Genomic DNA, 48,055 nt, shown 5'->3' with positions numbered 1-48,055 from the left:
TCTTGTTCATCGGCTCGCAGCTTATGCTCCACGCTTCCTCCCCACGCTCGGTCGCCCTCACGCAGTTGCGCTTCACTTCGTTCGCTGTGATCAACTTACGGCGGGACTTACACCCGCAGGAGTGCGCCCATGCTGGGCGCACCAAAAAAAAGCGGAGCCCCCTGAGGGGCTCCGCTTATTGAATTGCAGTCCAGCGGTTTTACTGCTTGCGGCGGCGGCGCATGCCGGCGGCGATGCTAAAGAGCCCGATGCCAAGCAGGCCGAGAGTGGCAGGCTCGGGGATCTGGCTGGGATCCGGGATGTCCACCGTGTCCAGCGTGCCGCCCATAACATATGCATATGACATGGTTACGGACTCGCCGGTATTCAAGCTGCCGAAATCGTAGGAAAGACCGATGACATAGTCGCCGTTGCCGTCATTAGTGCCGGCAAGGTAGAACTCGGGGTCGGTCGTCCAGGATGCAGAAATACCGGTGTTGTGAGTCATGTCCGAGCGGGTGAACAGCCCAAGCGTCAGTCCGGTGTGGGAGCCCACGGAGTTAACGAAGTCCTCGGGTGCGATGCCCGCACCGCCACGGGAGTTGATGGTGTCGTAGTCACCATGGGTATTGACGTCGGGATCCGGATCGATCGCGCGCAGGAACCGGCCACCGGTCAAAGTCTGGAGAGCAGTGATGGTGGTTTCGATGTTGATGCGTTCGTTGTTCTGATTGAAGAAGTAACTGTGCGTGATCTCGAAAAAGGCACTGCCGCCGACGCCGTACTGGCCTGCCCAGATGACGTGGTAATCAAATGCGGACGTCGCGCTGACATCGACAGGGCCGGAGGTGGTGAAAATCGGCGAGCTTCCCCAGTCCTCATTGTTGTTGCCGACTGTCCCGGTCTGGTCCGTTGTAACGCCGAAGTACTCCCACGGAGAGCCCGGGGTGAGGTAGTCTTCGACGCCCCAATTGCCCGTTCCGCTGGGGTCGTGCTGCAACCCCGGGGACGTGTTGCCGCCGTAACCGAGCGTGCCGTTATCTCCAATGGCCGTCCGGATGTAAGGGCTTTCAACAATTACAGGAGCGGCACTGGCGGCGATTGGAAGCGCCATCGCGATGACGGCGGTGAGACACTTTCTGGCCAGTGAGGTGTTGCTGAGCTGCATTTGCTACTCCATCTGCATTAAAGTGGTGGGCATAAAGCAATGCGCGTGCCATATCTCTATGGCTACTCTAAGTCAATGTAATGCAAGATGTTTTTTTGCGATCAAGCTCCAGCTTGGCTTGCGAGTGTAAAATTTTCCGACAGAGGGCGCGTGTATCAGGCTTGTTTGCCGGTGGGGGGCGCAGCCGTCCAGTGCCCGGACTTGCCGCCAAGCTTCTCCTGCAGGCTCACCGCTTCGATGGTCATGCCGCGGTCGATGGCCTTGCACATGTCGTAGATGGTGAGCAGCGCGGCGCTGGTCGCGGTCAGTGCCTCCATTTCCACCCCGGTGCGCCCTACGGTTTCCGCGGTGACCGTGCAATGGACGGTGGATTGCGTGGCGTCGAGTTCGAAGGCTACGGCGACGCGGGTGAGTGCGATGGGGTGGCAGAGGGGGATGAGGTCGCTGGTGCGCTTGGCCGCCTGGATGGCGGCGATGCGGGCGATGCCCAGCACATCGCCTTTCCTGGCAGTGCCTGCGGCGACCATCGCGAAGGTGGCAGGCTGCATGCTGATGCGGCCGCTGGCTACGGCGATGCGGCGGGTTTCGGCCTTCTCGCCGACGTCCACCATGTGGGCCTGGCCGTCGGCGTCGAAATGGGTGAGGGGATTGTGCATGGGGCGGTGTACTCCGGCTGCGGCCACACGCCGATACAAGCGCGGCGGAACCGTTGAAAAAGCGGCGGTATCATAGCACCCGATGATGCGCCGACTTCTCTCCCTCCTGCTCAGCGCCGCACTGGTCCATCCCGCGGCAGCCTTCGACCTGCCCGACCTTGGCGACGTTGCCGCGAGCGACCTGTCGCCGCTCACCGAGCGCCGTATCGGCGAGTCGATCATCGCCGACATCCGCTGGCGCGATCCCGCCTATCTGGACGATGCCGAGGTCGAGGAGTACCTCAACAGGCTTGGTCGCCGCCTCGCCGCGGCGAGCCCCAATCCGCAGCAGGGGCTCGACTTTTTCGCCATCCGCGACAACACCCTGAATGCCTTCGCCTTGCCCGGCGGTTACATCGGTGTGCATACCGGGCTCATCCTTGCGGCGGAGAGCGAGTCGGAACTGGCTTCGGTTCTCGGCCATGAGATCGCCCACGTCACCCAGCGCCACATTGCGCAACTGGTCGGCAAGCAGAGCCAGGCCGGCATGGTGATGCTGGCCTCGGTGCTGGTGGCGATTCTTGCCGCGCGCAGCAATTCGCAGGTTGCCGAGGCGGCGCTGGCAGCGGGGCAGGCCGGGGCCTTGCAGTCGCAACTGAGCTTCTCCCGCGACATGGAGCACGAAGCCGACCGCGTCGGCCTGCAGACCCTGGAGGGTGCCGGCTTCGACGTGCGCGGCATGCCGTCCTTCTTTGAACGCCTGCAGCGCGCCGGTCGTCTTTACGAGAGCAATGCACCGGTATATGTGCGTACCCACCCGCTGACCACTGCGCGGATTGCCGACATGGACAACCGCGTGGCGCAGATGCGTTACCGACAGGTGGTCGATTCGCCGGCTTTTGCCTTCGTGCGCGCCAAGCTGCGCGCCAATGCCGGGGCGCCGGTCGATGCGCTGCGCGACATGGAGGCGCGCAGCGCGGTGCTGCCCGGCGATCGCGCCACCCAGTACGGGCTGGCCCGCGCACAGTGGCGTGCCGGGCGTGCCGAGGAGGCGCTGGCAAGCCTGCGCGCGCTGCCGCCGGGCGATGGTGGGGAGAGCTTTGTTGCCGTTCTCGCCGGCGAAATACACCTTGCCCGGCGTGATCCGGCAGCGGCGATAGCCGTGCTGCAGGCCGCGCATGAGCACGACCGTGACAGCCGCAGCGTGCGCTACGCCCTTGCCGACGCCCTGCTTGCCGGTGGCCGTGCGCAGGAAGCCGCCGCGCTGGCGCGCAGTGGCTTGCAGCAGCGCAATGACGACCCCCGCCTGTGGGGGACGCTGGCGCGCGCCAACGCCGCACTCGGTCTGCGCGCTGCACAGCATCGTGCCCAGGCCGAACTGTACGTGCTGCAGGGCGCGCTGCCGGCGGCCATCGAGCAGCTGGAAATCGGTCGTCGCGCCGGCGACGCCGACTTCTACGAGCTCTCGGCGATGGACGCACGCCTGCGCGAACTGAAGGCGCGCGCCGACGAGATGCGTGCCCAGCAGCGGCGCTGATCGCGGAGATTGGCGGCGAATCGGGTTAGAATTGACCGATTTGCTGATCGAGGAAGAGGAACGATGAATTTCGACAAGGAAGTGGATGCCCGCGGGCTCAACTGCCCGCTCCCGATTCTGCGTGCCAAGAAGATGCTGGCCGAGATGATGCCGGGGCAGGTCGTGCGGGTGCTGGCCACCGATCCGGGCTCGGTGAAGGACTTCCAGGCCTTTGCCAAGCAGACCGGCAACGAACTCCTCAGCCAGGGCGAGACCGCCGACAAGTCGTTCGAGTTCTTCCTCAAGCGCAAGTGAAGAAAGCAGCCTGAAATGCACAACGGGCCACCAGACGGTGGCCCGTTGTATTTCCGGGGCTGCTTTTCAGCGCCCGGCGAGCTTGTCGAGCTGCGGGCGCAGCTGCGCCAGGGTGGCCTTGAAGGCGGCCAGGCGTTCGCGCTCCTGCTGTACCACCGCGGCGGGGGCGCGATCGACGAAACTGGCATTGCCGAGCTTGCCTTCGGCCTTGGCGATCTCGCCTTCAAGGCGGGCGATTTCCTTGGTAAGGCGTTCGCGCTCTGCGGCAAGATCGATCTCCACCTTCAGCATCAGGCGGGTTTCGCCGACCACGGCTACCGGTGCCAGCGCATCGGCGGGAATATCGGCCACCAGGTCGACTTCGGCGAGCTTGGCGAGGCCGGCGAGGTAGGGCAGGTAGGCCTGCAGGGTGGCAGCGTCACCGGCGACCACCAGCGGCAGGCGCTGGGCGGGGGAGATGTTCATCTCGCCGCGCAGGTTGCGGCAGGCATGCACCAGCTGCTTGAGTTCGGCGACCTGGGCCTCGGCGCCTTCGTCGATGCGCGCGCGGTCGGCCACCGGGTAGCGCGCCAGCATCAGGCTGTCGGTGTCCTTGCGCGCCGCCAGCGGGGCGACGGTCTGCCACAGCTCTTCGGTGATGAAGGGAATCAGCGGATGCGCCAGGCGCAGCACGGTCTCCAGCACGCGCAGCAGGGTGCGGCGGGTGGCCCGTTGCTGGGCTTCGTTACCGGTCTGGATCTGGATCTTGGCCATCTCCAGATACCAGTCGCAGTATTCGTCCCAGACGAACTCGTATACCGCCTTGGCGGCGAGGTCGAAGCGGTAGGCCTCGAACTGCTCGGCGACCTCGGCCTCGGTGCGCTGCAGGCGCGAGACGATCCAGCGGTCGGCAAAGGAGAACTCCCGTGTGGCCTCCGGCGCCATGCCGCAGTCGGCGCCCTCGCAGTTCATCAGCACGAAGCGGGTGGCGTTCCACAGCTTGTTGCAGAAGTTGCGGTAGCCCTCGCAGCGCGCCAGGTCGAACTTGATGTCGCGGCCCGGGCTGGCCAGCGAGGCGAAGGTGAAGCGCAGCGCATCGGTGCCGAAGGCGGGGATGCCGGCGGGAAACTCCTTGCGCGTCTTCTTCTCGATGCTCTGCGCCTGCTTGGGGTTCATCAGCCCGAAGGTGCGCTTGGCGACCAGTTCGTCGAGCGAGATGCCGTCGATGAGGTCGATGGGGTCGAGCACGTTGCCCTTCGACTTGCTCATCTTCTGGCCTTCCGCGTCGCGGATGAGGCCGTGCACATAGACGTGCCTGAAGGGGATCTTGCCGGTGATGTGCTTGGTCATCATCACCATGCGGGCGACCCAGAAGAAGATGATGTCGAAGCCGGTGACCAGCACGGTGGAGGGCAGGTAGAGGTCGAGGGCGTCGTTGCTCTTGCCCGGCCACTCGGGCGTCCAGTCCAGCGTGGAGAAGGGCCACAGCGCGGAGGAGTACCAGGTGTCGAGCACGTCCTCTTCCTGGCGCAGGCGGCCTTCCTCGTGACGGGCGTGCAGCACCGCCAGACGCTGGGCGAGTTCCGGATACTGCCCGGCGGTCTGGCCCTGGCTCTGGCGCGTGGCGACTTCGGCCTGCAGGCCGGCGATCTCGGCTTCGAGATCGGCCTTCCAAGCGTGGATGGCGGCTTCCTCGCTGGCGGCGACGTAGATGCGGCCTTCGTCGTCATACCAGGCCGGAATGCGGTGGCCCCACCACAACTGGCGCGAGATGCACCAGTCCTGGATGTTGTTCAGCCACTGGTTGTAGGTGTTGATCCAGTTTTCGGGGTAGAACTTGATCTCGCCGGAGGCGACGCATTCGAGCGCCTTCTCGGTGATGCTCTTGCCGTCCGCGCCGGGCTTGCTCATGGCAACGAACCACTGGTCGGTGAGCATCGGCTCGATGACCACGTTGGTGCGGTCGCCGCGCGGTACCTGCATCTTGTGGGCCTTGATCTCCAGCATCAGGCCGAGGGCTTCCAGCTCGGTGACGACCTGGGTGCGCGCGGGGACGCGGTCCATGCCGACGATGGAAGCGGGCATCGGCACGCCGTCGAGGCTGCGGCCATCGGTGCTGTAGCGTTCGGCAATGGCCGGGATGGAGCCGTCGAGCTTGAGCACGACGATCATGTCGAGCTTGTGGCGCTGGCCGACCGCGTAGTCGTTGAAGTCGTGTGCCGGGGTGACCTTGACGCAGCCGGTGCCGAATTCGCGGTCGACATAGTCGTCGGCGATGATCGGGATGTGGCGGCCGGTGAGCGGCAGGGCGACGGTCTTGCCGATCAGGTGGGCGTAGCGCTCGTCTTCCGGGTGCACCATCACCGCGACGTCGCCGAGCAGGGTCTCGGGGCGGGTGGTGGCAACGGTGAGGCCTTTCAGCTCACCGATCGGGCCTTCGGAGAACGGGTAGAGGATGTGGTAGAGCTTGCCGTCCTCTTCCTCGGACACCACTTCGAGGTCGGACACCGCGGTGCCGAGCTTGGGGTCCCAGTTCACCAGGCGCTTGCCGCGGTAGATCAGGCCTTCGTTGTAGAGGCGCACGAAGGTCTCGGTGACCGTCTTCGACAGGCCTTCGTCCATGGTGAAGCGTTCGCGCTTCCAGTCCGGGCTGGTGCCCAGGCGGCGCATCTGGCGGGTGATGGTGCCGCCGGAGTATTCCTTCCACTCCCACACCTTCTCGAGGAACTTCTCGCGGCCGAGGTCGTGGCGCGAAATGCCCTGGGCGTCGAGCTGGCGCTCGACGACGATCTGGGTGGCGATGCCGGCGTGGTCGGTGCCCGGCTGCCACAGCGTGTTGTCGCCGCGCATGCGATGGTAGCGGGTGAGCGCGTCCATGATGGTCTGGTTGAAGCCGTGCCCCATGTGCAGCGTGCCGGTGACGTTGGGCGGCGGCAGCAGGATGCAGAAGGCATCGTTGCGGGACTTGTCGAGTCCGGCGTCGAAGTAGCCGCGCGATTCCCATTCGGGGTACCAGCGCCGTTCGATTTCGGCCGGTTCGAAGCTCTTGGCAAGTTCCATGATGTGCTCGGGGTCTTTTCAGGCAAAGGGCGAATTATAACGGATGGCGCAGGGGCCTCCGTGCTGCGGCAGGTGTGCAGGGGCAGGCGCGGAGCCGGTCAGTCGTCCTGGCGCTGGCCGTCGAGGTGCGCGGCGATGCGGTCGGAGAGGCGGGGCAGCAGCGTGGTGCGCAGGTGTTCGAGGGCCTGGCGGTGCAGGCGCTCGCCAAAGGCGTCGAGTTCGCGCGCCACCATCTGCGGCAGTTCGCGATCGAGCCAGGTTTCGATCTCGCGGGTGAGTTCGGTGTCGAGCTCGATGAGGTGTTCGGTGAGGAGATCGTGGAAGCTGGGCACGGGCGCCACCGCCGTGGCAGCGGGTGGTGGCGGAGCCGGCGGAGTCGCGACGGGGGCGGGTGGTGTTTCGGCGGCGGGCGGCGACGGGGCTGCGGGCGACAGCGGGGTAAGGGCGGCGAGGTCGATCTCGTCTTCGTCGACGACATCGGTGAGGATGGGCAGGTCGTCGGCGTCGACCGGTTGCACGGGGGCGTCACTGCCGCTGCGGTGACGGCGCAGCAGGGCATCGGCCTGATCGAGCAGGCGGTCGGCGGCCTCTATGTCGGCGTCGTGGAGGGCGGCGGGGGGCTGCCAGGGGTTCACAGCGGCTCCCTGCGTTCGGCGTCGAAGAGCTGGATAGGCAGTTCGCAGCGTTTGTAGTGGCGGTAGCGTTCACGTCCGGGGGCCTTGTCGGCTTCGCTGTGGCCGACGATCTCGACGATCATGCGGAAGCGTTCGAAGTCCGGAGGCAGATCGGCGGCGAGATTGAACAGCAGGTCGTCGTGTGGCCAGGGCAGGGGCGCGTCGCTGCGTCCGATGAGTACCGGCGTGTGAGCCGCGAGGGGGCTGTCCACCATCACATGGGGGATGAAAGACTGGGCGTCGAAGCGCCACAGGGCCTGATCGAGGCGGGCGGCAGCGGCGGCGTCGCTGACCCGCATGGCGACCCGCCGTCCGCCGGCCTGTGCGCGTGCGGCCAGTTCGCAGGCCAGCGCCAGGCGGTCGGGGGTGTTGTGATAGAACTGCACCCGCGGCACGGTGCTCAGTGCTCCGTCACGCCGGCGCGGGTGGCAAGGAAGTGGGCGAGCAGCGGCACCGGACGCCCGGTGGCGCCCTTGGCATCGCCAGATACCCAGGCGGTGCCGGCAATGTCCAGGTGCGCCCACTTGTAGGCCTTGGTAAAACGGGCAAGGAAGCAGGCCGCGGTGATGGTGCCGGCGTAGCGGCCGCCGATGTTGCCCATGTCGGCGAAGTTGCTCTTCAGCAGTTCCTGGTATTCCTCCCACAGCGGCAGCTGCCAGGCGCGGTCGCCGCTTTCGTTGGCGCGCGCGAGAAGCTCGGCGGCGAGCTCGTCGTCGTTGGCCAGCAGGCCGCTGGGGATCTTGCCGAGGGCAACCACGCAGGCACCGGTGAGCGTGGCGACGTCGATGACGCAGGCGGGCTTGAAGCGCTCGGCGTAGGTCAGCGCATCGCACAGGATGAGGCGGCCTTCGGCGTCGGTGTTGAGGATCTCGATGGTCTGCCCGGACATCGAGGTGACCACGTCGCCGGGTCTGGTGGCGCTGCCGCCGGGCATGTTCTCGGTGGTCGGTACCAGACCGACGACGTTGATCGGCAGTGCCATGCGGGCGATGGCCTTGAAGGTGCCGATGACGCTTGCCGCACCGCACATGTCGTACTTCATCTCGTCCATCTCGGCGGCGGGCTTCAGCGAGATGCCGCCGGTGTCGAAGGTGATGCCCTTGCCGACCAGCACGACCGGTTTGTCCTTCGCCTTGCCGCCCTTGTAGTGCATGACGATGAAGCGCGGCGGCTGATGCGAGCCCCGTGCCACCGACAGCAGGGCGCCCATGCCGAGCTTCTCCATGTCGGCGCGATCGAGCACCTCGACCTTGAACTTGAACTGCTTGCCGAGTTGTTGGGCGGTTTCCGCGAGATAGGTCGGGGTGCACACGTTGCCGGGCAGGTTGCCCAGGTCGCGCGCCAGCGCCATGCCCTCTGCGCTAGCCTGGCCGCGCCGCACCGCGGCCTCGAGAGCCGCGTCGACCTTGCCGGAGATGCCCAAAGTGATGCGCCTGACGCCACGCTCGCGCTTTGCCGGTGTGGCCCGCGGGGCGTCGAAACGGTAGGCGCCGTCGGCGAGCAGGCGGGTCAACTGCTCCAGCATCCACGCCGGCTGACGGCCGGGCAGCGCGGCTTCGCCGAGGAATACCGCAGCCTCACGCGCAGGACTGGCGGCAAGGGCCTTGGCGGCGGCGCCGACGGCATCGCGCCAGGCCTTCTCGCCCCAGGCGTCGCGTTTGCCGAGGCTGACCAGCAGGATGCGTTCGGCGGCAATGCCGTCCACGTCGTGGAGCAGCACCGTGGCGCCGGCCTTGTCGTCGAGGTCGCCGCGCCTGAGCAGTTTGCCGAGGCGCCCGCCGCTGGCCTTGTCGAGCGCCGCCGCAGCGCCGTCGAGCTTGCCGTCGGCACTCACGCCGACCACCACGGCAGCGGTGGCGAGCTGCGCCGGGGATGCCGTCTTTATGGTAAATTCCATCGCCTCTTACCTCAGCTGGACGCTTGTTGCATAAATGCTGCCGATTATGGCCCTTTCGCGGCAAGGCCGTCAAAACCCGCTCTGCCGCGCGGCATTGAGCGCCGGGGTCGCCAGCGTCCGTCCGGCTTCTCCGCGATGATCTTCCAGCGCGCGCTGCTGCGCGAGTTCTCCCATTCCGCGGCGGCGGTTTTCGTCGCGCTCTTCGCGGTGCTGATCACCACGGTGCTGATCCGCATGCTCGGGGATGCCGCGGGCGGGCGCGTACCCGCCGACGCGGTGCTGGCGTTGATCGGTTACGGCGCTCTGGCGCGCCTGCCGGTGGTGCTGTCGCTGACCCTGTTCATCGCCGTGCTGATGTCCCTGTCGCGCAGCTACAAGGATTCCGAGATGGTGGTGTGGTTCGCCGCCGGTGTGCCGCTGACGGCGTGGATAGGGCCGGTGCTGCGCTTCGCCGTGCCCATCGCCGCCGTGGTGGCGGCGGGGTCGCTGTACCTGGGGCCGTGGGCCGAGCGCATGAACATCGATTACCGCGACCGTATCGAGAGCCGCGACGACAGCGCGCGGGTGGCGCCGGGGGTGTTCCGCGAGTCGGCGGGCGCGCAGCGCGTGTTCTTCGTCGAGGTCGGTGCCGGAGAGGATGGCAAGGTGCGCAACGTCTTCGTCAGCAGCGAAGCGGAGGGCGAGGGCGGCCGTCATGGCATCATCGTCGCCGCCGAGGGGACGGTGCTTGTCGATGCCGATGGCGACCGCTACGTGGTGCTGGAGGACGGCCGCCGCTATGAGGGTCAGCCCGGCAGCGCGGCTTACCGGGTGATGGAGTTCGAGCGCTATTCGGTGCTCATCGAGCAGCGTTCCGCGGTAACCCAGAGCGTGCGCGGGCGCGCGATGAGCACCGGGGAGTTGCTTGCCGATCCTCATGCGCGCAATCTCGGGGAACTGCTGGGGCGCATCGGCGCACCGATCGCGGCCCTGCTGCTGGCCTTGCTGGCGATCCCGCTGTCCTTCGTGAATCCCCGCGCGGGGCGCACCAACAACCTCATCGTCGCCATCCTTACCTATCTGATCTACAGCAACGCAATCTCCATCTGCCAGTCGTGGGTGGCGCGCGGGCGGCTGTCCTTCGAGGTCGGCCTGCTGTTGCCGCACCTGGTGATGGTGCTGCTGCTGGGGCTGATGTTCTACCGCCGCCTGGCGGTGTCGCCGTTCTGGCGGGCGCGCGCATGAGCAAGGTGCTGTGGCGTTACCTCGCCAGCGAGATCCTCGCGGCCACGCTGCTGGTGCTGGTGGCCTTTCTGGGGCTGTTTGCCTTCTTCGACTTCATCAACGAACTCGAAGACATCGGCAAGCAGGGCTATGAACTTCACCATGCGGCGATCTTCATCCTCATGACCCTGCCCAGCCGGGTTTATGAGCTGATGCCCATCGCCGTGCTGATCGGCACCCTGTATGCCCTTACCACGCTCGCACGCCATTCCGAGATTACCGTGATGCGGGCTTCGGGGCTTTCCAACGTGGCCCTGCTGCGCATCCTGGCGCTGATCGGGGTGGGCTTTGCGCTGCTCACCTTCGTGGTCGGCGAGTATCTTGCGCCGCCCGCCGAGCGGGCGGCGCAACAGTGGCGGCTGACCGCCACCAGTGCCACCGTCTCCCAGCAACTGCGCTCCGGTCTGTGGGTGAAGGACGGCCCGCGCTTCGTCAATGTGCGCACGGTACGCCCCGATCGCAGCATGGAGAACATCCGCATCTTCGAGTTCGACGAGGAGATGGCGATGCGTACGGTGAGTGTTGCCGAGCGTGGCACCTACGATCCCGCCCTGCGCGGCTGGCGTCTGCGCGGCGTGCAGCAGACGCTGTTCGGTGACGATGCCACCGCGGTGGTAGAACAGGCGGAGGTCGTCTGGCGTTCGGATCTCACTCCGGAGGTGCTGAGTGTGCTGATGGTGTCGCCCGAGCGCATGTCGGTGGCGGCCCTGTACGCCTATATCCGCCACCTGCATGAGAACCGCCAGAGCGCGGAACGCTTCGAGATTGCGCTGTGGAAGAAGGTCGTCTATCCCTTCGCCGCGCTGGTGATGATGGCCCTGGCGCTGCCCTTCGCCTTCATGCACGACCGCATGGGTGCGGTGAGCGTGAAGGTGTTCTTCGGCATCATGCTGGGGGTGGGCTTCCATCTCCTCAACGGCCTGTTCTCGAACCTTGGTGTGATCAACGCCTGGCCGCCGATCGTTGCCGCGTTCACGCCCAGCGTGATCTTCCTGGTGGCCGCCGGTACGCTGCTGTATATCGTCGACCGACGCTGAGCGAGGCGCCCCCGGGGCTGCGGTGGACAAAAAAACGGGCCCGCGTGGGCCCGTTTCCTTTCCTGCCGGTGAGCGGGACTGCTCAGCCTTGCTGCTTCTTGGCAGCAACCGCCTTCCAGTCCAGCTTTTCCTTGATCCGTGCGGACTTGCCGGAACGCTGACGCAGGTAGTACAGCTTGGCACGACGTACGTCACCGCGACGCTTGACCTCGATGCTGGCAACCAGCGGGGAGTAGGTCTGGAAAGTCCGTTCCACGCCTTCGCCGGAGGAGATCTTGCGAACGATGAAGCTGGAGTTGAGACCGCGGTTGCGCTTGGCGATGACCACGCCTTCGTAGGCCTGGAGACGTTCGCGGGTACCTTCCTTGACCTTCACCTGCACGACCACGGTGTCGCCGGGGGCGAATGCCGGAATGGTCTTGCCTTCGCTCAGGCGGGCGATCTCTTCCTGCTCGATCTGCTGAATCAGGTTCATTGTGACTCCTGTCGTTTCAATGGCCAGTGGCCTTGCGCGCAGAGCAGGCGGACCTGATGCACGCGGTTTGTAATGGGAGTTCAGTCCGTCTGGCGGCCCGTACTCCCTTCCTGCTCCTGCCTGAATTCCTCAAGCAGGTTCATTTCTTCCTTGCTCAGCGTCCGTCCTGCAAGCAGGTCGGGGCGCCGCCGCCAGGTGGCGCCGAGGGCCTGCTTGAGCCGCCAGCGCCGTATTGCGGCGTGGTTGCCGGAGAGCAGGACCGCCGGCACCGCCACCCCATGGTAGTTCTCGGGGCGGGTGTAGTGCGGGCAGTCGAGCAGGCCGTCGGCGAAGGAGTCCTCGCGTGCCGAGTCGGCATCGTTGAGGGCTCCAGGCAGTTGCCGCACCAGGGCATCGATGAGCACCATGGCGGGCAGTTCGCCGCCGGACAGCACGAAGTCGCCCAGCGAAATCTCTTCATCGACGCAGCGTTCGAGTACCCGCTGGTCGACCCCTTCATAACGCCCGCAGAGCAGCGTCAGCGACTGCCCGGCGAGCAATTCCATCACCGCCTGATGGTCCAGCCGACGCCCCTGGGGCGACAGGTAGATCACCCGGCCAGGGGCACCGCAAGCGGCCACCTGCGCTCTGCGCGCGCGTTCGATGGCCTCTTCCAGCGGTGCCGGCAGCATCACCATGCCGGGGCCGCCGCCGTAAGGGCGATCGTCAACCGTGCGATGAGGGTCGTCAGTGAAGTCGCGCGGGTTGTGGAAGGCGATCTCGTACAAACGCCGTTCCAGTGCGCGCCGGGTGATGCCGCTGCCGGTCAGGGCGGCGAACATCTCCGGAAACAGGGTGACGACATCGAAACGCCGCGGGGCGGAGTCGCTGGCCTGTTTCACTGCATCCTCATCCAGATCCTGCTACCAGTCCCGCTCCCACGCCACCTTGACGCGGCGTGCAGCGAGATCCACTTCCAGTACGTAGGCGGCGACGAACGGGATCAGCCGCTCATCGTCGCCTTCCTTGACCTGCAGTACATCATGCGCGCCGGTAGACAGCAGCCCCGATACCGTTCCGAGGGCCTCGTCGCGTTCGTTGTACACCGCCAGACCGATCAGGTCATGCCAGTAGTACTCGTCCTCGGCGGGCGCCGGCAGGGCTTCGCGCGGCGCGCCGACATACATGCCCTGCAGGGCTTCGGCGGCGTTGCGGTCGCCAGCCTCCGCAAAGGCAGCCACCAGGGCCTTGCCATGCGCACGGCAGGCCCGCAGGGTGAGAGGGCGCCAGGCGTCTGCGCTGGCGTTCTCGTCGGCGGCCAGCCACCACTGCGGCATGCGGCGCCAGGACAATGGATCATCCCCGAAGGGATGAATCTTGACCCAACCCTGAACGCCAAAAGGGGCGACGATGCGCCCCAGTACGATCATCTGCGCGTGCGCGCCGCCGCTCAGGCGGCGGCAGCGGCCTGCTTGACCAGGCGGGCAACGGTCGGCGACAGCTGGGCGCCGTTCTGTTGCCAGTAGGTGAGGCGCTCGGTGTTCACCACCAGAGTCTGCTCGGCGCCGGAGGCGACCGGGTTGTAGAAACCGACGCGCTCGATGAAGCGACCGTCACGACGGTTGCGCGAATCGGCGGCAACGATGCTGAAGAACGGGCGCTTTTTGGCGCCACCACGGGCAAGGCGAATGACGACCATCTTTTTATCCTGATCGGTAGATGCGAAAAACGCGAGATTTTAGCGGAATCCTTTCTTTCAGGCAAGGCGCGTATGAGTGAAACGACTCCGGCGTGATGCGGTCGGCAGCCCGCCACACAAGAACTGCCGGGGATTGCAATTCTTGAATAGAATGCACTCCATCGAACTCTCGTACTGTGGAACATGCTTGCGCCTCCCGAACCCGCCGCGCTGGATGCCGTGAAAGCCTGGCTGGCCGCCGAACCAGATGACGATCCGGAGGCCGACCTCGGCGCGCTGCGCACGCACTATGCGGTGCTGCGCAACCCCGGGGTGCCGGCGGGGGAGTTCCGTTCCTGTCTGGCGCTGATGGATGTCCGCGCGCTGGATATCTGCGAGCGCTTCCGTATCCGCCTGCTCGACGCCTCCCTGCCGTTGCCGCGCGCGCTGCGCGTGCCTGCCGAAGCGCTCATCGACGCCTTGCTCGATCTTGCCAGCGGGCTGGAGCGCCTCGTCGAGGAAGGGCGCGGCCGTTGGGCGCGCGCGCTGCATGCCGACATCGTGCCGTTGGCGCGTCGTGCGCTGCGGCTGGCGGCCGAGGCGCATCTGCTCGCATCGATGATCGGTGCCGCGGCGCCGGCGGGATTCTGGCTGCGTGTGCTGGCCCTGCTGGGCAGCAGCGCGTCCGTCGACGCCGATGACGAACATCACCGCGAGGTGCGTGGCGAGGCTGCGCGCATCTTCGCGCTGGCGGTGCTGCAGCCGGAGAGTCTGACCGGTCGCGAACTGCTGTGGGTGCGCGAGTTTCTCGAGCTGGCCCAGGTCGCTGCCGAGATCAGTCACGAGGCCCCGGAAGGCGACGGCGCGGCGTTCTGGCTTGACCCCACGCGCGATGCGCCACCGGTCGCTACCGTCCGGCGCGCGCCGCCGGCGGTGCCCGAACTGGTCCATTTCAGTGCGCGTGGCCTCGCCCTGCATGCTGCGGCGCGCATGGAGTGGCTGGAAGAACGCATTGCCCAGGCCGAGGTGGTGGGCCTGGAGCGCGACGCCGAACTGCTCGAACCCGATACCTCGGGCCTGCCCGCGGGTCTGCCGCCGGTCGAGGCGCTCAACCTCCTGCGCCGCATGACGCAGCGCTGGGCGGAAGCGCCGCAGCGCGAGCAGCCACGCCTGGACAAGGCCTACAGCGTGCAGGTGTGTGCCGGCTTGCGGGCGATCTGGGAGATGTTCCGCCATGGCGAGGAGCGTGCGCGCATCGCCCAGTGGGCGGTGCGCAACGAGAGCCCCGGTGGCTACGCGATCATGAGCGTCTCCGGTGTGCAGGGCATGCTCAGTGCCGGCATGGTGCTCGCGCTGCGGGCAGATGCCGGCAAGCCGTGGTCGATCTGCGTGGTACGCTGGATTCGCACTGAATCGGCCGAGCAGGTCGAGCTTGGCCTGCAGGTGGTGGGCACCGGCGGCAGCTCTGCCTCGGTGGGCTTTCGCGGTGCCGACACCGTCAAGACGATGGCGCCGGCGCTGATCCTGCAGCCGCTCGAAGGTGTGCGCACCAAGCCGGCCATCGTGGTCAAGACCGGCTCCTATTCGTCGCGTCGCTTCGTCCTTGTCGACGACGCCGATCATCTCTATGTCGCCCAGGGGCGGGTCATCAGTCTGGACATGCAGACGGCCAACATCGAGATGTTCCAGTACGAGATCGATCCCTATCCGACCTGAGCCTCCCTGCCTTCGAGCAGACTGGCGAGGCTGAGGTCGGCAGCGCGGCAGGCCCCGGCGAGGCGTTCGGCAAGCTCCGCGGCCGGGCTGCCCGGGCTGGCGAGGGCCTGCCAGCACGCAGGCGAGAAGGCGAACAGTTCCACCACCGCGGACATGCACAGTTGTTCGGGGTGGATACTCAGCACCCATTCACCTTCGTCGGTGCGCGCCACCCAGCCAGCTTCACGCATGCAGCCGAGGATGTGCTCGCACTGGTCGTCGGCCAGCGTGCTGGCGCGCCGCAGGCGCTCGAAATCGACGCTGCCGCCCTGCGTGCCGCAGGTGCCGAGGGTGAGGAGGACGTTCACCGCCCCCCAGGCGCGATCGCCGGGGAACCTGTCCGCCACCTCGCGGCGTTCCAGGAAGGCCGGTAGCGAGGCGCTGATCAGCGCGCCGCCGAGCACGATCACCCACGACATGTACAGCCACACCAGGAAGATCGGCAGCGCCGCGAAGGCGCCATAGACCAATGTGTAGGTGGGGAACTGGGCGATGAACATGCCGAAGGCGCGCTGCATGACCAGGAACACCACCGCCGCGACGGCGCCGCCGGCGAGGGCGTGGAGCGGCTTCACCGGGTGGTTGGGAACGGCGAAGTAGAGGTAGCTGAACAAGCCGCCTAGCATCAGTGGTGGCAGCAGGCGTGCCGACAGTTCGCCCAGCCAGGGCAGGTCGACCAGCTCCATCGACGCACTCACCAGATAGCCGGAGGCGAAGGCGCTGCCGCCGAGGACCAGCGGGCCGAGGGTGAGCGCGAACCAATACACGGCGATGCGGAACATCAGCGGCCGCGGTTCGCGTACGCCCCAGATGGTGTTGAAGACGCGGTCGATGGTCGACAGCAGCAGCAGGGCGGTGACCACCAGCAGTGCGGTGCCGATCAGGGTCAGGCCAGTGGCCTTTTCGGAGAACTGCAGGGCGTAGGTGGTGATGATGTGGCCGGCGCGCTCGGGCAGCAGGTTCTCCAGCAGGAAGATCTTCAGCGAGGTGCCGAGATCGGCAAAGCCGGGGAAGTTGCTGAACAGGGCGATTGCTACCGTGATCAGCGGCACCAGCGCGAGCAGGGTGGTGAACGCCAGGCTGCCGGCTACCTGCGGGCAGTCGGTGGCGTTGAAGCGGGTGTAGAGCAGGGCGGCAAAGTCGCGGAGGGCGAGCAGGTGCTTCATCTTGGCCGGGGCCGCGGGCGGGCGGCAGCGGGAAGGATATAATCGGCCATTCTATCCGGCCGGCGGCACAGGGGCGACCTTCGTCGCTCCCGTCGGCCCGGGAATGCCCTGCCGATGAAAGAAATCCTCGTTCTCTACTACAGTCAGCATGGCTCGGTGCGCGCGCTTGCCGAGCACATTGCCGACGGCATACATCAGGTTCCCGGCGCGGCGGCGCGGGTGCGCACGGTGCCGCGGATATCCACGGTGTGCGAGGCGGTGGCCGACGACATTCCGGCCGCGGGTCCGCCGTATGCCGAAGTGCGCGACCTGGAAGAATGCATCGGTCTGGCGCTGGGCAGCCCGACGCGTTTCGGCAACATGGCCGCGGCGATGAAGTACTTTCTCGACGGTCTTGGCGGGGTCTGGGCGAACGGTGCCCTCTGCGGCAAACCGGCCTGCGTATTCACGTCCACCTCCAGTCTCCACGGCGGCCAGGAAAGTACGCTGCTGAGCATGATGCTGCCCCTGCTGCACCATGGCATGCTGATCACCGGCCTGCCGTACACCGAGCCTGCGCTCAACAGCACCCTGAGTGGCGGCACTCCGTATGGCGTCAGCCATTTCGCCGGTGGCGACCGCGGCACCGTGCTTTCCGGCGAGGAAGCGCAACTGGCCGTTGCCCAGGGGCGGCGGCTGGCCGAGTGTGCGTTGCGTCTGGCGGTGGCACGATGAGCCCGCGCCTGCTGTCACTGGCGGCCAGCGCCAGCCTGATTGCGTTGATCGTGCTGTGTGTGCTGTGGGAGAGCTGGCTGGCACCGATCCGCGAAGGCGGGTCGTGGCTGACGCTGAAGGCCTTGCCGCTGCTCTTTCCGCTTTTCGGCATCCTCCGTGGCCGGCGCTATACCTACCAATGGACGTCGATGCTGGCGCTCCTGTACTTCACCGAAGGGGTGGTGCGTGCTGCCGATCCAGGGCTGATCGGCGTGTTCGCCATCATCGAACTGGTGCTGGCTGTGGTGCTCTTCTTCAGCACCATGTTCTACGCCCGCCAGACCGCGCCCTCGCGCCAGCGCGGAGGGTGAGGGCGGGGCGGCCGCAGGCGAGCCCCGCCCGCGGCCGTTTCAGACCTGCGGATTGACGCGCTCGAACTTGCTGTGCAGCTTGTTGAGAGCGTTGAGATAGGCCTTCGCGGAGGCCACGATGATGTCGGTGTCGGCGCCCTGGCCATTGACCACGCGGCCGTCGCGGGCCAGCCGCACGGTGACCTCGCCCTGCGCGTCGGTGCCGGTGGTGATGGCGTTGACCGAGTACAGCAATAGATCGGTGCCGCTGTTGGCGACGCTTTCGATGGCCTTGAAGGCCGCATCCACCGGGCCGGAGCCGTGCGCGCAGGTGCGGATCTCCTCACCGCCGACGGCGAGGGCGATCTCGGCCTCGGGGCGCTCGCCGGTTTCCGAGCGGAAGCGCGAGGAGAGCAGACGGAAGTGCTCCAGCGCCGGGGTGATGGCCTCGTCGCTCATCAGGGCGTGGAGGTCTTCGTCGAAGATCTCGTGCTTCTTGTCGGCGAGTTCCTTGAAGCGCGCGAAGGCGTGGTTGAGGTGCTCCTCGGACTCGACCTCGATGCCCAGTTCCTGCAGGCGCGAGCGGAAGGCGTTGCGTCCCGAGTGCTTGCCCAGCACCAGCTTGTTGGCGCCCCAGCCGACGTCCTCGGCGCGCATGATCTCGTAGGTTTCGCGGTGCTTGAGTACGCCGTCCTGGTGGATGCCGGACTCGTGCGCGAAGGCGTTGGCGCCGACGATGGCCTTGTTGGGCTGCACCGGGAAGCCGGTGACGCCCGAGACCAGCTTGGAAGCCGGCACGATCTGCGTGGTGTCGATGCCGGTGTCGCACTGGAAGACGTCGCGCCGGGTGCGCACAGCCATCACCACTTCCTCCAGCGAGGCGTTGCCGGCACGTTCGCCGAGGCCGTTCACCGTGCATTCCACCTGGCGCGCGCCGGCGCGCACCGCGGCGAGCGAGTTGGCTACGGCGAGGCCAAGGTCGTTGTGACAATGCACCGACCACACCACCTTGTCGGAGTTGGGCACGCGCTCGATCAGCGTGGCGATGGTGGCGGCGAACTGCTCGGGGACGTTGTAGCCGACGGTGTCGGGTACGTTGATGGTGGTGGCGCCGGCGTTGATGACTGCCTCGAAGATGCGGCACAGGAAGTCGATCTCCGAGCGTCCGGCGTCTTCGGCGGAGAACTCGATGTCGTCGGTGTATTCCTTCGCCCAGCCGATCGCCTTCACGGCCTGCGCGACGACCTCATCCGGGCTCATGCGCAGCTTCTTCTCCATGTGGATGGGGCTGGTGGCGATGAAGGTGTGGATGCGCCCGCGCGCGGCCGGGCGGATGGCCTCGCCGGCACGGCGGATGTCGTTCTCGTTGGCGCGGGCGAGCGAACAGACGGTGGATTCCTTGATCGCCTCGGCGATCGCGCGCACCGATTCGAAGTCGCCGTTGGAGGCGGCGGCGAAGCCCGCCTCGATCACGTCCACGCGCATGCGTTCGAGCTGGCGGGCGATGCGCAGCTTCTCGTCGCGGGTCATCGAGGCGCCCGGGCTCTGTTCGCCGTCGCGCAGGGTGGTGTCGAAAATGATCAGCTTGTCGTTCATGGTCGGCTCTGGGGGTGTCGTTCAGGGGCGCAGGCGCGCGTGCGGCAGGGGGCGGGCCCTGCGCCGTGCCGCGCAGGGCTGCCGGATTGTCATCGGGCCACTATAAAGCACCTCTCCGGAGGCGTGCAAACCCTGCCGCCGCCGGCTTCTGCGGCAGCGCTCAGCGCCTGGCGATGGCCTGCTGGTGGGCGGTCATGAAGATCTCCCAGTCGGCGGCGGTGAAGAAGCTCTGGCGGCGCTGCAGCTGCCGCAGGTCGCGCGCCGCGGCGCGGGCGCGGGTCAGGCAGGGGTGCATCTTTTGGAGGTCGATGAGGGCAATGCGCGGCGGGCGGCCCTCGTCGAGGCGAACCATCACATGCTTGTCGTACAGGCAGCAGTGTTGCAGGCGGGCGTGGTGCAGGCGGCCGACGACGAGGCCGGTCTCGCGGGCGATGGCGGCATGCACGCTGTCATCGACTGCGGGCAGGTCGGCAAGCGACAGGTAGCCGCTCAGTTCCTCGGTGACCAGAACCGCCTCGACACCATCGGCGCTGCGCCGCACGCCGTGGAAGAGCGGCCGCGGGGCGAGGATGCCGAGCTCTTCCAGACGCTTCAGGTAATGCCACTCGCGGCTCACCGTGGGCCAGCCGAAGGGGTGGCTGAGGGTGCGGCAGAGGTAGTTGAGCTGGCGCTTGATGTACACCGTGCCGTCGGCCAGCGGTGCGCGCAGCACTCCGCTCCAGCCCTTGCGGCGGCGGTCGTTGGGGGGTTCGACCCACTGCCCGGGGAGGGTCCACCAGTGTTCGAAGGCGGTATCTGTCGTGCTCATGGGGGCGGATTATGGCACGCCCATGACTGCTCTGTTACGACCTTGTTACGACCTCGTGACGGCCGTCCGGGATGTCATCCCGGGCGTGCGCGAACGGCCTCAGCCGTCCTGCCCGGGTGGCGGTACATCCTCGGTGCGCCTGCGGCGACGGTTGATCCAGCGCCACACCAGCACCACGTAGCCGGAGGCGGCGTAGCCCAGGAAGAGGGCGAAGAGCACACCCGGCGGGTAGCTCGACACCAGCGCGAAAGCCAGCACCAGCGCGATCAGCACGATGAAGGGCACGCTCTTGCGCAGGTTGATGTCCTTGCCGCTCCAGAACAGGACGTTGCTGACCATCGAGATGCCGGCGAAGATGGTCAGGAAGCAGGCCAGCCAGCTGACGTCGTCGCCGGTGAGGCCGTTGTCGATGACCACCCATACCATGCCCGCCACCAGCGCCGCCGCGGCCGGGCTGGGCAGGCCCTGGAAGTAGCGCTTGTCGACCACATCGATGTTGGTGTTGAAGCGTGCCAGGCGCAGCGCGGCGCCGGCGCAGTAGATGAAGGCGGCAATCCAGCCCAGCTTGCCCATGTCCTTGAGGGCCCATTCGTACATCACCAGCGCGGGGGCGGCGCCGAAGGACACCATGTCGGAGAGCGAGTCATACTCGGCGCCGAAGGCGCTCTGGGTGTGGGTGAGGCGGGCTACGCGGCCATCGAGGCCGTCGAGCACCATGGCCACGAAGATCGCCACCGCGGCGTACTCGAAGCGGTCGTTCATGGCCTGCACGATGGCATAGAAGCCGGCGAACAGTGCAGCGGTGGTGAACAGGTTGGGCAGGATGTAGATGCCGCGGCGACGCTTTTCGATCGGAATGAGGGTCATCGGGAAGTTGGGTCCGCCAGAGCGTGGCGCGAGGGCCGGAAAGGTTGATGCCAGATTCTACCGCAAGCGCGGGTGTGCGGCCGGGGCCACAAAAGACAAGGGCCGGGCCGGCTTGCGCACGGTCCCGGCCCTCCTGCTGCAGGCGCTGGTGATCAGTTCTTGGACTGGTCGACCAGCTTGTTCTTGCTGATCCACGGCATCATGCCGCGCAGTTGGGCGCCGACGGTCTCGATCGGGTGATCGGCGTTGAGGCGGCGGCGGGCGGTCATGCTGGGGTAACCGGTGCGGCCTTCGAGGATGAACATCTTGGCGTACTCCCCGGTCTGGATGCGCTTGAGGGCTTCACGCATGGCGTAGCGCGATTCCTCGTTGATGACTTCCGGGCCGGTGACGTATTCGCCGTACTCCGCGTTGTTGGAGATGGAGTAGTTCATGTTGGCGATGCCGCCTTCGTACATCAGGTCGACGATCAGCTTTAGTTCATGCAGGCACTCGAAGTAGGCCATCTCGGGGGCGTAGCCGGCTTCCACGAGGGTTTCGAAACCCATCTTGACCAGTTCCACGGCGCCGCCGCACAGCACGGCCTGTTCGCCGAAGAGGTCGGTCTCGGTCTCTTCACGGAAGTTGGTCTCGATCACGCCGCCCTTGGTGCCGCCGTTGGCCGCGGCGTAGGACAGGGCGATGTCGCGCGCCTTGCCGGATTTGTCCTGGTGCACGGCGATCAGGCTGGGGACGCCGCCGCCCTTGAGGTACTCCGAGCGCACGGTGTGGCCGGGGCCCTTCGGGGCGACCATGATCACGTCCAGATCGGCGCGCGGCACGACCTGGTTGTAGTGCACGTTGAAGCCGTGGGCGAAGGCCAGCGCGGCGCCCTTCTTGATGTTGGGCTCGACTTCTTCCTTGTAGACCTGCGGGATGTTCTCGTCCGGCAGGAGGATCATCACGACGTCGGCGCCCTTGACGGCCTTGGCGATCTCCTCGACCTTCAGGCCGGCGGCTTCGGCCTTCTTCCACGAGGCGCCATCCTTGCGCAGGCCGACGGTGACCTTCACGCCGGAGTCCTTGAGGTTCTGCGCATGGGCGTGACCCTGGGAGCCGTAGCCGACGATGGTGACCTTCTTGCCCTTGATGAGGGAGAGATCGGCGTCCTTGTCGTAATAAACTTTCATGGTTTTCCTTTGGTTTCAGCGGGTTGTCTGGATGGCGGAAGGCGCCGACGGCGGCAATGATAACGGTGAGCCGGGCCGCCGCGAAAGCCCTGCAGGGCTTATACCTTGAGCACGCGGTCGCCGCGGCCGATGCCGCAGATGCCCGAGCGCACGGTTTCGAGGATCAGGTCGGCGTCGATGGCGCCGATGAAGGCGTCGAGCTTGCCCTGGTTGCCGGTCAGTTCGATGACATAGGAGGACTCGGTGACATCAATGATGCGGGCACGGAAGATGTCCGCGGTGCGCTTGACCTCCTCGCGGTCCTTGCCACTGGCGCGTACCTTGATGAGCATCAGCTCGCGCTCGATGTGCGCGGCCTCGGAGATGTCCACCACCTTGACCACCTCGACAAGCTTGTTGAGCTGCTTGGTGATCTGCTCGATGATGTCGTCCGAGCCGGTGGTGACGATGGTCATGCGCGACATCGAGGCGTCCTCGGTGGGCGCCACGGTGAGCGATTCGATGTTGTAGCCGCGCGCGGAGAACAGCCCCGAGACGCGCGACAGGGCGCCGGACTCGTTTTCGATCAGCAGGGAGATGACATGACGCATGGTGTGCTCTTTCCTGGGTTCTGAGGACGGTTACAGGTCTTCGGCGGAGAGGATCATCTCGGTCAGGCCCTTGCCCCCCTGAACCATCGGATAGACGTTCTCGGTCGGGTCCACCTGGAAGTCGAGGAAGACCAGCTCGTCCTTGTGGGTGCCGAAGGCCTCGCGCAGTGCGCCCTCGACGTCGGCCGGCTTGTCCACGCGGATGCCGACGTGGCCGTAGGCCCGCGCCAGCGCCGCAAAGTCGGGCAGCGAATCCATGTAGGACTCGGAATAGCGTCCGCCGTGGAAGAGCTCCTGCCACTGCCGCACCATGCCCAGGTAGCCGTTGTTGAGCAGGCAGACCTTGACCGGCAGACGGAACTGACGGCAGGTGGACAGCTCCTGGATGTTCATCTGGATCGAGCCCTCGCCGGTCACGCAGGCCACCGGCAGCTCCGGGTTGGCGAGTTTGGCGCCCATGGCGTAGGGCAGGCCCACGCCCATGGTGCCCAGGCCGCCGGAGTTGAGCCAGCGGCGCGGCTTGTCGAAGCCGTAGTACTGCGCCGCCCACATCTGGTGCTGGCCGACGTCTGAAGTGACGATGGCCTCGCCGCCGGTCACTTCCCACAGCTTCTGGATGACGAACTGCGGCTTGATGATGTCGTCCGAATTGCGGAACACCATGCAGTTGCGGCTGCGCCATTCCTCGATCTGTTTCCACCACGCGGCCAGGGCCTCGGGGTTGGGGCGGGCCTCGCCGGATTCGAGCTGACGGATCATCTCGTCGAGCACTTCCTTGACGTCGCCGACGATGGGTACGTCCACCTTGACGCGCTTGGAGATCGACGAGGGGTCGATGTCGACGTGGATGATCTTGCGCGGCTCTTCGGCGAAGTGCGCCGGGTTGCCGATCACGCGGTCGTCGAAGCGTGCGCCCACGGCCAGCAGCACGTCGCTGTAGTGCATGGCCATGTTGGCTTCGAAGGTGCCGTGCATGCCGGGCATGCCGAGGTACTGGCGGTCACTCGCCGGGTAGCCGCCCAGGCCCATCAGGGTGTTGGTGATCGGGTAGCCGAGCAGGCGGGTGAGCCTGGTGAGCTTTTCGGCCGCGTCGGAGAGGATTACCCCGCCGCCGGTGTAGATCATCGGCCGCTTCGCTTCCAGCAGCAACTGCACGGCCTTGCGGATCTGCCCCTGGTGACCCTTGACCACCGGGTTGTAGGAGCGCATCGCGATGTCCTGCGGGTATTCGAACTCGCATTTGTGCATCGAGACATCCTTGGGGATGTCCACCAGCACCGGGCCAGGGCGGCCGGTTCGCGCGAGATAGAAGGCCTTCTTCATGGTCGCGGCGATGTCGCGCACGTCCTTGACGAGGAAGTTGTGCTTCACACAGGGGCGGGTGATGCCCACGGTGTCCACTTCCTGGAAGGCATCCTGGCCGATTGCCGCGGTGGGCACCTGGCCGGAGACGATCACCATCGGGATGGAGTCACAGAACGCCGTGGCGATGCCGGTCACCGCATTGGTGGCGCCGGGGCCGGAGGTCACCAGCGCCACGCCTACCTTCTGGGTGCTGCGCGCGTAGCCGTCGGCGGCGTGCACTGCGGCCTGCTCATGGCGGACGAGGACGTGGCGCACCTGATCCTGCTGAAAGAGCGCGTCGTAGATGAAAAGGACCGCACCGCCAGGGTAGCCGAAGACGTGCTCAACCTTTTCTTCCTGCAGACACCTGATTACAATTTCGGCTCCAGTCAGCACCATCGCAAGCTCACTCGCTCAATTCCACGGAAACAGCGAACGTTACCGGGCGTGCGGGTTTTGGTCAAGGCTGCCACCGCGGCGCAACATGACGCCCGACTTCCCGCTTCGTCAAGGATTCCCAGCTGGCCTCCAGCGCAGAACTCGACACCTTTCTTGCGTCCGTCCAGCATCGCGCCTTCAAGCACGCGGTGTGGTCGTTGCGCGACGAGGAGGGCGCCCTCGATGCCGTGCAGGATGCCATGCTGAAGCTGGCCACGCGCTACGGCGACCGTCCTGCCGCAGAACTGCCGCTGCTCTTCCAGCGCATCCTCCACAACGTCGTCCTCGACGCCCACCGCCGCCGCAAGGTACGCAACGCCTGGGTGAGTCTGGCCTCTGCCTTTGCCCCGCGCTCCGATCACGACGAACATGAAGTCCTGGAGAATCTCGCCGCCGCGCACGCCGAAGAACGTCCGCACTGGCTGCCTCCGCACGAGCACTACGAGCGCGAACAACTGCTCGGGCTGATCGAGGAGGAGGTCGCCCGCCTGCCCGAACGTCAACGCCAGGCCTTCCTGCTGCGTTATTGGGAAGAACTAGACATTGCCGAGACCGCGGCGGTGATGGGGTGCTCCGAGGGCAGCGTCAAGACGCACTGCTCGCGTGCCACCCAGACCCTCGCCGCGGCCATGCGCAGAAAGGGAATCCGTCCATGAACCCGCACGCCGAAGACCACTTCGGGTACCGCCTTGTCCGCCGCCTCGGACAGGGCGCCCGCGATCTTCAACCGCATACCCGGAACCGCCTCGATGACGCCCGCCGGCGCGCCCTGCAGGCGCACCGCAGGCGCCGGAAAACGCTCGGCGAGGTGCTGCTGTCCCGTCTCACGCCGGCCCTGCCGGACTGGCGCGCCGCGCTCGCCATGGTCGTCGTGCTGCTGATGCCGGTTGCCGGCGAACACTTCCATACCGCCACCCGGGTCACCCAGTTGCAGGAGGTCGATACCGCCCTGCTCATCGACGACCTGCCCATCGACGCCTACCTCGACACGGAATTCCGCGCATGGCTGCATCACGCCTCGCAGTCCTGATCTGCACCCTGCTCATCCCCGCCGCCGTCCTTGCCGCCCCCACCTGGAACGAACTGAGCGCCGCCCAGCGCCAGGCCCTCGCCCCGCTTGCCGGCGAGTGGGCAGCCATGGACAATGCCGGGCGGCAGACCTGGATCGGCATTGCGGAACGCTACGACCGCCTCACCCCCGCAGAGCAGGGCCGCCTGCAGCAGCGCATGCGTGAATGGGCCCAGCTGTCGCCCGACGAGCGCGAGCGCGCGCGCGACCAGTACCGCGCCCTGCGCAGCATGCCGGCAGAGCAGCGCGAGAGCCTGCACGACGAATGGAAGCGCTACCGCAGTCTGCCGCCCGAAGAACGCCGCCGCGCCAGCGAAGGAAACCCCTGATGAAATCCAGCAGCACCCCCGCCGCCGCGGCGGACGAACGACTCGTCGTCGAGCACGCCGGCCTGCGCCGCCGTCTCGCCAGCATGCTCTATGAATCCCTGCTGCTGATGGGTGTGCTCGCGCTGGTCTTTCTGGTGCCCTGGCTGATCCTCGGTGTTGCCTTCGAGCTGGCGCCGCCCGGCTGGCTGGCCTGGATCCACGTCATCGCTGCGCTGGGACTGTATTTCATCTGGTACTGGCGCCGCGGCGGCCAGACCCTGGCCATGCAGACCTGGCGCCTGCGCATCGTCGAGGCCCATAGCGGGCGTCCGGCAACGCTCAGCCAGTGCCTGCTGCGCTACCTCGTCGCCTGGCCTTCTGTGCTGTGTTTCGGCGCCGGCCTGCTGTGGGCGTTGATCGATCGTGAGCGCCAGTTCCTCCACGACCGTCTAGCCGGTACCTGCATCGTGCTGCTGCCGGGAAAGACCGGGATGCCCAAATAAGTCGCGAGTGGCCCGCTACAACCGCGGGGCGCTGCAGGGTTCATGAGACAGTTGCGGGACAGCTGGTGAGACGGTGTGGCGATGAATGGCGGGATGTGTGCTCCGATTTCGAAAAGAAGTTCGACTGGATCGTTGGCTACGGAAATCTCGCCAACCCTTGATTTCCTTGGGGCGTCCGGGCGCTTTCCAGTGAGTGGAAGCGCCGGACAGGAAGTCAGCGATCGTCATGCCTGGTCCCCGCAGAAGTCAGCGCAGGGTGTGAAGGTTCTGGGCGATTCTTGAGCAGTCGGCGGCGGCAGGCGGGCTGGCCATGTCCACCCCGATGCCCTTGAGCCAGGCTTGCATTTTCCTTTCTTCGCTGCGGGACAGCGGACCATCGGGCGAGAGGATGTCGTCTTGCAGGTGCTTGAGCATGACTGTCGCGGCCTTGTCGAGTTCGTCGCGGTGTGGCTGATTCCAAGTGGAGAAGGCGCTGGTGTACCCGCTGGTGTGTTCCGGATACTTCGTCGCGCATGTGCTGATGAGGGATTCGATGAACATCGTTCTCATCAGCAGGCTTACCGCGTTGCGCTCCGTTTCGTCGAGCCCCCGAGGTGTTGCAACCACGGGGTTGGGGGCTGCGGCCCTGGGGGGCACAAAGCTCACTTTGGAGCCGGTTTCGGCGATCTTCGCAAGTTCCCTCAGCAAGGCCTCCGGGTCCTTTGGCGTACCGCTGACTTGCCCGAAGGGGTGGCCGTCGCGAAACACGATTTGCTGAGGAATGCCATACAGTTCGTACCCGAGCTCAGATGAGGGAAATGGTCGCCACGGCGACCATTGCACTCGAGCGAACACCAGTGTGTCGTCCTGATTCAAAGCGGCCACCGCGTCGAATGACGTGTCAGCACCGATGCAGTAGCTGCAGCCGCGGTCGGGTGATGTGAATTGCACGACGACACGCCCATGCCGGGAGACAAATTCGCTCAACTCGCCGGGCTGAAGCTCGACGACATCGCTCGCCGCTGACGTGCTACCCGCAGCCAGCGTGAGGACAAGGCAGAGCCGGCGCCACGCGCTATTGCGGGGAAAGACGTTCTTCTTCCTGGTGATTGTGGCGGTCGTCATGGTGCTCCCTGGATAGAAAGGTGTTTGGCGAACGCGACAGGCCTGCCGCATCCGCGGAAGGTGCTCCATCGCCACTGGGATACGCCCAGGCAGGCTGTGTACGCAAGTACATTAGCATAAACGGTGGATCGTTAGCGACGCACTCCCAGTGCTGCGGAGTTCCCGGGGAAAGTGCGACGGGTGCTCGGCTCGACGGCTTGATCGTTATCGGGGTCGATGTGGATGCGCCGGCCGGCGCTGCATGTTGTGCCGCATGCCCTTGAGGTTGAGCAGTCCGTTAGGCCAGCGGCGGATCGGCTCCCGGTTACCTCCTCGGGGCAGCTCCTGGTGATGCTGCAGCTGCACTGGGCGATGCCGCCGAGCGCATTGGAGTGGGGGCACCGGCGCGTGCCGGTGTGCTCAGCGCAACGCTGCAGAGCAGGATGAGGTTCAAGGGAAGGATGGTCGAAACGTTGCGGAGGCTGAATGTGCGTGGACCGGTGTGCATCCGTCGTGGTGAAGGACGACTTGCATGCCAATGATAATCAGGCAGTGGCGGCGCTTCGTCTTGCTGCTGGGATGAGTGGCGCGCGGCTTGGACTCGGTGGCTATGTGGGGCGTTTCACGGGGCTTCATGAGCAGGCGGCGGGACTGCTTTCGACTCCCTGACTCACAGTGGTGGCGCCAGACTGGGGTGGGCAGGTGAAGGCTGCGGGTGTGAGGATTGGGTGGTCACGTCCGTGACTGTTAAACTCCGCCCTTCAATCCCCCTACGGCACACCCAGTCCAATGAAAGCAGAGCACGCTCCCACCATTCGTCGCACCGAGTTCATGCCCTTGCCGTGGACGGTGCTTCGCGTCGATCTGCACTTCTCGCTGCATCCCGAGGCCACCGTGGTCACCAGCCGGCTGGCGTGTGTGCGCAACCGTGCCGTGGACGCCGGGGCTCTGGTGCTCGATGGCGACGAACTGGAGACCCTGGCGCTGACCATCGATGGCTGCGATCCGCAGCCCGGGACGGTGCGCCGCAGTGCCAGTCGCATCGAGCTCGACATCGATGGCGATGAGGCGGAGCTGGAGATCGTCACCCGCATCAATCCGCGCGCCAACAGCACGCTCTCGGGTCTCTACCAGTCGCGTGGCGGCTACTTCACCCAGTGCGAGGCCGAGGGCTTCCGCCGCATCACCTGGTTCCCGGATCGTCCCGATGTGATGGCGCGTTTCACCGTCACCGTCGAGGGCGAGCGTGCAAGCTGCCCGGTGCTGCTCTCCAACGGCAATCTGGTGGAGGAGGGGGAATTGCCCGATGGCCGTCACTATGCGCGCTGGGAGGATCCCTTCCCCAAGCCCTGCTACCTCTTTGCGCTGGTGGCTGCCGATCTGGTGGTGCTGGAGCGCCGCGAGCTGACCGCGTCGGGGCGTGAGGTGTTGCTGCAGGTCTGGGTGGAGGCCGGCAATCTCGATCGCGCCGGCCATGCGATGGACGCGCTGGTCCATGCGATGCGCTGGGACGAGGAGACCTTCGGGCTGGAACTCGATCTCGACCGTTACATGATCGTCGCGGTGAGCGACTTCAACATGGGGGCGATGGAGAACAAGGGCCTCAACATCTTCAACACCAAGTACGTGCTGGCAAAGCCGGATACGGCCACCGATGCCGACTACGAGCACATCGAGAGCGTGGTGGCGCATGAGTACTTTCATAACTGGACCGGCAACCGCGTGACCTGCCGCGACTGGTTCCAGCTCACCCTCAAGGAAGGCCTGACCGTCTTCCGCGACCAGCAGTTCTCTGCCGACATGCTGGCTGCAGCGGCCGGTGCCGAGGCTGCCGCTTCAGCGCGCGCGGTGAAGCGCATCGACGATGTGCGCGTGCTGCGCGCCGCACAGTTTCCCGAGGACGCGGGGCCGATGGCCCACCCGATCCGCCCCGACAGCTATCAGGAGATCAACAACTTCTACACCGCCACGGTGTATGAGAAGGGCGCCGAGGTCATCCGCATGCTGCACACCTTGCTGGGTCCGGAAGGGTTCCGCAACGGCATGGACCTGTACTTCAGCTACCACGACGGCAGCGCGGTGACCTGCGATGATTTCGTCGAGGCGATGTCCGAGGCCAATGGCCGCGATCTCGATCAGTTCATGCTCTGGTACAGCCAGGCTGGCACGCCGCGGGTGAAGGCCGAGGGCGTATGGGATGGCGCTGCCGGCAGCTATCTGTTGACCGTCTCCCAGTACACCCCGCCGACGCCGGGTCAGGCCGAGAAGCAGGCGCTGGTGATCCCGCTGGCGATCGGCCTGATCGGCCCGGATGGCGAGGACCGCCCCTTGCAACTGGAGGGCGAGGCACATCCGGGGGGCACCACGCGGGTGCTCGAACTCAGCAGCGAGAGCCGACAGTGGCGCTTCGTCGGCCTCGATGCCGAACCCGTGCCGTCGCTGCTGCGCGGCTTTTCGGCACCGGTGATTCTTGAAGTGGAGGAGGACGACGCCCGCCTGGCTTTCCGCATGGCGCATGATGCCGACGCCTGCAACCGCTGGGATGCCGCCCAGCGCTACGCCGAGCGTGTGCTGCTGGCACTTGCCGCGGCTGCCGCCGATGGTCGCGCGATGGCCGTGCCGCAGGGTTTCGTCGATGCCTTTGCCCGCCTGCTGCGCGACCAACGTCTGGACGCCGCCTTCCGTGCGCAGGCGCTCAGCCTGCCGGCCGAGGCCTATCTGCTCGAACGCATGCAGCCGGCTGACCCGGCCGCGCTGCGCGCGGCGCAGATCCACCTTGGCATGACCCTCGGCAGCATGCTGGCGGACGACTTGCGGGCGCTGGTCGAAGGGCTGGTGGAGCCGGCGGAGTATCGCTACCACCCTGCCGATGCCGGTCGCCGGGCCCTGATCAACCTCGCCCTGCGCTATCTGTGTGCAGCGCGCGATGCGCGCGGCGTGGCGCTGGCCGCGCAGCGCTTTGCCGAAGCCGGCAACATGACCGACCGCTTCGGCGCGCTGGCGGCGCTGGTGCACGGTGCGGTGGCGGAAGCCGAAGGGGCGCTGGCGGCGTTCTACCGGCGTTATCGTGATGACGCGCTGGTGCTCGACAAGTGGTTTGCGTTGCAGGCCGGCATGTGGCGGCGCGACCCGGCCGCGCCGCCGACGCTGGCGCGCGTGCGTGCGCTGCTTGCCGACGCAGCGTTCAGCCTGGCCAATCCGAACAAGGTCTACGCTTTGCTGGGCAGTTTCTTCCGCGCCAACCCGGCGGAGTTCCACCTCCCCGACGGCAGCGGCTATGCGCTCTGGGCCGAGCAGGTGATCGCCCTCGATGCGGCCAATCCGCAGGTCGCTGCGCGCATGGCGCGGGCGCTGGAGAACTGGCGCCGCTTCACGCCTGCGCTGCAGGCGGCGATGCGCCCGCAGCTGGAGCGTGTGCGCGATGCCGAGGGCCTGTCCGCCGATGTCGGCGAGATCATCGACAAGGCGCTGGCGGACTGAATCCGCCGCGCGCGCGGCAGCCTCCCACTCCCCCCGGGGTGGCGGCTGCCGTCAGGTGGCTAGGTCGCCGGCGATGTAGTTGGAGAGGTGCTCGATGGTCTGACGCTGCTGGTCGATGACCGTCTTCACCACGTCGCCGATGGTGACGATGCCGATCAGGCGGCCGTCGTCGAGTACCGGCAGGTGGCGGAAGCGCTTTTCCGTCATGATGTTCATCACCGCTTCCAGGGTGACGTCCGCGGTGATGGTGTACGGCGCCGGGGTCATCAGGTCGCGCACGGTGACATCGGCCGAGCGCAGGCCTTTCAGCACCACCTTGCGGGCATAGTCGCGCTCGGTGAAGATGCCCACCAGGCGGTCGTCCTCGGTGACCAGTACGGCACCGATGTTGTGGGTGGCCATCAGCGCCAGAGCCTCGAATACGGTGACGCCAGGGGCTACCGAATGCACTTGGGCGCTCTTGCTGCCCAGGATCTGCCCAACCGTGGTCTTCATCTGTATCCCTCCTGTTCTTTTACGGGGTGCTGTCCGCCCGCGTGAACCCGTGCAGCGCCGGGCGACATTGTTATTGTCCCCATAGGTTCTTACGAAGTGGGTGCGGATGCAAGCCCTGGCGGATGGCGGAAAACCCTATTGCGCAGTGGGGCCCGCGTTCACTTCGAGGTTGTCGATGAGGCGGGTGCGGCCGAGACGGGCGGCGGCGAGCACGACCAGTTCGCCGTCGCCGTGTCGTGGTGCCAGCAGGTCGGCGCGGCGACGGATGCTGACGTAGTCGGGTTGCCAGCCGTGCGCGGCCAGTTCGGCCACCGCGAAGGTCTCCAGCTTCAGGTAGTCGCGCTCGCCGGCCTGCACTGCGTCGCGGATGCGCGTGAGCTGGCGGTACATGCGTGGCGCCTCGGCGCGCTCGGCGGCGGACAGATAGCCGTTGCGCGAGGATAGCGCGAGGCCGTCCTCGGCGCGCGCCGTCTCGCCACGCACGATGTCGATGGGCAGGGCGAATTCGCGCACCATGTTGCTGATCACCATCAGCTGCTGGTAGTCCTTCTTGCCGAACACGGCGACCTGCGGGCGCACGATGCTGAAGAGCTTCAGCACCACCGTGGCGACGCCGCGGAAATGCCCCGGGCGGGCGGCGCCGTCCAGCATGTCGACGTGCGCCGGCGCCGGATCGACGTGGTAGGTCTGCGGGCTGGGGTACATCTCGCCCTCATCGGGCGCGAAGAGGTGGTCGACGCCGGCCGCCTCCAGCTTCGCGCAGTCGTCGCGGAAAGTGCGCGGGTACTTGTCGAAGTCCTCGCTGGGGCCGAACTGCAGGCGGTTCACGAAGATGCTGGCGACCACGCAGTCGCCGTGGGCGCGCGCCTGCTCCATCAGGCCGATGTGGCCGGCGTGCAGGTTGCCCATGGTGGGCACGAAGACAATGCGGCCGGCCTCGGCGAGGGCCTGGCGCAGGCCGTCGATGGTGTGGTGGATGTGCATGACGGAGGTCAGTAACAGTGTTCCGGCGCCGGGAAGCTGCCGTCCTTCACCGCGGCGACATAGCGCGTCACGGCGTCCTCGATGCTGGCCGCACCGTCCATGAAGTTCTTCACGAAACGCGCGGTCTTGCCGGGGTAGACGCCCAGCAGGTCGTGCAGCACCAGTACCTGGCCGTCGCAGCCGGCGCCCGCGCCGATGCCGATGGTGGCCATCGAGGCGAGTGCCGCGGTGATCTCGGTGGCCACTGCGGCCGGTACCATCTCCATCACCATCAGCGCCGCGCCGGCCTGTTCCAGCGCCAGCGCATCGGCCTTCAGGCGGGCTGCGCCTTCCTCGCCGCGGCCCTGTACGCGGTAGCCGCCGAGCTGGTGCACGGACTGCGGGGTGAGGCCGATGTGGGCGCACACCGGTACGCCGCGTTCGACCAGGAAGCGCACCGTCTCGGCCATGAAGGCGCCGCCTTCGAGCTTCACCATCTGCGCGCCGGCGGCCATCAGGCGGGCGGCGTTGCGCATCGCCTGGGCGGGGCTCTCGTGGTAGCTGCCGAAGGGCATGTCGGCGATCACGAAGGGGCGGTTGCAGCCGCGCACCACCGACTCGGTGTGATAGACCATGTGCTCGACGGTCACCGGCAGGGTGGACTTCTGGCCCTGCAGCACGTTGCCGAGCGAGTCGCCGACGAGGATGGCATCCACCCCGGCGCGCTCCTCGAGCGCGGCGAAGCTGGCGTCGTAGCAGGTCAGTACGGCAATCTTGCGCCCTTCGGCGCGCATCTTGCCCAGTTCGAAGAGGGTGACGGGCTTGGTGTCCTGGAGGTAGCTCATGAGCGGCTCCCGTATGGGTGCAGGCAAAGGACGGGAGTGTTCCCCATCCGGCGGCCCTGCACAAGCTTGTTTGCGGAAATGTGGCGCCGGTCGGAGGTCTCAGCCGGCGTAGGCGAAGAATTCGCGGTAGCTGCGCATGTTGCGCAGGCGGTCGAGGAGGAGCTCGAAGTCGTCGTCGTGATCGACCGGGTTGAGCACCTCGGCGTCCACGATGAACAGCGGGGCGGCATCGTACTGGTAGAAGAAGCGCGCGAAGCGTTCGGCGACGCGCTGCACATAGGTTTCCGAGATGCGCCGTTCGGCGTCCATGCCGCGTCGCCGGATGCGCTCCATCAGGGTTTCCGGGCGAGCCTGGAGGTAGATCACGAGGTCGGGGCGGGGCAGCGTGGGTGGCATCATGTTGTCGAAGATGCGCTGGTAGAGGGCCAGCTCGTCGTCGCCAAGGTTGAGCGCGGCGAACAGCGGATCCTTCTGCAGGATAAAGTCCGACACCACCCGCTCGCCGCTGTCGGCGGCCATCAGCGCGTTGATCTGGTCGATGCGCTGGAAGAGGAAGGAGAGCTGGGTGGGCAGGGCCCAGCGCTCGGTGTTCTGGTAGAAGCGGGCGAGGAAGGGGTTGGCTTCCGGTTGCTCGAACAGGGTGTTGGCGGGGAGGCGTTCGGCGAGACGGCGGGCAAGCGAACTCTTGCCGGCGCCGATGGGGCCTTCAACAACGATGTAACGTGCCTTGTCGAGCATTGTGGAGGGGCGCTAGCTGCGAAAGATGAAGTAGACCGCGCCAAGCATACACAAGGCAGCCCAAAGGTAGTCAAGCTTGATGGGCTGCTTCATGTAGAGGATGACGAAGGGAACGAAGACCAGCAGGGTGATGACTTCCTGCATGATCTTGAGCTGCGGCAGGGTGAGCGCGGTGGCACCGATGCGGTTGGCCGGGACCTGCAGCATGTATTCGAAGAAGGCGATGCCCCAGCTGATCAGGGCGGCGTAGAACCATGGCCGCCCCTGCAGGCCCTTGAGGTGGCCGTACCAGGCGAAGGTCATGAAGATGTTGGAAAGGGTGAGCAGGAAGGCAGCCTGCATCCACACCGGGACGCTGAGAAAGGTGGTTGGCAGCGCTTGCAGCCAGGCAGGCATGGTGGAACTCCTCGGGAGGAGAACGTCGGCAGTTGGGGGTCAGAGACGGGTGATGGGCTGGTCGGCGACCCCGGCGAGCAGGGCGGCCGCACTGCCATGGCCGGGGATCACGACTTGCGGGGCGATCTCCAGCAGCGGCAGGAGGACGAAGGCGCGTTCGTGCATGCGCGGGTGGGGGACGTCGAGATCGGGCTGGTGGATCTCGGCGTCGCCGTAGAGCAGCAGGTCGAGGTCGAGGATGCGGGGTGCGCGGTGGTAATCGCGCGTGCGCCCGGCCTCGCGTTCGATCTCCAGCAGGGCGGCGAGCAAGGTGCTGGCGCTCAGTCCGGTATCAACGGCGATCACGGCGTTGGTGTAGTCCGGTTGCCCATCTACCCCCACCGGGGCGCTGCGGTAGAGCGCCGAGCATGCGGCCAGCGTGGTCTGTGGCAGGCCTCCGAGGGCGGCGAGGGCGGCCTGCAGCGCGACCGCCGGGTCGCCAAGATTGGCGCCGAAGGCCACATAGGCGCGCACGGCGCCCGTGGAAACGGGATTCATGGCTGCTCAGGCGCTCCGCCGACAGCTTCGCCGCCTCCCGTGGGCTTGCGCCGCCGCCGCCGGCGCTTCTTTGCCGGGGCGTCGCTGGCGGGCGTCTCCGGGGCGCTGCGCAGCAGCGTTGCACGCTCCTCCTCGCCGGCATGGGCGAAGCGGTCCCACCAGTCCACCAGCTCCATCGGGATTTCACCGGACTGCGCACGCAGGCGCAGGAAGTCCCAGCCGGCACGGAAGCGCGGCTGCTCGATGAGGCGGTAGGGCATCTTGCCGGTACGTTTGTCGAAGCGCGGCTGCAGGGCCCAGATGTCCTTGATGTCGCCGACGATGCGGCGGGTGATGGCAAGCTTGCCGGCCTGGGCGTCGAGAACCTCGTCCATGGCCTGGAAGAGCGCAGGCTGGGTGTGTTCACCGGCGGCTTTCCTGGCCGCCCAGTTGGCCAGTACCTCGTGCCACAGCAAAGTTGCAAAGAGGAAGCCGGGGGAGACCGGCTTGTCCTGACGGACGCGCTGGTCGGTGTTCTCCAGCGCCAGCCAGACGAAGCGTTCGCCCAGGGGCTGTTCGAGGATGACGTCGAGCAGGGGCAGCAGGCCGTGATGCAGGCCTTCCTCGCGCAACTGCTTCAGGCAGGGAACCGCGTAGCCGGAGAAAAGCAGCTTGAGCATTTCGTCGAACAGGCGCGCGGCCGGCACATTCTCCAGCAGCACCGCCATGTCGCGGATCGGGTGGCGGGCATCGGGGTCGATGCTGAGCCCCAGCTTCGCCCCCAGGCGCACGGCGCGCAGCATGCGTACCGGGTCCTCGCGGTAGCGGGTACGCGGGTCGCCGATCATGCGCAGCGTCTTGTGCTGGATGTCGGCAACGCCGTGGTGGTAGTCGACGATGGTCTCGCTCTGCGGGTCGTAATACAGGGCGTTGACGGTGAAATCGCGTCGTGTGGCGTCTTCGGCCATGCTGCCGTATACGTTGTCGCGCAGCACCCGGCCGTGTTCGTCGGTCTCCGTGCTTTCAGCGTCCTGGCTGGCGCGGAAGGTGGAGACCTCGATGGTCTCCGGGCCACTCATCACATGGACGATCTTGAAACGGCGGCCGATGATGCGCGAGCGGCGGAACAGTGCGCGCACCTCTTCCGGGGTGGCGCTGGTGGCGACGTCGTAGTCCTTGGGCGGATGGCCGATCAGCAGGTCGCGCACCGCACCGCCTACCACGTAGGCCTTGTGGCCGTTTTCCTGCAGCACCTTGCAGGTCTTGCGGGCCGCGGGGGAAACCTGTTCGCGCCGGATGCCATGGCGTTCCACGGGAATCAGTGCCGGTTCGGCGGATGCGGAAGGCGCGGCGCGGCGGAATACCTTGCGCAGCAGTTTGCGGATCATTGGTGGTTATCTTGGTCGTGCGACATAAGCCGGCAATCATAACCCATGCGCCGGGAGCGGAAACAGCGTGTGCAGTGTGTGATCAGCTGCAGGTAAAGAAAAGGCCCCGCCGTGGCGGGGCCTTGCTGATGCTGCGTGTGCGGGCTCAGGACTGACGGCGGCGGCGCAGCGCGCCCAGACCGGCGAGACCGATGCCGAGCAGGGCGAGGGTGGCGGGTTCCGGAACCGGGTTCGGGTTGGGATTGATGCTGCCACTGCGGGCCTGGAAGATGTAGCGGCCGTCGACTCCGGAGTTGAGGCTGCCGGAGATCAGGGCGTTGGGACCGCCATCGAGGAAGGCGCCGTTGACTGCCGAACCTTCCATCTCATGAAAGGTTCCCGGGGTGCCGGTACCGTTCGAGTAGCCGGCGCGGGCGCTGTTGCCGCCCAGGCCCGAGCTGTTGCCGCCGCTGGCGGTGCCGGTTTCCCACTGGATCTGGTCGTAGTTGAAGATGATGTCGAAGTCGCCTGCGGCAACGTCGGCGCGGTCGACCAGAATCAGCTGGAAGCTGTTGCGGTTGGTGTGCGAGGAACTGCTCGAGTAGTAATCAACATCCACCCAGTTGACGCCGAAAGCGTTGTAGCCCTCATACACGCCGAGGCCGTAGGTCACCGGGTTGCCGGCGCTGCGGGTATCCACGTCGGCGAAGAACGGGGCGATGATCTGGCGGTTGGTGGCGGTGAGGCCGAACGGCGTGTAGGTGGCCAGGGCAGCGTCGAAAGTGACGTTGCCGTTGTTGTTGACGTACAGCTGGGTGAAGTTCAGGCCGAAGAAGTTGACTTCGAAGCCGATGCTCACCAGGCCGGTGGAGCCGTCGTCGTTGCGCGGCAGGGTGAAATCGCTGAAGCCGCTGACGATGGCGCTGGCGTGAGCGCCGGAGGAGGCGACGAGGCCGACTGCGAGGGCGAAGACAAGGGGTTTGAGTTTCATCTGGGTGTTGCTCCGTTATGGTTATGCTATCCGACGAAGGTGATAGCAAAACCTGTGCCGGAGCGCTTGTGATTGAAATATAAGTATCTTTTTCAGGTAGAACAGATGTGTGTAAAGAAACCCGACACACAGTAGGGTCATGAAGGTCGGTGCGGCGGTGATGCCTGAGCATCCATGAATCTTGTGATCGGTTCAGATCAGTGCGGCGAGCGCATCCTTGAATTCCTTCACCAGCCCGCCCTTGCCGCCGCAGGCCGCGACCAGCGAGTCGAGGATGGCGTCGATGGCGGCAAGCAGTCGGGCCAGCCACTCGCGGATCGAGAAATGCGCGCCGATGCGCGCCCAGCGCGCGTCTATGGTGGCCACGACGCCGAACTTGAAGCTCAGCGGACGGCCGCTGAGGCCATGTTGTCGGAGGACGTACTCGGGGATGTCGGCGATGGCGATGTCGAGTTCCAGACCGGCGCCGTCGACGATGTCGTGACGATAGGTCTGCCAGGCCAGTTCATGCAGCGACGCGGCGCCTTCCCAGAGGAAGCCGAAGTGCTGGCGGTCCTCGAGGATGCGGTAAAGCAGATTGCGCACCTCGGCGACGAAGTGCAGCAGTTCGTCACGCCCGGGGCTGCTGTGTGCGGCGAGTGCCTGAAAGCTCATGGGGGGCCTCGATAGTCGATGGGATGATGCCGCTGTTCTTGTTTCCCAGATTCGCAGTCTAGGCCGCAGCGGGAAAATCGCCAGTCCGAAAGGAGGCGAACGTAAAACCTGTGCAAGATACGCATGGCATGCTGTAATGCAGCAAAGAGGATGGATGCCATCCTGCGGACATCCGCAATTGCTCCTTCCTGCCCTGCGGCCAACAATCGTCCCCTTGGCCGTTGCAATGCCACCGACCCCGTTTCCGGAGCCTGACCCTGATGCGCCTGCCGTTCCGTTTGTGCACCTTTCTCGCCTTTCTTCACCTTTTTGCCGTGCCGGATGCCGCAATCGCCCAGGGGCGCGACATCGTCATCGCCCAGGTGGCGCCGTTCAGTGGCTCCCAGGCGGTGACCGGGCGGGCGATCCATGCCGGCGTCAAGCTTTACATCGATCACGTCAATGCCCAGGGCGGGGTGCGCGGTGCGCAGATCCGGCTGCTGACCCGTGACGACGCGCAGCAGGCGGCGCAGACGGTGAGTCTGGTGCGGGAGGTGATTGAGCGCGAGTCACCGGTGGCGCTGATCGGTACCGTCGGTACCACCAACGTCGAGGCGCTGATTGCCGACGGTGTGCTGCGCCGCAGTGGCGTGCCCTTGGTCGGGGCAGTCTCGGGGGCCACCAATGCGATTGCCGGCGCCAATGTGTTCGTCATCAAAGCGAGTTATCACGAAGAGGTCAATCGCCTGTTTACCAATCTTGCCGGCCTTAACATCAAGCGCGTCGGGCTGGTGTATCAGGACGACGCGCTCGGCGAGGACGTCATTGCCGGTGCCGATGCCGCGGCCGCGCGCCACGGCGTCGAGCTGGTGGCGCGGGCCGGGTATGCGCGCAACACGGTGGATGTCGACGCCGCGGTGGCGGCGATGCTGGCGGCACAGCCACAGGTGGTCTTCCTTGGCGCCACGACAGCCGCTGCCATCGAGTTCGTCCGCCGCTTCCGCGAGGGCGGTGGCACTGCCACGCTGTATGGCATGTCGATCATCGATACCCGCCAGCTTCTCGACAGGCTGGGACCGGACGGCGCACGCGGCTTCGCCTTCTCGGTGGTGCTGCCGCTGGAGACCCAGCGCACGATCGCGGTCAATCTCGAATACCTGCGTCTGCGCGAGCGCAGCAACGATGCGGATCTCTCGGCGCGTTCCATCGAGGGCTTCATTGCCGCGAAAACGCTGGTGCACGCGCTGCAGGCCGCAGGTGGCTCGCCCACTCCCGCAGCTGTCGTGCGCGCGCTGCAAGGCATGCGCCGGGTCGATCTGGGCGGCTACATGGTGGATTTCGGCCAGCGCGGCAAGTCCGGATCGAGCTACGTCGACTTCGCCATGCTGGCCGACGGCGGGCGCATCGTCTACTGAAGAATGCCGCCGCGGGAGGAGCTCATTTCCTCCCGCGCTTGCCCGCATGTCTCACCCTGGCACGTCACGAGGGGGCCGGGGCGCCGTCGCGGTGCGCCGCACGGAGAAGGCGTAGCTGACACTACGTCGAGGCGGCGCGAGGGAGTACGGCGTGCCACGGCGAGCGTATCGGCATCCGCAGCAGGGACGGTGTGAGACATGCGGGCTAGTCGTGCAGCGAGAGCACCGGCCAGCCGTGCTGCGCGGCGTGCGCGCGCAGGGTGTCATCGGGATCTACCGCGACCGGTTTGTCCACCCGCATCATCAGCGGCAGGTCGTTGTGCGAGTCGCTGTAGAACCAGCTCTGCTCGAAACTGCCCATGTGCAGGCCGAGCGACTCCAGCCAGTTGTCCACCCGTTCGATCTTGCCGGCCTTGAAGGCCGGGGTGCCGCGTGGCTTGCCGGTGAAGGCGCCATTTTCCATTGCCGGAATGGTGGCGATCAGGTGCGGGATGCCGAATTCGCGCACGATGGGGCCGGTGACGAAGGCATTGGTGGCGGTGACTACCGCCACCAGGGCGTCACTGTCGAGATGCTCGCGCGCCAGTGTCCGCGCCCGCTGGCCGATCATCGGGGCGATGGTGGTGGCCATGAACTCGCGGTGCCAGGCGTCGAGCTGGGCACGCGGGTGGCGGGCGAGGGGGGCGAGCTGGAAGTCGAGGAATTCGAAGATGTCGAGCGTACCGTCCTTGTACTGCTCGTAGAAGGCGATGTTCTTCGCTTCCTGAACTTCGCGGTCGAGCACGCCCTTGCGGATGAGGAACTGCGCCCAGGCGAAGTCCGAGTCGCCGGTAAGCAGGGTGTTGTCGAGGTCGAAGAGAACCAGATCCACGGGGTATTCCGTACGTTGAGGGATGGGGGGGAAGGGGCGCCACGCGCGGCGCGGTTCAGATTTCCAGCCCCTGCTGCATCAGCGTGCGCAACAGGGGCAGGGTGATCGGGCGCTGGTGTTCCAGCGAAGCCTGGTCGAGTGCGTCGAGCACGGCGAGCAGCGCAGGCAGGTCGCGGCGGCCGTGGCGGAGGAGGAAGTCGACGACCTCGTCGCCGAGGCGCAGTCCGCGGCGTCCGGCCTGGGTGGCGAGGATGGCGGCGCGCGAGGCGTCGTCGAGATCCTGCACCTCGTAGATCAGGCACTGGCCGATGCGGGTGCGCAGATCCTCGCGCAGGCGCAGCCCCAGCGGTGCGCAGGGGCCCGACAGGAGAAGGGTGTGGGCGTTCGAGCGGGCGCGGTTGAAGGCGTTGAAGAGGGCGATCTGCGCGGCATCGTCAAGCCGGTCGACGTCGTCCACGGCGATCAGGGCGCCGTGCTCTTCGTTGAGCTGCTTGCCGAGCCAGGCGGCGTCGACGTGTATTGCCGGGCGTCCGGCGGCGCGCGCGGCGGCAACGCTGGCGTGCAGCAGATGGGTGCGCCCGCAGCCGCCCGCACCCCACAGGTAGAGATGGCTGCCGCCGCCGATGGCGGCGTGCAGGGCGTCGAGGAGGGCGTCGTTGGCGCCGCTGACGAAATTGTCGAAGCGCGGCGGGGCGTCGCGGTGGAGGTCGAGGATGAGCTGCTTCATGACGGTGGAGCAGCGCTGTCGCCACGGTAGATCGGGCTCGCCAGCCAGGCCTCCTTGACCTCGCGCAGGCCAACCAGCAAGGCTGCGCTGACCGGCAGGGCGATGAGCATGCCGACAAAGCCGAAGAGCTGGCCGAAGGCCATCAGTGCGAAGATCACCGCCAGCGGGTGCAGGCCGATGCGCTCGCCGACCAGGTAGGGCGTGAGCAGGAAGCTCTCCAGCAGCTGGCCGAGGCCATACACCACCGCCACGCCGATCAGCGGCGACAACCCTTCGCCCTGCAGCAGTGCAGCCATGACCGCGAGCAGCAGGCCGCCACCGAAGCCGACATACGGAATGAACACCAGCAGGCCGGTGATCACACCTACCGGCAGCGCGAACTTGAGCCCGGCGATCCACAGCCCGAGGCTGTAGAACACCGCCAGCAGCAGCATCACCACCAGTTGGCCGCGAAGAAATTCCGAGAGCACCGCATCGACGTCGCCGACGATGCGCATGCTGCGCGCCAGCCACGGCCGCGGCAGCATCTCGCGCAGGCCGGTGAGCAGGCGCGGCCATTCCTGCAGCAGGTAGAACATCACCATCGGGATCAGCAGCAGGTTGGCGAACAGGCCGATCACTGCCAGGCCGCCGGCGCGTGCGTGGTCAAGCAGGATGGGCAGCAGGTCCTCGGCATTGTCACGGTGGGTGGCGAGGAATTCCCGCGCGGAGGCGGCGTCGAGGCGCAGTTCGATGTTGAAGCGTTCGGCAAGCAGGGGGGCGAGGCGCTGGTTGAACTGTTCCAGGAGGTCGGGCAGGCGGGCGATCAGTGCGGTGGTCTCGCTGTACACCATCGGCACCATGATCAGCACCAGCAGGGCCAGCAGTGCGCCGATGGCGAGGATCACCAGCAGCACCGCGGCCGGGCGCGGCAGGCGGCGGGCGACCAGCCAGTTCACCGCGGGGTCGCAGATGTAGGCCAGCACCGCGGCGATCGCGAACGGCGCGAGGATCGGCGAGAGGGCGTAGAACAGCGCCAGCACGGCGAGTGCAACCGCGGTCCATAGCAGCGCGTGCAGATGGCGGGGGGTGGAAAGGGGCGCGCGGGGCAGGGTCATTTCAAGTAAAATCGCCGGTCTGGCGCGAGGCGCGCAGCCTCGCAGAATCCGTAAATGTAGCCATTTGGCGTGACGCCCTCAAGCGCGGGGGCGCGCCAGCGGGCCGCGCAGCACCCTCTCCGTTCATTCTTTCCGCCCGAGGACCGACCTTGACCGCCTCCAAACCTTCCCTTTCCTACCGCGATGCCGGTGTGGACATCGACGCCGGTGACGCCCTGGTTGATCGCATCAAGCCGCTCGCCAAGCGCACCATGCGCCCCGAAGTGCTGGGCGGCATCGGTGGCTTCGGTGCGCTCTTCGAGCTCACCGGCAAGTACCGCGAACCGGTGCTGGTGTCCGGCACCGATGGCGTGGGCACCAAGCTCAAGCTCGCCTTCCAGTGGAACAAGCACGACACCGTGGGCCAGGACCTGGTGGCGATGAGCGTCAACGACATCCTCGTGCAGGGCGCCGAACCGCTGTTCTTCCTCGACTACTTCGCCTGCGGCAAGCTGGAAGTGGATACCGCTGCCGATGTGGTCTCCGGCATCGCGCGCGGCTGCGAACTGGCCGGTTGCGCACTGATCGGCGGCGAAACCGCCGAGATGCCCGGCATGTACCCGGCGGGCGAGTACGACCTCGCCGGTTTCGCGGTCGGCGCGGTGGAGAAGTCCGAGATCATCGACGGCTCGAAGATCGTGCCGGGCGACGTGGTGCTGGGCCTCGCTTCCAGCGGTGCGCATTCCAACGGCTACTCGCTGATCCGCAAGATCATCGATCTGGCCCAGCCGGACCTGGATGCCGACTTCCACGGCCGTCCCTTCCGCGACGTGGTGCTCGAGCCCACCCGCATCTACGTCAAGCCCATGCTCGCGCTGATGCGGGCGATGCCCGGGGTGGTGAAGGGCATGGCCCACATCACCGGCGGCGGCATTACCGAGAACGTCCCGCGCATCCTCGCCGACGGCCTTACCGCGCGCATCGACGCCGCCAGCTGGACACTGCCGCCGCTCTTCCAGTGGCTGAAGGAGGCCGGCAACGTGGATGCGCAGGAGATGTACCGCGTCTTCAACTGCGGCATCGGCATGGCGGTGATCGTCGCCGCGGCAGATGCCGACGCCGCCCAGGCAAAGCTCGTCGAAGCGGGCGAGACGGTGTTCCGCATCGGTCGCATCGATACCCGTGGCGCCGCTGAAGCGCCCACCATTGTCGGCTGATTGCCGCCCTCGGCGCTGCGGGTGCAACTTTGTGCATCCGCAGCGTGTCGGTTGCATTGGCTTGCCGATGAAACCGCTGCGCGACCGTCCGTGCGGCCCCGCATGAGGATCCGGCGCACATGCCCGCTCGTTCCCGTTTGATTCTTCCCCTCAGTGTCGCCGGTCTGGCGGTGCTGGCCTTCCTCGCCTGGCAGGCCAACCGTGCGCCGGCGCCTGCGGCAGCCAGTGGGGGAGGAGGGGGCGGCGGGGCGGCGGTGGTCGTCGAGGTGGCCGAAGTGCGCACCATGGCACTGGCCGAAGAGGCGCTGGCGGTCGGCACCCTGCGTTCCAATGAGGCAGTGGTGCTGCGCCCGGAAGTGTCCGGGCGGATCAGTGCGATCCGTTTCGAGGAAGGGCAGATGGTGCGCCGCGGTGTGCCGATGGTGGAACTCGATGCCGCCATCCAGCGTGCCGAGCTCCAGCAGGCGCGCGCTGCGCTCGCACTGGCCGAGGCCGACGCGCGCCGTACCGAGGATCTCTTCCAGCGCCGCTTCGTCAGTGGCAGCGCCCGCGACGAGGCCGTCAGCCGCCTGCAGGTGGCCCGTGCGGCGCTTGAGCTGGCCACTGCCCGGCTGGCGCGGATGAGCCTGCTGGCGCCGTTCGACGGCATTGCCGGCATCCGTCAGGTCAGCGTCGGCGAGTACGTCAAGGATGGCGAGGCGCTGGTGAACCTGGAGGACATCTCGGTGCTGAAGGTGGATTTCCGCCTTCCCGAGACCCTCCTGCCGCGCCTGCAGCCCGGCCAGGCCCTGGAAGTGCTCAGCGATGCCGTTCCCGGGGAGGTCTTTGCCGCCAGCGTGCAGGCCATCGATCCGCTGGTCGATGCGCAGGGGCGGGCCGTGCTCGTGCGTGCCCGCCTCGACAACGCCGCAGGCCAGCTGCGCCCGGGGATGTTCGCGCGCGTGCGGCTGATCCTCGCCGAACGCCCTGCGGTCACGGTGATCCCCGAAGAGGCCCTGGTGTCCACCGCGGGCGACGTGCAGCTGGTCTATCGCGTCGATGACGGCCGTGCCCGCCAGGTCGCGGTGCGTACCGGCCTGCGCCGCGACGGCATGGTCGAAGTCCTCGATGGGCTGACGGCCGGCGAGCGCGTGGTCAGTGCCGGCCAGCTCAAGCTGCGCGACGGCGCCCCGGTGCGCGTCGCCGCCGGGGGGTAGGGCAGCGTGCTGATCTCCGATACCTGCATCCGCCGGCCGGTCTTCGCCACCGTGCTGTCGCTGCTGGTGGTGCTGGTGGGGCTGGTGTCGTGGACCAAGCTCAGCGTGCGCGAGTACCCCAACATCGACGAACCGGTGGTCACCGTGGACACCACCTACCGCGGCGCCAGCGCGGAGATCATCGAGTCGCAGGTGACCAAGCCGCTGGAGGATTCGCTTGCCGGCATCGAAGGGGTGGATGTCATCCAGTCGATCAGCCGCCAGGAGCGCAGCCAGATCACCGTGCGTTTCCGCATCGAGCGCGACGCCGACAGTGCCGCTGCCGATGTGCGCGACCGCGTCTCGCGGGTGCGCCGGCAGCTGCCCAGCGACGTCGATGAACCGGTCATCGCCAAGGTCGAAGCCGATGCCAGCCCGATCATCTGGGTGGCCTTCTCGTCCGACCGCCATTCGCCGCTGGAAGTCACTGACTTTGCCAACCGCATCGTCAAGCCGCGCTTCCAGACCCTGCCGGGCGCGGCCGATGCGCGCGTGTTCGGCGGCCGAGACTACTCGATGCGGATCTGGCTGGACCGCGACCGTCTTGCCGCCTTCGGGCTCACCGTGCAGGACGTCGAGGACTCCCTGCGGCGCCAGAACGTCGAAGTACCGGCCGGGCGTATCGAGAGCAGCCAGCGTGAATTCGCCGTCGTCGCCGCCACCGATCTGTCCACCGTGGCGGACTTCGAGGCCGTGGTGGTGCGCGCGCCGGCGACCGCCGACGGCTATCCGGTGCGGGTGCGCGATCTCGGCCGGGTCGAGGAAAGCGCCGCCAGCGAGCGCACGCTGGTGCGCTTCATGGGCAAGCCCGCTGCCTCCATCGGCCTCATCAAGCAGGCCACCGCCAATCCGCTCGACCTCAAGCGCGGGCTGGTGGAGATGATGCCGGTGCTGGAGGCCGAACTGCCGGAAGGCATGACGATGACCATCGCCAACGACACCACGGTGTTCATCGAGCGCTCGATCTCCGCGGTGTTCGCCACCATCCTCGAAGCCATCGTCCTGGTGGCGCTGATCTGCCTGTTCTTCCTGCGCAACTGGCGTGCCATGCTGGTACCGCTGGTGACCATCCCGGTATCGCTGGTCGGCGCCTTTGCGCTGATGCTGGCCTTCGGCTTCTCGATCAATACGCTTACCCTGCTGGCCCTGGTGCTGGCCATCGGTCTCGTCGTCGATGACGCCATCGTGATGCTGGAGAACATCTACCGTCACGTCGAAGCCGGCATGGATCCGCTCAAGGCCGCCTTCCAGGGCTCGCGCGAGATCGCCTTCGCGGTCATTGCCATGACCCTCACGCTGGCTGCGGTGTACGCCCCGGTGGCCTTCATGAGCGGGCGCACCGGCAAGCTGTTCACCGAATTCGCCCTGACCCTCGCCGGCGCGGTGCTGGTGTCCGGCTTCGTCGCCCTGACCCTGTCGCCGATGATGTGCTCCAAGCTGCTGCGCCACGAGAACAAGCACGGGCGGCTCTACAACGCCATCGAAGGCTTCCTCGAATGGCTCACCAGCGGCTATCGCCGCGTGCTGACACTGGCGCTACGCGTACGCTGGGCGGTGATGCTGGCCTTTTTTGCGGTAGCCGCGGCGGCGGTGGTGCTGTTTGGCCAGCTCAAGCAGGAGCTGGCGCCGATCGAGGACCGCGGCCGTGTCGTCGGCCTGTTCTCCGGCCCCGAAGGGGCGACCGCCGACTACATGGCGCGTTACGCCGCGCAACTGGAGGAGATCTACGCCCGCACCGCCGACGTGGATCGCTACATGGTGGTCAGCGGCAATCCCACGGTTTCGCAGGGCATCTCCTTCGTCGGCTTTACCGACTGGGACGAGCGCCGGCGCTCGTCGATCGCCATCGCCAACGAATTGCGCCCGCAGATGCGCGACATTCCGGGCATCCAGGCCTTTCCCAGCCTGCCTGCGGCTTTCGGCCAGGGGTCGCGCTCGCGTCCGGTGACGATGGTGGTGGTGGCCTCGGCGAGTTATGAGGAACTTGCCCATTACACCGAGCTGATCCTCGACGAGATCCGTGACCATCCCGGTTTCGTGTCACCGGAGTCCGATCTCAAGCTCACCCTGCCCGAACTTGCCGTGGAGGTCGATCGCGACCGTGCCGCCGACCTCGGCGTGTCGGTGGAGGTCATCGGACGCACCCTGGAAACCATGCTCGGCGGCCGCCAGGTCACGCGCTACAAGCGCGACGCCGAGCAATACAACGTCCTCGTGCAGCTCGAAGCCGGCAGCCGCAGTGCCCCCGCCGACATCCGCGATCTCTACGTGCGCGGGCGCGGTGGCGAAATGGTGCCGCTGGCCAGCGTCGTGCAGGTGCGCGAGACGGTCAGCCCGCGCGAGCTCAACCACTTCGGCCAGCGCCGCGCGGTCAAGATCTCCGCCAACCTGGCGCCCGATTACGCCCTCGGCGAAGCGCTGGCCCACCTCGAAAAGGTCGCCCGGGGTATCCTGCCAGCCGGCTATGCCATCGACTACGACGGTCAGTCGCGCGAATTCAGGACCAGTTCGGCCAGTCTGGCGCTGACCTTCGTGCTCGCGCTGGCCTTCATCTACCTGGTCCTCGCCGCGCAGTTCGAGAGCTTCCGTGATCCCTTGATCATCATGCTCACCGTGCCGCTGTCAATGGCCGGTGCGCTCGGGGCGCTGTGGATGACCGGCGGCACCCTCAACGTTTATAGCCAGATCGGCCTCATCACCCTGGTCGGGCTGATCACCAAGCACGGCATCCTGATCGTCGAGTTTGCCAACCAGTTGCGCGACCAGGGGGAACAACTGGTCGCCGCGGTGATCGAAGCATCCGTGCTGCGCCTGCGTCCGATCCTGATGACCACCGGGGCGATGGTGCTCGGCGCGGTGCCGCTGGCGCTGGCCAGCGGGGCGGGCGCGGAGAGCAGGCAGCAGATTGGCTGGGTTATCGTCGGGGGCCTGCTGCTGGGTACATTCTTTACCCTCTTTGTGGTGCCGACGGTCTATACTTTGATTGCAAGGCGCCAGCGCAACACGCTGGCCGTCGACGCCGCCGCGGCGTCGGCGGAGGTGACCGGAGCGGCCGCGGAGCTGGCTGCACACAGGAGAGGATGATGGATACCTCGATGAAGCTTTCCAATGTCGATACCGCATCGCTGCAGTCGCTGCGTCCGCCGCAGCGCGAGGAGCAGGATGCCCGCCGCGATGCGCCGGCCGTATCGGCCCAGCCCCCCGGCGTCGAAGTGGATATCAGCCCCGCCGGCCGCGCCGCGCTGGAGCAGGCTCAGGCCGCCGCCCAGCCGCAGCCGGCCAGTGCGCCGGTGACTACGCCGCCGCAGGCAGCCAGTGCCGATCCGGTGCAGGCTGCCGCCGCAGCCCCGGCCCCGGCCAGCCAGCCCAGCGTCGCCGCTACCCCTGTCGAAACCGCGCAGTCTGCCAATGCCGCGCGCGCCGCAGGTGCCCCTGTGGCAGAGCCTGCCGGCAGTCCGCCGCGTGCGCAGCAGCCCGACGCACCCAGTGCGGCGGCCAAGCCGGCGGTGCAACTCTACCTCGACAACGCCGCCCGCCTGGAAACCCAGCCGACGCCGGCCGCAGTGCGCACCGCGGCCTGACCGCGCGCCTGCGGGCGCATATCGCCATACCCTGCGGGGCTGGCCGGATCTCCGGCCAGCCCCTTCTGTTGTGCGCCCAGCATGGGCGCACTCCTGCGGGTGTAAGTCCCGCCGC

At 66.7% G+C, this 48,055-nt stretch carries 47 protein-coding genes; 17 read left to right on the top strand and 30 right to left on the bottom strand.

Going from position 1 to position 48,055, the window contains the following annotated elements:
- Positions 1–199: 199 nt before the first annotated feature.
- Together C8261_RS15695 and moaC are read right to left on the bottom strand one after the other, a co-directional pair.
- Complete coding sequence (locus C8261_RS15695; RefSeq protein WP_107494679.1) at positions 200–1,147, bottom strand: PEP-CTERM sorting domain-containing protein; 948 nt, start codon at positions 1,145–1,147, stop codon at positions 200–202.
- A gap of 155 nt (positions 1,148–1,302) precedes the next feature.
- Entirely contained in the window at positions 1,303–1,803 is a 501-nt protein-coding gene (gene moaC, locus C8261_RS15690; RefSeq protein WP_107494678.1) for a cyclic pyranopterin monophosphate synthase MoaC, read from the bottom strand.
- Positions 1,804–1,885: 82 nt separating this feature from the next.
- Here moaC and C8261_RS15685 point away from each other — a divergent pair, with 82 nt between their 5' ends.
- Together C8261_RS15685 and C8261_RS15680 are read left to right on the top strand one after the other, a co-directional pair.
- On the top strand, positions 1,886–3,319 hold the full coding sequence (locus C8261_RS15685; protein ID WP_107494677.1) for a M48 family metalloprotease: 1,434 nt from the start codon (positions 1,886–1,888) through the stop codon (positions 3,317–3,319).
- A 63-nt stretch (positions 3,320–3,382) separates the two neighbouring features.
- Positions 3,383–3,613 (top strand): sulfurtransferase TusA family protein, encoded by a 231-nt coding sequence (locus C8261_RS15680; RefSeq protein WP_107494676.1) that lies wholly within the window; start codon positions 3,383–3,385, stop codon positions 3,611–3,613.
- A 66-nt stretch (positions 3,614–3,679) separates the two neighbouring features.
- Here the strand turns inward: C8261_RS15680 and C8261_RS15675 are convergent, their stop codons facing one another.
- The 4 genes from C8261_RS15675 to C8261_RS15660 all read right to left on the bottom strand — a co-directional run bounded on the left by C8261_RS15675 (position 3,680) and on the right by C8261_RS15660 (position 9,223).
- Entirely contained in the window at positions 3,680–6,652 is a 2,973-nt protein-coding gene (locus tag C8261_RS15675; RefSeq protein ID WP_107494675.1) for a valine--tRNA ligase, read from the bottom strand.
- A gap of 98 nt (positions 6,653–6,750) precedes the next feature.
- On the bottom strand, positions 6,751–7,287 hold the full coding sequence (locus C8261_RS15670; RefSeq protein ID WP_107494674.1) for a hypothetical protein: 537 nt from the start codon (positions 7,285–7,287) through the stop codon (positions 6,751–6,753).
- A complete protein-coding gene (locus C8261_RS15665) occupies positions 7,284–7,721 on the bottom strand; it encodes a DNA polymerase III subunit chi (protein WP_107494673.1) in 438 nt (145 codons plus the stop codon). The genes C8261_RS15670 and C8261_RS15665 overlap by 4 nt, the downstream gene beginning before the upstream one ends.
- 5 nt (positions 7,722–7,726) lie before the next feature.
- Positions 7,727–9,223: a leucyl aminopeptidase gene (locus C8261_RS15660; protein WP_107494672.1), complete on the bottom strand. Its 1,497-nt coding sequence runs from the start codon at positions 9,221–9,223 to the stop codon at positions 7,727–7,729.
- Between the two features lie 135 nt (positions 9,224–9,358).
- On the opposite strand from C8261_RS15660, the gene lptF reads away from it, so the two are divergent.
- Together lptF and lptG are read left to right on the top strand one after the other, a co-directional pair.
- A complete protein-coding gene (lptF, locus tag C8261_RS15655) occupies positions 9,359–10,447 on the top strand; it encodes an LPS export ABC transporter permease LptF (protein ID WP_107494671.1) in 1,089 nt (362 codons plus the stop codon).
- Positions 10,444–11,523: an LPS export ABC transporter permease LptG gene (gene lptG / locus C8261_RS15650; RefSeq protein WP_107494670.1), complete on the top strand. Its 1,080-nt coding sequence runs from the start codon at positions 10,444–10,446 to the stop codon at positions 11,521–11,523. The genes lptF and lptG overlap by 4 nt, the downstream gene beginning before the upstream one ends.
- Before the next feature lie 82 nt (positions 11,524–11,605).
- Here lptG and rplS read toward each other — a convergent pair whose 3' ends face one another.
- The 4 genes from rplS to rpsP all read right to left on the bottom strand — a co-directional run bounded on the left by rplS (position 11,606) and on the right by rpsP (position 13,676).
- The gene (rplS, locus tag C8261_RS15645) at positions 11,606–11,998 is read right to left on the bottom strand and encodes a 50S ribosomal protein L19 (protein WP_107494669.1); all 393 of its coding nucleotides are present in this window, start codon (positions 11,996–11,998) and stop codon (positions 11,606–11,608) included.
- Positions 11,999–12,078: 80 nt separating this feature from the next.
- Complete coding sequence (gene trmD / locus C8261_RS15640) at positions 12,079–12,879, bottom strand: tRNA (guanosine(37)-N1)-methyltransferase TrmD (RefSeq protein ID WP_268987191.1); 801 nt, start codon at positions 12,877–12,879, stop codon at positions 12,079–12,081.
- A gap of 21 nt (positions 12,880–12,900) precedes the next feature.
- Positions 12,901–13,407: a ribosome maturation factor RimM gene (gene rimM / locus C8261_RS15635; protein ID WP_107494668.1), complete on the bottom strand. Its 507-nt coding sequence runs from the start codon at positions 13,405–13,407 to the stop codon at positions 12,901–12,903.
- 20 nt (positions 13,408–13,427) lie between these two features.
- Positions 13,428–13,676: a 30S ribosomal protein S16 gene (rpsP, locus tag C8261_RS15630; protein ID WP_107494667.1), complete on the bottom strand. Its 249-nt coding sequence runs from the start codon at positions 13,674–13,676 to the stop codon at positions 13,428–13,430.
- Between the two features lie 183 nt (positions 13,677–13,859).
- Between rpsP and C8261_RS15625 the strand changes: the two genes are divergently transcribed.
- Entirely contained in the window at positions 13,860–15,371 is a 1,512-nt protein-coding gene (locus tag C8261_RS15625) for a hypothetical protein (protein WP_107494666.1), read from the top strand.
- On the opposite strand, the gene C8261_RS15620 is transcribed toward C8261_RS15625, so the two are convergent.
- Positions 15,359–16,576, bottom strand: a complete 1,218-nt coding sequence (locus C8261_RS15620) for a YihY family inner membrane protein (protein WP_107494665.1) — start codon at positions 16,574–16,576, stop codon at positions 15,359–15,361. The two genes, C8261_RS15625 and C8261_RS15620, sit on opposite strands and share 13 nt — an antisense overlap.
- A 114-nt stretch (positions 16,577–16,690) precedes the next feature.
- Between C8261_RS15620 and wrbA the strand changes: the two genes are divergently transcribed.
- On the top strand, positions 16,691–17,290 hold the full coding sequence (gene wrbA / locus C8261_RS15615) for an NAD(P)H:quinone oxidoreductase (protein WP_107494664.1): 600 nt from the start codon (positions 16,691–16,693) through the stop codon (positions 17,288–17,290).
- On the top strand, positions 17,287–17,640 hold the full coding sequence (locus C8261_RS15610) for a DUF2069 domain-containing protein (protein ID WP_107494663.1): 354 nt from the start codon (positions 17,287–17,289) through the stop codon (positions 17,638–17,640). The genes wrbA and C8261_RS15610 overlap by 4 nt, the downstream gene beginning before the upstream one ends.
- A gap of 39 nt (positions 17,641–17,679) precedes the next feature.
- Here the strand turns inward: C8261_RS15610 and C8261_RS15605 are convergent, their stop codons facing one another.
- The 6 genes from C8261_RS15605 to C8261_RS15580 form a co-directional block, all read right to left on the bottom strand.
- Complete coding sequence (locus C8261_RS15605; protein ID WP_107494662.1) at positions 17,680–19,215, bottom strand: 2-isopropylmalate synthase; 1,536 nt, start codon at positions 19,213–19,215, stop codon at positions 17,680–17,682.
- A 160-nt stretch (positions 19,216–19,375) separates the two neighbouring features.
- Entirely contained in the window at positions 19,376–20,023 is a 648-nt protein-coding gene (locus C8261_RS15600; protein WP_107494661.1) for a lipopolysaccharide kinase InaA family protein, read from the bottom strand.
- Between the two features lie 99 nt (positions 20,024–20,122).
- A complete protein-coding gene (gene pssA / locus C8261_RS15595) occupies positions 20,123–20,890 on the bottom strand; it encodes a CDP-diacylglycerol--serine O-phosphatidyltransferase (RefSeq protein ID WP_107494660.1) in 768 nt (255 codons plus the stop codon).
- A 152-nt stretch (positions 20,891–21,042) separates the two neighbouring features.
- Positions 21,043–22,059 (bottom strand): ketol-acid reductoisomerase, encoded by a 1,017-nt coding sequence (gene ilvC / locus C8261_RS15590; RefSeq protein WP_107494659.1) that lies wholly within the window; start codon positions 22,057–22,059, stop codon positions 21,043–21,045.
- 98 nt (positions 22,060–22,157) lie between these two features.
- The gene (ilvN, locus tag C8261_RS15585; RefSeq protein ID WP_107494658.1) at positions 22,158–22,649 is read right to left on the bottom strand and encodes an acetolactate synthase small subunit; all 492 of its coding nucleotides are present in this window, start codon (positions 22,647–22,649) and stop codon (positions 22,158–22,160) included.
- A gap of 30 nt (positions 22,650–22,679) precedes the next feature.
- A complete protein-coding gene (locus C8261_RS15580; RefSeq protein WP_107494657.1) occupies positions 22,680–24,392 on the bottom strand; it encodes an acetolactate synthase 3 catalytic subunit in 1,713 nt (570 codons plus the stop codon).
- A 122-nt stretch (positions 24,393–24,514) separates the two neighbouring features.
- Between C8261_RS15580 and C8261_RS15575 the strand changes: the two genes are divergently transcribed.
- The 4 genes from C8261_RS15575 to C8261_RS15560 are packed head-to-tail and all read left to right on the top strand — an operon-like array spanning position 24,515 to position 26,311.
- Positions 24,515–25,087: an RNA polymerase sigma factor gene (locus tag C8261_RS15575; RefSeq protein WP_107494656.1), complete on the top strand. Its 573-nt coding sequence runs from the start codon at positions 24,515–24,517 to the stop codon at positions 25,085–25,087.
- On the top strand, positions 25,084–25,461 hold the full coding sequence (locus C8261_RS15570) for a DUF3619 family protein (RefSeq protein ID WP_107494655.1): 378 nt from the start codon (positions 25,084–25,086) through the stop codon (positions 25,459–25,461). Before C8261_RS15575 ends, C8261_RS15570 begins: the two co-directional genes overlap by 4 nt.
- Positions 25,434–25,829, top strand: coding sequence for a DUF3106 domain-containing protein (locus tag C8261_RS15565; RefSeq protein ID WP_107494654.1), 396 nt, complete (start codon positions 25,434–25,436; stop codon positions 25,827–25,829). Before C8261_RS15570 ends, C8261_RS15565 begins: the two co-directional genes overlap by 28 nt.
- A complete protein-coding gene (locus tag C8261_RS15560; protein WP_235864947.1) occupies positions 25,829–26,311 on the top strand; it encodes an RDD family protein in 483 nt (160 codons plus the stop codon). Before C8261_RS15565 ends, C8261_RS15560 begins: the two co-directional genes overlap by 1 nt.
- A 246-nt stretch (positions 26,312–26,557) precedes the next feature.
- On the opposite strand, the gene C8261_RS15555 is transcribed toward C8261_RS15560, so the two are convergent.
- Positions 26,558–27,415: a thioredoxin family protein gene (locus C8261_RS15555; protein WP_146161695.1), complete on the bottom strand. Its 858-nt coding sequence runs from the start codon at positions 27,413–27,415 to the stop codon at positions 26,558–26,560.
- 768 nt (positions 27,416–28,183) lie between these two features.
- Here C8261_RS15555 and pepN point away from each other — a divergent pair.
- Positions 28,184–30,874 carry an aminopeptidase N gene (pepN, locus tag C8261_RS15550; RefSeq protein WP_107494651.1) on the top strand — a complete coding sequence of 897 codons (2,691 nt, stop codon included), beginning with the start codon at positions 28,184–28,186 and terminating at the stop codon, positions 30,872–30,874.
- A gap of 51 nt (positions 30,875–30,925) precedes the next feature.
- Here pepN and C8261_RS15545 read toward each other — a convergent pair whose 3' ends face one another.
- From C8261_RS15545 to C8261_RS15505, 9 genes are all read right to left on the bottom strand, one after another.
- Entirely contained in the window at positions 30,926–31,369 is a 444-nt protein-coding gene (locus C8261_RS15545) for a CBS domain-containing protein (RefSeq protein WP_107494650.1), read from the bottom strand.
- A gap of 135 nt (positions 31,370–31,504) precedes the next feature.
- Entirely contained in the window at positions 31,505–32,353 is an 849-nt protein-coding gene (gene panC, locus C8261_RS15540; RefSeq protein ID WP_107494649.1) for a pantoate--beta-alanine ligase, read from the bottom strand.
- Between the two features lie 8 nt (positions 32,354–32,361).
- Entirely contained in the window at positions 32,362–33,177 is an 816-nt protein-coding gene (panB, locus tag C8261_RS15535; RefSeq protein ID WP_107494648.1) for a 3-methyl-2-oxobutanoate hydroxymethyltransferase, read from the bottom strand.
- A gap of 99 nt (positions 33,178–33,276) precedes the next feature.
- The gene (locus C8261_RS15530; RefSeq protein WP_107494647.1) at positions 33,277–33,915 is read right to left on the bottom strand and encodes a deoxynucleoside kinase; all 639 of its coding nucleotides are present in this window, start codon (positions 33,913–33,915) and stop codon (positions 33,277–33,279) included.
- A 12-nt stretch (positions 33,916–33,927) separates the two neighbouring features.
- A complete protein-coding gene (locus C8261_RS15525; protein ID WP_107494646.1) occupies positions 33,928–34,311 on the bottom strand; it encodes a DMT family protein in 384 nt (127 codons plus the stop codon).
- Between the two features lie 39 nt (positions 34,312–34,350).
- Positions 34,351–34,848, bottom strand: coding sequence for a 2-amino-4-hydroxy-6-hydroxymethyldihydropteridine diphosphokinase (gene folK / locus C8261_RS15520; protein WP_107494645.1), 498 nt, complete (start codon positions 34,846–34,848; stop codon positions 34,351–34,353).
- Positions 34,845–36,215, bottom strand: a complete 1,371-nt coding sequence (pcnB, locus tag C8261_RS15515) for a polynucleotide adenylyltransferase PcnB (RefSeq protein WP_107494644.1) — start codon at positions 36,213–36,215, stop codon at positions 34,845–34,847. Before pcnB ends, folK begins: the two co-directional genes overlap by 4 nt.
- A gap of 145 nt (positions 36,216–36,360) precedes the next feature.
- Entirely contained in the window at positions 36,361–37,185 is an 825-nt protein-coding gene (locus tag C8261_RS15510) for a nidogen-like domain-containing protein (RefSeq protein WP_107494643.1), read from the bottom strand.
- A 192-nt stretch (positions 37,186–37,377) separates the two neighbouring features.
- Positions 37,378–37,839 (bottom strand): hypothetical protein, encoded by a 462-nt coding sequence (locus C8261_RS15505; protein ID WP_107494642.1) that lies wholly within the window; start codon positions 37,837–37,839, stop codon positions 37,378–37,380.
- Positions 37,840–38,099: 260 nt separating this feature from the next.
- Between C8261_RS15505 and C8261_RS15500 the strand changes: the two genes are divergently transcribed.
- Entirely contained in the window at positions 38,100–39,233 is a 1,134-nt protein-coding gene (locus C8261_RS15500) for an ABC transporter substrate-binding protein (protein WP_107494641.1), read from the top strand.
- A 205-nt stretch (positions 39,234–39,438) separates the two neighbouring features.
- Here the strand turns inward: C8261_RS15500 and C8261_RS15495 are convergent, their stop codons facing one another.
- The 3 genes from C8261_RS15495 to C8261_RS15485 are packed head-to-tail and all read right to left on the bottom strand — an operon-like array spanning position 39,439 to position 41,928.
- Entirely contained in the window at positions 39,439–40,104 is a 666-nt protein-coding gene (locus C8261_RS15495; RefSeq protein ID WP_107494640.1) for a histidinol-phosphatase, read from the bottom strand.
- Between the two features lie 55 nt (positions 40,105–40,159).
- Complete coding sequence (gene hda, locus C8261_RS15490; RefSeq protein WP_107494639.1) at positions 40,160–40,831, bottom strand: DnaA regulatory inactivator Hda; 672 nt, start codon at positions 40,829–40,831, stop codon at positions 40,160–40,162.
- A complete protein-coding gene (locus tag C8261_RS15485; RefSeq protein ID WP_107494638.1) occupies positions 40,828–41,928 on the bottom strand; it encodes an AI-2E family transporter in 1,101 nt (366 codons plus the stop codon). Before C8261_RS15485 ends, hda begins: the two co-directional genes overlap by 4 nt.
- Positions 41,929–42,077: 149 nt before the next feature.
- Between C8261_RS15485 and purM the strand changes: the two genes are divergently transcribed.
- The 4 genes from purM to C8261_RS15465 all read left to right on the top strand — a co-directional run bounded on the left by purM (position 42,078) and on the right by C8261_RS15465 (position 47,940).
- Positions 42,078–43,124 (top strand): phosphoribosylformylglycinamidine cyclo-ligase, encoded by a 1,047-nt coding sequence (gene purM, locus C8261_RS15480; protein WP_107494637.1) that lies wholly within the window; start codon positions 42,078–42,080, stop codon positions 43,122–43,124.
- Between the two features lie 119 nt (positions 43,125–43,243).
- Positions 43,244–44,320, top strand: coding sequence for an efflux RND transporter periplasmic adaptor subunit (locus C8261_RS15475; protein ID WP_107494636.1), 1,077 nt, complete (start codon positions 43,244–43,246; stop codon positions 44,318–44,320).
- Between the two features lie 6 nt (positions 44,321–44,326).
- Positions 44,327–47,443, top strand: coding sequence for an efflux RND transporter permease subunit (locus C8261_RS15470; RefSeq protein ID WP_107494635.1), 3,117 nt, complete (start codon positions 44,327–44,329; stop codon positions 47,441–47,443).
- 11 nt (positions 47,444–47,454) lie between these two features.
- Positions 47,455–47,940, top strand: coding sequence for a hypothetical protein (locus tag C8261_RS15465; RefSeq protein ID WP_146161694.1), 486 nt, complete (start codon positions 47,455–47,457; stop codon positions 47,938–47,940).
- Positions 47,941–48,055: the final 115 nt, after the last annotated feature.

Source organism: Pseudothauera lacus, assembly GCF_003034845.1.
Classification (GTDB): Bacteria; Pseudomonadota; Gammaproteobacteria; order Burkholderiales; family Rhodocyclaceae; genus Pseudothauera; species Pseudothauera lacus.
This window is presented reverse-complemented; position numbering and strand designations above follow the sequence as displayed.

Bases quoted from the DNA above. Each gene is read 5' to 3' on its own strand.
- C8261_RS15695 (WP_107494679.1), bottom strand. From the start codon at position 1,147: ATGCAGCTCAGCAACACCTCACTGGCCAGAAAGTGTCTCACCGCCGTC.
- moaC (WP_107494678.1), bottom strand. From the start codon at position 1,803: ATGCACAATCCCCTCACCCATTTCGACGCCGACGGCCAGGCCCACATG.
- C8261_RS15685 (WP_107494677.1), top strand. From the start codon at position 1,886: ATGATGCGCCGACTTCTCTCCCTCCTGCTCAGCGCCGCACTGGTCCAT.
- C8261_RS15680 (WP_107494676.1), top strand. From the start codon at position 3,383: ATGAATTTCGACAAGGAAGTGGATGCCCGCGGGCTCAACTGCCCGCTC.
- C8261_RS15675 (WP_107494675.1), bottom strand. From the start codon at position 6,652: ATGGAACTTGCCAAGAGCTTCGAACCGGCCGAAATCGAACGGCGCTGG.
- C8261_RS15660 (WP_107494672.1), bottom strand. From the start codon at position 9,223: ATGGAATTTACCATAAAGACGGCATCCCCGGCGCAGCTCGCCACCGCT.
- lptF (WP_107494671.1), top strand. From the start codon at position 9,359: ATGATCTTCCAGCGCGCGCTGCTGCGCGAGTTCTCCCATTCCGCGGCG.
- lptG (WP_107494670.1), top strand. From the start codon at position 10,444: ATGAGCAAGGTGCTGTGGCGTTACCTCGCCAGCGAGATCCTCGCGGCC.
- rplS (WP_107494669.1), bottom strand. From the start codon at position 11,998: ATGAACCTGATTCAGCAGATCGAGCAGGAAGAGATCGCCCGCCTGAGC.
- rimM (WP_107494668.1), bottom strand. From the start codon at position 13,407: ATGATCGTACTGGGGCGCATCGTCGCCCCTTTTGGCGTTCAGGGTTGG.
- rpsP (WP_107494667.1), bottom strand. From the start codon at position 13,676: ATGGTCGTCATTCGCCTTGCCCGTGGTGGCGCCAAAAAGCGCCCGTTC.
- C8261_RS15625 (WP_107494666.1), top strand. From the start codon at position 13,860: ATGCTTGCGCCTCCCGAACCCGCCGCGCTGGATGCCGTGAAAGCCTGG.
- C8261_RS15620 (WP_107494665.1), bottom strand. From the start codon at position 16,576: ATGAAGCACCTGCTCGCCCTCCGCGACTTTGCCGCCCTGCTCTACACC.
- wrbA (WP_107494664.1), top strand. From the start codon at position 16,691: ATGAAAGAAATCCTCGTTCTCTACTACAGTCAGCATGGCTCGGTGCGC.
- C8261_RS15610 (WP_107494663.1), top strand. From the start codon at position 17,287: ATGAGCCCGCGCCTGCTGTCACTGGCGGCCAGCGCCAGCCTGATTGCG.
- C8261_RS15605 (WP_107494662.1), bottom strand. From the start codon at position 19,215: ATGAACGACAAGCTGATCATTTTCGACACCACCCTGCGCGACGGCGAA.
- C8261_RS15600 (WP_107494661.1), bottom strand. From the start codon at position 20,023: ATGAGCACGACAGATACCGCCTTCGAACACTGGTGGACCCTCCCCGGG.
- pssA (WP_107494660.1), bottom strand. From the start codon at position 20,890: ATGACCCTCATTCCGATCGAAAAGCGTCGCCGCGGCATCTACATCCTG.
- ilvC (WP_107494659.1), bottom strand. From the start codon at position 22,059: ATGAAAGTTTATTACGACAAGGACGCCGATCTCTCCCTCATCAAGGGC.
- ilvN (WP_107494658.1), bottom strand. From the start codon at position 22,649: ATGCGTCATGTCATCTCCCTGCTGATCGAAAACGAGTCCGGCGCCCTG.
- C8261_RS15580 (WP_107494657.1), bottom strand. From the start codon at position 24,392: ATGGTGCTGACTGGAGCCGAAATTGTAATCAGGTGTCTGCAGGAAGAA.
- C8261_RS15570 (WP_107494655.1), top strand. From the start codon at position 25,084: ATGAACCCGCACGCCGAAGACCACTTCGGGTACCGCCTTGTCCGCCGC.
- C8261_RS15565 (WP_107494654.1), top strand. From the start codon at position 25,434: ATGGCTGCATCACGCCTCGCAGTCCTGATCTGCACCCTGCTCATCCCC.
- C8261_RS15560 (WP_235864947.1), top strand. From the start codon at position 25,829: ATGAAATCCAGCAGCACCCCCGCCGCCGCGGCGGACGAACGACTCGTC.
- C8261_RS15555 (WP_146161695.1), bottom strand. From the start codon at position 27,415: ATGACGACCGCCACAATCACCAGGAAGAAGAACGTCTTTCCCCGCAAT.
- pepN (WP_107494651.1), top strand. From the start codon at position 28,184: ATGAAAGCAGAGCACGCTCCCACCATTCGTCGCACCGAGTTCATGCCC.
- C8261_RS15545 (WP_107494650.1), bottom strand. From the start codon at position 31,369: ATGAAGACCACGGTTGGGCAGATCCTGGGCAGCAAGAGCGCCCAAGTG.
- panC (WP_107494649.1), bottom strand. From the start codon at position 32,353: ATGCACATCCACCACACCATCGACGGCCTGCGCCAGGCCCTCGCCGAG.
- panB (WP_107494648.1), bottom strand. From the start codon at position 33,177: ATGAGCTACCTCCAGGACACCAAGCCCGTCACCCTCTTCGAACTGGGC.
- C8261_RS15530 (WP_107494647.1), bottom strand. From the start codon at position 33,915: ATGCTCGACAAGGCACGTTACATCGTTGTTGAAGGCCCCATCGGCGCC.
- C8261_RS15525 (WP_107494646.1), bottom strand. From the start codon at position 34,311: ATGCCTGCCTGGCTGCAAGCGCTGCCAACCACCTTTCTCAGCGTCCCG.
- folK (WP_107494645.1), bottom strand. From the start codon at position 34,848: ATGAATCCCGTTTCCACGGGCGCCGTGCGCGCCTATGTGGCCTTCGGC.
- pcnB (WP_107494644.1), bottom strand. From the start codon at position 36,215: ATGATCCGCAAACTGCTGCGCAAGGTATTCCGCCGCGCCGCGCCTTCC.
- C8261_RS15510 (WP_107494643.1), bottom strand. From the start codon at position 37,185: ATGAAACTCAAACCCCTTGTCTTCGCCCTCGCAGTCGGCCTCGTCGCC.
- C8261_RS15505 (WP_107494642.1), bottom strand. From the start codon at position 37,839: ATGAGCTTTCAGGCACTCGCCGCACACAGCAGCCCCGGGCGTGACGAA.
- C8261_RS15500 (WP_107494641.1), top strand. From the start codon at position 38,100: ATGCGCCTGCCGTTCCGTTTGTGCACCTTTCTCGCCTTTCTTCACCTT.
- hda (WP_107494639.1), bottom strand. From the start codon at position 40,831: ATGAAGCAGCTCATCCTCGACCTCCACCGCGACGCCCCGCCGCGCTTC.
- C8261_RS15485 (WP_107494638.1), bottom strand. From the start codon at position 41,928: ATGACCCTGCCCCGCGCGCCCCTTTCCACCCCCCGCCATCTGCACGCG.
- C8261_RS15475 (WP_107494636.1), top strand. From the start codon at position 43,244: ATGCCCGCTCGTTCCCGTTTGATTCTTCCCCTCAGTGTCGCCGGTCTG.
- C8261_RS15465 (WP_146161694.1), top strand. From the start codon at position 47,455: ATGAAGCTTTCCAATGTCGATACCGCATCGCTGCAGTCGCTGCGTCCG.